The organism is Gottfriedia sp. NPDC057991, assembly GCF_042886615.1.
In the GTDB taxonomy this organism is placed as follows: Bacteria; Bacillota; Bacilli; order Bacillales; family Bacillaceae_G; genus Gottfriedia.
Genome location: NZ_JBHVQN010000001.1, coordinates 1,473,871 through 1,531,541, shown reverse-complemented (window position 1 = coordinate 1,531,541; position 57,671 = coordinate 1,473,871). Strand labels below are relative to the sequence as shown.

General features: G+C 33.7%; 34 protein-coding genes and 6 pseudogenes (2 of these 40 only partly in view). 9 read left to right on the top strand and 31 right to left on the bottom strand.

All coding sequences use genetic code 11. The features are described from left to right. On the bottom strand, positions 1-636 hold the 5' portion of the coding sequence (gene sleB / locus ACFVR2_RS07570; RefSeq protein ID WP_387360339.1) for a spore cortex-lytic enzyme. Its footprint begins 183 nt before the window's first position; the window shows 636 of its 819 coding nt (coding positions 1-636); its start codon is at positions 634-636; its stop codon lies beyond the left edge, outside the window. A gap of 163 nt (positions 637-799) precedes the next feature. Here sleB and ACFVR2_RS07565 point away from each other — a divergent pair, with 163 nt between their 5' ends. Further along, positions 800-1,138 (top strand): DUF3889 domain-containing protein, encoded by a 339-nt coding sequence (locus ACFVR2_RS07565; protein ID WP_387360337.1) that lies wholly within the window; start codon positions 800-802, stop codon positions 1,136-1,138. Between the two features lie 514 nt (positions 1,139-1,652). Here the strand turns inward: ACFVR2_RS07565 and ACFVR2_RS07560 are convergent. From ACFVR2_RS07560 to ACFVR2_RS07515, 10 genes and pseudogenes are all read right to left on the bottom strand, one after another. Continuing rightward, positions 1,653-1,862 (bottom strand): TnsA endonuclease N-terminal domain-containing protein, encoded by a 210-nt coding sequence (locus tag ACFVR2_RS07560; RefSeq protein WP_387360335.1) that lies wholly within the window; start codon positions 1,860-1,862, stop codon positions 1,653-1,655. A 680-nt stretch (positions 1,863-2,542) separates the two neighbouring features. Then, a complete protein-coding gene (locus ACFVR2_RS07555; protein WP_387360333.1) occupies positions 2,543-4,012 on the bottom strand; it encodes a hypothetical protein in 1,470 nt (489 codons plus the stop codon). Then, a complete protein-coding gene (locus ACFVR2_RS07550; RefSeq protein ID WP_387360331.1) occupies positions 4,013-5,023 on the bottom strand; it encodes an ATP-binding protein in 1,011 nt (336 codons plus the stop codon). 19 nt (positions 5,024-5,042) lie between these two features. Then, a complete protein-coding gene (locus ACFVR2_RS07545; RefSeq protein ID WP_387360329.1) occupies positions 5,043-7,004 on the bottom strand; it encodes a hypothetical protein in 1,962 nt (653 codons plus the stop codon). Further along, positions 6,985-7,776, bottom strand: a complete 792-nt coding sequence (locus ACFVR2_RS07540) for a TnsA endonuclease N-terminal domain-containing protein (RefSeq protein ID WP_387360327.1) — start codon at positions 7,774-7,776, stop codon at positions 6,985-6,987. The genes ACFVR2_RS07545 and ACFVR2_RS07540 overlap by 20 nt, the downstream gene beginning before the upstream one ends. A 273-nt stretch (positions 7,777-8,049) precedes the next feature. Continuing rightward, positions 8,050-8,511, bottom strand: a complete 462-nt coding sequence (locus ACFVR2_RS07535; RefSeq protein WP_387360325.1) for a hypothetical protein — start codon at positions 8,509-8,511, stop codon at positions 8,050-8,052. A 60-nt stretch (positions 8,512-8,571) separates the two neighbouring features. Next, a complete protein-coding gene (locus ACFVR2_RS07530) occupies positions 8,572-9,042 on the bottom strand; it encodes a hypothetical protein (protein WP_387360323.1) in 471 nt (156 codons plus the stop codon). Between the two features lie 80 nt (positions 9,043-9,122). Further along, positions 9,123-9,416 (bottom strand): annotated as a pseudogene (locus ACFVR2_RS07525) (type I restriction-modification enzyme R subunit C-terminal domain-containing protein); the annotation flags it as partial. A gap of 291 nt (positions 9,417-9,707) precedes the next feature. Further along, positions 9,708-11,375 (bottom strand): helix-turn-helix domain-containing protein, encoded by a 1,668-nt coding sequence (locus tag ACFVR2_RS07520; protein WP_387360321.1) that lies wholly within the window; start codon positions 11,373-11,375, stop codon positions 9,708-9,710. 641 nt (positions 11,376-12,016) lie between these two features. Beyond that, positions 12,017-12,148: a hypothetical protein gene (locus ACFVR2_RS07515; protein WP_387360319.1), complete on the bottom strand. Its 132-nt coding sequence runs from the start codon at positions 12,146-12,148 to the stop codon at positions 12,017-12,019. An 800-nt stretch (positions 12,149-12,948) separates the two neighbouring features. On the opposite strand from ACFVR2_RS07515, the gene ACFVR2_RS07510 reads away from it, so the two are divergent. Continuing rightward, positions 12,949-13,407, top strand: coding sequence for a hypothetical protein (locus ACFVR2_RS07510; RefSeq protein WP_387360317.1), 459 nt, complete (start codon positions 12,949-12,951; stop codon positions 13,405-13,407). Beyond that, positions 13,404-14,855, top strand: coding sequence for a BRCT domain-containing protein (locus ACFVR2_RS07505; RefSeq protein WP_387360315.1), 1,452 nt, complete (start codon positions 13,404-13,406; stop codon positions 14,853-14,855). Before ACFVR2_RS07510 ends, ACFVR2_RS07505 begins: the two co-directional genes overlap by 4 nt. A 228-nt stretch (positions 14,856-15,083) precedes the next feature. On the opposite strand, the gene ACFVR2_RS07500 is transcribed toward ACFVR2_RS07505, so the two are convergent. Together ACFVR2_RS07500 and ACFVR2_RS07495 are read right to left on the bottom strand one after the other, a co-directional pair. After that, the gene (locus tag ACFVR2_RS07500; RefSeq protein ID WP_387360313.1) at positions 15,084-15,263 is read right to left on the bottom strand and encodes a hypothetical protein; all 180 of its coding nucleotides are present in this window, start codon (positions 15,261-15,263) and stop codon (positions 15,084-15,086) included. A gap of 37 nt (positions 15,264-15,300) precedes the next feature. Next, entirely contained in the window at positions 15,301-16,146 is an 846-nt protein-coding gene (locus tag ACFVR2_RS07495; protein WP_387360311.1) for a hypothetical protein, read from the bottom strand. Positions 16,147-16,218: 72 nt separating this feature from the next. Between ACFVR2_RS07495 and ACFVR2_RS07490 the strand changes: the two are divergent. After that, a pseudogene (locus ACFVR2_RS07490) lies at positions 16,219-16,302 on the top strand (hypothetical protein); the annotation flags it as partial. Positions 16,303-16,364: 62 nt separating this feature from the next. Further along, positions 16,365-16,469: pseudogene (locus ACFVR2_RS07485) on the top strand (hypothetical protein); the annotation flags it as partial. Positions 16,470-17,279: 810 nt separating this feature from the next. Here the strand turns inward: ACFVR2_RS07485 and ACFVR2_RS07480 are convergent. Further along, entirely contained in the window at positions 17,280-17,516 is a 237-nt protein-coding gene (locus ACFVR2_RS07480) for a hypothetical protein (RefSeq protein ID WP_387360309.1), read from the bottom strand. A 462-nt stretch (positions 17,517-17,978) separates the two neighbouring features. On the opposite strand from ACFVR2_RS07480, the gene ACFVR2_RS07475 reads away from it, so the two are divergent. Next, entirely contained in the window at positions 17,979-18,281 is a 303-nt protein-coding gene (locus tag ACFVR2_RS07475; RefSeq protein ID WP_387360307.1) for a hypothetical protein, read from the top strand. Positions 18,282-18,887: 606 nt separating this feature from the next. Continuing rightward, positions 18,888-19,586 carry a hypothetical protein gene (locus ACFVR2_RS07470; RefSeq protein ID WP_387360305.1) on the top strand — a complete coding sequence of 233 codons (699 nt, stop codon included), beginning with the start codon at positions 18,888-18,890 and terminating at the stop codon, positions 19,584-19,586. Positions 19,587-19,762: 176 nt separating this feature from the next. Here ACFVR2_RS07470 and ACFVR2_RS07465 read toward each other — a convergent pair whose 3' ends face one another. The 6 genes from ACFVR2_RS07465 to ACFVR2_RS07440 form a co-directional block, all read right to left on the bottom strand. Next, positions 19,763-24,115, bottom strand: coding sequence for a hypothetical protein (locus ACFVR2_RS07465; protein ID WP_483867294.1), 4,353 nt, complete (start codon positions 24,113-24,115; stop codon positions 19,763-19,765). A gap of 11 nt (positions 24,116-24,126) precedes the next feature. Beyond that, positions 24,127-24,879 carry a DUF6063 family protein gene (locus tag ACFVR2_RS07460; protein ID WP_387360301.1) on the bottom strand — a complete coding sequence of 251 codons (753 nt, stop codon included), beginning with the start codon at positions 24,877-24,879 and terminating at the stop codon, positions 24,127-24,129. Continuing rightward, positions 24,854-26,446, bottom strand: a complete 1,593-nt coding sequence (locus tag ACFVR2_RS07455; RefSeq protein WP_387360299.1) for a hypothetical protein — start codon at positions 26,444-26,446, stop codon at positions 24,854-24,856. The genes ACFVR2_RS07460 and ACFVR2_RS07455 overlap by 26 nt, the downstream gene beginning before the upstream one ends. A gap of 24 nt (positions 26,447-26,470) precedes the next feature. Beyond that, positions 26,471-27,544, bottom strand: coding sequence for a Wadjet anti-phage system protein JetD domain-containing protein (locus ACFVR2_RS07450; RefSeq protein ID WP_387360297.1), 1,074 nt, complete (start codon positions 27,542-27,544; stop codon positions 26,471-26,473). A 182-nt stretch (positions 27,545-27,726) separates the two neighbouring features. Next, complete coding sequence (locus ACFVR2_RS07445; protein ID WP_387360295.1) at positions 27,727-31,398, bottom strand: helicase-related protein; 3,672 nt, start codon at positions 31,396-31,398, stop codon at positions 27,727-27,729. Further along, on the bottom strand, positions 31,388-34,507 hold the full coding sequence (locus ACFVR2_RS07440) for a hypothetical protein (protein WP_387360293.1): 3,120 nt from the start codon (positions 34,505-34,507) through the stop codon (positions 31,388-31,390). The genes ACFVR2_RS07445 and ACFVR2_RS07440 overlap by 11 nt, the downstream gene beginning before the upstream one ends. Positions 34,508-34,782: 275 nt before the next feature. Here ACFVR2_RS07440 and ACFVR2_RS07435 point away from each other — a divergent pair, with 275 nt between their 5' ends. Beyond that, positions 34,783-35,883 (top strand): helix-turn-helix domain-containing protein, encoded by a 1,101-nt coding sequence (locus ACFVR2_RS07435; RefSeq protein WP_387360290.1) that lies wholly within the window; start codon positions 34,783-34,785, stop codon positions 35,881-35,883. Between the two features lie 581 nt (positions 35,884-36,464). On the opposite strand, the gene ACFVR2_RS07430 is transcribed toward ACFVR2_RS07435, so the two are convergent. From ACFVR2_RS07430 to ACFVR2_RS07395, 8 genes and pseudogenes are all read right to left on the bottom strand, one after another. Then, a complete protein-coding gene (locus ACFVR2_RS07430) occupies positions 36,465-39,380 on the bottom strand; it encodes a GTP pyrophosphokinase (RefSeq protein WP_387360288.1) in 2,916 nt (971 codons plus the stop codon). A 576-nt stretch (positions 39,381-39,956) separates the two neighbouring features. After that, positions 39,957-40,394: pseudogene (locus ACFVR2_RS07425) on the bottom strand (hypothetical protein); the annotation flags it as partial. Positions 40,395-40,639: 245 nt separating this feature from the next. Beyond that, on the bottom strand, positions 40,640-42,202 hold the full coding sequence (locus tag ACFVR2_RS07420) for a hypothetical protein (protein WP_387360286.1): 1,563 nt from the start codon (positions 42,200-42,202) through the stop codon (positions 40,640-40,642). 1,603 nt (positions 42,203-43,805) lie between these two features. After that, positions 43,806-44,927: a Ger(x)C family spore germination C-terminal domain-containing protein gene (locus ACFVR2_RS07415; protein WP_387360284.1), complete on the bottom strand. Its 1,122-nt coding sequence runs from the start codon at positions 44,925-44,927 to the stop codon at positions 43,806-43,808. Positions 44,928-44,944: 17 nt separating this feature from the next. Beyond that, the gene (locus tag ACFVR2_RS07410) at positions 44,945-46,036 is read right to left on the bottom strand and encodes a GerAB/ArcD/ProY family transporter (RefSeq protein ID WP_387360282.1); all 1,092 of its coding nucleotides are present in this window, start codon (positions 46,034-46,036) and stop codon (positions 44,945-44,947) included. Next, the gene (locus ACFVR2_RS07405) at positions 46,033-47,472 is read right to left on the bottom strand and encodes a spore germination protein (RefSeq protein WP_387360280.1); all 1,440 of its coding nucleotides are present in this window, start codon (positions 47,470-47,472) and stop codon (positions 46,033-46,035) included. The genes ACFVR2_RS07410 and ACFVR2_RS07405 overlap by 4 nt, the downstream gene beginning before the upstream one ends. A gap of 330 nt (positions 47,473-47,802) precedes the next feature. Then, positions 47,803-48,084 (bottom strand): annotated as a pseudogene (locus ACFVR2_RS07400) (excalibur calcium-binding domain-containing protein); the annotation flags it as partial. A gap of 796 nt (positions 48,085-48,880) precedes the next feature. Then, positions 48,881-49,450: a hypothetical protein gene (locus ACFVR2_RS07395; protein ID WP_387360278.1), complete on the bottom strand. Its 570-nt coding sequence runs from the start codon at positions 49,448-49,450 to the stop codon at positions 48,881-48,883. Between the two features lie 21 nt (positions 49,451-49,471). Here ACFVR2_RS07395 and ACFVR2_RS07390 point away from each other — a divergent pair. Then, a pseudogene (locus ACFVR2_RS07390) lies at positions 49,472-50,035 on the top strand (SDR family oxidoreductase). Positions 50,036-51,163: 1,128 nt separating this feature from the next. Here ACFVR2_RS07390 and ACFVR2_RS07385 read toward each other — a convergent pair. From ACFVR2_RS07385 to ACFVR2_RS07375, 3 genes are all read right to left on the bottom strand, one after another. Further along, complete coding sequence (locus tag ACFVR2_RS07385; RefSeq protein WP_387360275.1) at positions 51,164-54,655, bottom strand: S8 family serine peptidase; 3,492 nt, start codon at positions 54,653-54,655, stop codon at positions 51,164-51,166. 982 nt (positions 54,656-55,637) lie between these two features. Continuing rightward, positions 55,638-57,239, bottom strand: coding sequence for a diguanylate cyclase (locus ACFVR2_RS07380; protein ID WP_387360273.1), 1,602 nt, complete (start codon positions 57,237-57,239; stop codon positions 55,638-55,640). 17 nt (positions 57,240-57,256) lie between these two features. Beyond that, positions 57,257-57,671 carry the 3' end of a sensor domain-containing protein gene (locus ACFVR2_RS07375; protein WP_387360271.1) on the bottom strand. The gene runs 1,841 nt beyond the window's last position, so only the last 415 of its 2,256 coding nucleotides appear in the window; its start codon lies beyond the right edge, outside the window; the stop codon is at positions 57,257-57,259.

Genomic DNA, 57,671 nt, shown 5'->3' with positions numbered 1-57,671 from the left:
TACTGCCGTAAAAGCACCTGGTTGATAAATAACACCTGCTATTGAATTAGGAAAAGATGCATTTGTTAAACGGTTTAAGATAACTGCAGCAACAGCAACTTGCCCAATATATGGCTCACCACGTGATTCACCATATACAGCATTTGCCATTAATTTAATGTCATTATCTGTATAACCGTTTGGTGCATTCGCAATTGGTTTATTATTTGGTTTTGCATTCGAATTATTAGGTTTATTTGTATTCGGTTTAGCCGGCGTATTGTTTGAACCGTTATTATTGGAAGTATTATTATTTGCTGTACTCCCTTTATAATTTTTAGTTGCTTTTGTCAGCTTTTCTTTTAATTTTGTTCCTGCCACACCATCAACCTTCATACCAAATTCCTTTTGAAAATTACGAAGAGCCCAGTATGTATTCCATCCAAAAACTCCATCAGCTTTATCGTCCAGAAACCCTATAAATATAAGTCGCTCTTGAAGCTCCTTAACATCATCGCCAGTTGAACCACGGCTGAGTACTTGACTACTAAAGGCATCAACTTCTTTTTTTGGTAAGTAAATATTTAAAGTAATCAGTGAAATACATATTATGCATAAGATAATAAATGCCGTTTTAAAATGAAAATTCTTTTGCAAAATAAATCCTCCTTAATCAAATACATATAGGATTACTATTTGTAAAAAATTTCTTTTTATTAGTAAAAAGCGTAAAAACTGATATAAATTGCACAAACAAGAAACGGATAGATAGAGTAGATGGGTCGAATAGTAAGGATAGGAGCAAGAAGGAGGAGGTATTATGAAAAGAACATACAGAGCCATTTTTATTTTCTCATTCTTATTTTGTATTTTTTGCAAAGTAAACCCAGCTGCTGCCGAACCAGTTTATGAGCCTCCATATGCTAAATGGGGGAAAATTGCAGTTGAAAAAACAATCCAAAGATACCCGCAATCGGATGTAATAGATTATTTACACATAGGAAGAGAACAAAAAACACCGACAGTCTCAGTAGAAAAATTCAAATTATGGTTAAGATTAAAAGATGGAAGCAGGGAATTCGGCGTATATGTAAATGTAGAATTTGAATTAAGAACAGAAAGATACTTAGGAATTACATATACTGAAACGGATCGATAAGTAACTAACTTTAAAAAACATCGCTTAAATTGTGATGTTTTTTATTGAAACACATATTGTGAGGGAAATCACATGAAGAATTTTTAGAGGAAAGTATTAGTTTAAATTAAGGATTTATGATTTTAAAAATAGAAAAAAATGATTGTTTCAAACATTTATTGATGATGGATCGGTAATTGAAATCAAATAAAAAAATTAACACAATCAGTAAGAGCAAATAAACAATAAAAAGATTGAATTGTTGTAGAAACTTAAATTAACTAACTCAATTTTTTTTATTGAAGAATTTTTTATTAATGTTTTTTCTTAAGTTATAAATGATTAAAAATGATTTAATTACTATGTAAATTTGAGTTTTACTAAATTAGTTAGTTTTTATCAGATTTGAATTTTTGAGCTGAATTAACTAAATTGATGATTTTTTTCGTTTCATCTCAAAACACTAAGAATACTTATGAAATGAGATGGAATATAGTGATTTTACTTCAACTTCCTATAATATATATTATGTAAACTAGAAAAAATCAACACCATTTTTTTGAAGTTGTATTTGTCTCATCGTATCATCGTAATTTTCGTGATCATTTTGAAGCATACTTTTATACTTTATTTCACGGAACTCTTCACTACCGTCACGAAATTTAACCCACATTTCAAATATAGATGCTCTCTTTTTCCCTTCATATTCATATTCGATTTTTAATGGTTGCTCGCAGAATTCCACTACATCAGGATTACACTCGACAAATAAGAAATTATCATGTTCGAGATCACTAAATAATTCTACAGTTCGTTTAATTTTGTAGCTAGTGCTTAGCCAATAGTTGTTTCCATACCTTGAGGCATTTTAATAGGTGAATACATAATTACTTTTTATTCCTTTTATACTTGAAACAAAACCTTTTGATAGCAAAACATGATTATAAATGAAGGGTCGATAGGTTTCATGTTCTCCCCTTTTCCTTCGTTAAACTTTCGATTGATCTTTTTTCAGTAAGATGATGAACTCTGCGTTTTCCCAAAATCATATCCCCTTTCAAATAAAAATCTTTTAGGACAAGCTAGAAAATACACAATTAATTGTTCTCCGACACAAATCTGTTTACTCTAGCGACACAAATCTGTTACTTTTGGTAAATTTTGGTTATTGGTGATTGATTGTATATTAAATCCGAACATTCAAGTTTAATTTACACCTCTTTTTATAGCTTTTTATTCACTATTTTGTAGTATTTATACCTAAACGACACAAATCTGTATACTCGGGGTTTTTTCGCGACACAAATCTATTTACTCTCGGAACAGTAGCGACACAAATGTGTTTACTTGAGGCTTTTTTGCGACACAAACCTGTTTACTCGAGGAAAACATTGTTTTTAAATAAAAAAAGCAAGTATAAACTTGCTAAATATATCTTCCAACCAGATCGCACCATAATCTTGATTTTTGAAACTTATCTTTGCAACGAATATATATTAGTTGGCGATTGTTTACAAAATTATTTATATTAATATACACCTCTTGTAACGGTAAAAGTGGATCAAATGGGATTTCGTGATAATAAGTAACTTCATATGTTTTTGCGTTCTTATAAATCCCTACCCACTGATAAAAGTTATTTAGAACAAGGTCCGCAAATAGACGATTACGTATACATGTAGATAGCCACTCTACTTCATGAACAAGACCATCACCTATCTCTTCGATTAGTCTCATTATTGCCTTTTCATATTGCCTCATAAATGAGCGTAATGCATCATCAAATATTGGTGAATAATAAGATTTAGGAGTTGTAGCGAATCGATTTTTCGTAGTAAACCCATTTTGTACATTATGATATCCATTAAGCCCTTCAATAAACTTTCTCCAGCATACATAAGCATGTGCATAGTGACATACATTGCTAAAACTTCCTTTTATAGATAGATTTCGAACACAGCCTCGATGGAACTTCATGATGGTATTACGGAGCATTCGAGCAATACTTTTATATATTGCTCTTTGATCGTTATACATTTCACTTGACTCAAGAAAAGGATTTACTTGTTTTTTTATTGCATTATGATTCGGTTTAAATAGTGACCGACTAATTAATATTGAGGTTTCAGATCCAGCCTCTATTTTCCCTGTTTGTTTTAACTGAAGAACACGTTGAACGTGATTTTTTAACTTCTGTGGAGGACCTATTTCAGAAAATACAACTCGACTCATAAAAGAGTCTTCGGTGATTAGATTCATTTCAGGTATCATAGTCTCCTTCCCCTTTAATTCCCTTTGAAACATTTTAAACATCTTTATAGGATGATTTACATCCATGTAGCAATGTCCGCATATACAAACATATGGTTTTGCTAAGTTCGGATTTGTTAAATTAAAAGCATATCGACGAAAACAAACGGGACAACTTTCGGTTAAATCTTTATTGTGAATCGGGCAAATTGTTAAGAATCTCAGTTGATGAAAATTACTATGATATCCCAATTCCAAACAACTTTCACAAAAGCGTAGCACATCATGCTCAAAAACATGACGTGCAGCAATGCCAACACCAGATGCCATCTGATTTATGAACAATTTGCTTTCATGAAACAATTTATCCAATTCATATTGTTCAAGCTTTATCTTATCAAAGTGTAATTGAGTGGTTAGACTTCCTTTTTTAAAAGACAAAAATGTTTTCCAATTACTCGACTTGTTCTTGCTTAACATCGCAAACATTTCAATTTGTTGTGCTCCATTCGCATAATTCATTTTTTGAAGAATTGACCAAATTGACTCAAATTCCCTTATCCAGTTTATATTCCAAACTAAGGTTGATTTTGACCATTCTTCATTCTGGATATCTATGATGATGCTTTCAGTATTAAAAACCATTCAAAAAATTCCATTTATATACTTTTCAGCTTCGATAAATCCGCTGAATTCTATTGATTTTTTTATCATATTTTTAGTTACCATGTCGGTATTTTCACCATCTATCCCATAATTAGTTAACAAATAATTAATCGCAAGGGTAAAGTAAACCATTGGAACTTCAATTGCTTTTTGAATGTTATTTTCAAGATAAAAATTATGGTAGACTTCCCAAATATCCGATGACATTGAAGAAAGCCGAAATCCATTATCATATAGAGTTGGGAAAAAATATCGTGTAAATGTCCAAGGAGCGTTTACTGGATAGGTAGTATATTCATCATAACCGAGTAAACAATGGTGAAGATCTTCCACGCATGTTATCCCAGTAAATACATACTCATGAGACATAAAACGACCGACAATTTGCATTTTACCGTCGCTTAGAAAATCGTCTCGTGTATACTTTAGTTCCTTTTGTCCGACTAATATTGCGGTTAAATCTAAGCCCACACGATCTAGTTCGTTATAAATATCCATTAACCATTCATAATGATCCTCCATTAATCGTTGGGCATCATCAATGATAAGAATAATACGTTTAGCAGAGGAGGCTTGTCCTTTTTGAATAAGAAATTTATATAATTTGTCTCGTTTGAAAATAGGTTTATTCGGACCTGAATCCCAAAGAGGATGACCTAAGCCTCTTAACATATCATTGAAAAAAGTTAACTCATTAGGATTAACCGTACGTTGACTAAGGTATAAAAAAGTAGGTAAATCTTTCCCGAATTCATCTGGTAAGAAATTGATTAAATATTTAATCGCTTGTGTTTTTCCAATACGCTGTCTCCCATAAATAATCCCTCCAGGAGAATGATTACGTATCCATTTGCAAACTGTATCATACATCCGAGCAATCTCATTTGTTGGTAATAAATATGATTTGGAATAAACAGGATGTGTACCTTTTGGTAAATCAGGCCGAAGTGCAAACAAGTGGTTTTCTTTGTTATGATCAGTAATTGCCATTATAATTTCCTCCTAACCATTAATAGCCATTATTAATAATGGGTTTCGTAAAAATACGTGGTACAGGTCGCTGAGGTGTATTTTGAATATCCCCATTTGACTTCATTAGTTCCTCAACTTCGTTAGGATTAACTGTACTAGGCAGCTTTGTTACCTTGTTTTCGTTACTTTCCTTTTTACTTTTTTCTAAATGTGCGAGTTTATTTCTGGCATTTTTATTGGTTCTTGCTTTCTTTCTCAAGTACTCGCCATAAACTTCAACTGGATCCTCATGACTCAAGAAATGTATTTCTTTTTGTTTTTTTAGTTTTAAAATGGCTTTTCTTGTTCGTAAATCGTGTTTTACTTCTGCCCATTTTCCAACAGCCGTTAATTCACCTAAATCTTCACCATTTGGTAAAAATGCACGTATTGTACGTAAATCATCGACATTAACATACAAACTAATTGTTTTACCAATTAGTGCTGATGAATTCGCGAGCTTTTCACTTCGATATCTAACTCCTTCATATTTAATATAGGGTCTAATTCCTTTTTGTACGTTACCGCATACTTTACGCTCTACGCGTTTAGTAAAAAATAAGATTTCATTTCGATGTTGTTTTGGTAATGTACGAACAGTTAAATCGCGGTCAAGGCGTTGTTTCAATATATTAAGTGGACTAAGATTATTAAGACCTTCGTGTGGTGTACCATTATAGTTAGCAATCACAACTTCAATTAGTTGATGTATTTCACTTTCCGTAATGCAATATTTTTTTGCATTTTTTTCTGGATCCTTTCGTCGTGGATCGTGTGAATGACTTCCAGTGGTATTTGGTAAACGATGAAAACTGTTCTCCTCAAGTACTCCGAAAAAACGTTCAATAATACCTCTTCGTTCAGGAGTATCTACGGGACCTGCATTTACTGAACAACCGATTAAATTTGTTAGTCGATCTTTTACAATTTGCGCTAGGTTTGCTTTAGCATTATCATAAGAGAATTCCTCCCAAACAGCCCACTGACACTCTTTAAAACCCCAATCAGGAAATCCAGCTGTTGAATGATATTCCAGTGCAGGAACCGTAAAATTCATCCTTTCTTTTGGAATAACTGCATTACGAATGCATTTCATTACATCATCAGAATTGTATTCTTTATTTAAACATAGATGATAACCAAGAATAGCACGATCAGCTTCATCTATAATCACTAGGATCCAAATACGATTCATTACTTCTACGATTACGTCTCCCTCAGGTGTTGTGAATTCGATTGCAATACATGCATCAATTTTATGTCCATCAAACTGTACACGTTGGTAAGGTTTGATGACCATCGGTTGGTTTCGCTTTCCACTACCAGTTGATTTGGCATGCTGATAAGCTTGTGATCCGTTACGTGCAGCAGCAATAAGAAATCGTTCGTTTTGAATTTTTTTTACATATCGTTCGAGTGAACGTCGTGCAGCATTTTCAGTATTGAAAGGATAGTCGTTATCAGTTAAACCTAACAACCTACATTGGTCTAAAAATTGTTTATGCAAAAATTTTATTTTAATCTTTGAATCTATAATATTTTGGTTTCTTTTGTTACGATACTTATCTATAATAAATTCCTTCAGTTCAGGATGCTCTCGTAATAACTTTTGGAATCCACCAGTAGAATTAGTTGAAAATTTCGGCATTGATTTTCGAGTATATTCCTGTTTTTTCATCGTATATGGAATAAGAGCTTTGTAGCCCAGTATTACCCCCTCTCTATCTGTTTGTAAGCATGCATTTATTAATCGGTATAACAAAACTTTATGTACACCATGTTCATTTTGAATTTCAGCTAATGATTTATCAGTATAGATAAAATCATCTATAGCATATTTCCTTTTCCAAAAAAGTTCACGTATTTCCTCTGATAAACCAAAGTCATCTACTATTGGCCAATCGTGAGTATTTAGTAGTTCTGGATCAATATTGTGTTTTTCAAAAAAAATACGATTCATTAATATCCAGCTCCGTTCGATTGCCAAAGAAATACTTTTCAAGATTGGCGGTTGCTATACCATGATATACAAGGTATGCAACCGTAGTTTGAACTTCTGATGGTTCTAAGTTATTAAAGTATATAATTAGCTCACCTACTGTCATAGATTCCTTTTCCAATAGTTTTTTAGTGACAGCTTCTATTACATCGGATTGTAACGTATCAAACGAACGTGCAAATGCTGCTATCAAGCGATAGTTGTCTAGCAATGTTTGATTGTCTCGTAAATCTTTATCTGTAATTACGCGATGTATAATACCTCTTTCTTCACACCAACTTTTTTGAATTTGAATTTGACGCATTGTATCAAAGTATTTTGGATCATCTTCTTGTAATAAGCTTTCGTATTTTATTTCACGAAATTCCTCACGACCATCTCGATATTTTACCCACATATCAATTATAGATGTTCTTATTTTTCCGTCGACTTCAAATTCCATTTTTAATGGCTGTTCACAAAAGTCAGCAATATCTGGATCACACTCAACAAATAAATGATGGTCATTTTCAAGATCACTATATAACTCTACCGGTCGTTTTATTTTGTAACTATTACTTACCCAATAGTTATTTCCGTATTTTGTAGCTCTGGGCATTTTAATAGGTGAATACATAGTAATCTCCCTTCCATTTTGAACGGTTAGATTAATTTTTAATATATGAGTTGAACTAACTTCCCCACCCTCTTTTCCTCTTCCTTCTAATACAAATTGCATCATCCTTTCTGTCAAAATTCCCCCTACAAGTAGAAAGTATATCGAAATTAAAAATATTTATCATTGATAATTTAAGCTAGAGTACTTCAGGTTATTTAACAGAATATTCAAATTTTTTATTAAAAATTGAATATAAAAACGATTCTATAAAGCTATTTTTATAAATAAACTAATATATTTTAAAAATTTATCGTTGTTTCAAAACAACATTCTTGTATATAATACCTAAAAATTGTTGTTTTTAAACACAAAAAAAGATACATTTTATAATGTATCTTAAAATTCTTCTTATCTAAATATTCTATTTAAAGCTTCTAAATTTTCTAATGTTTCAGCTTCATCATCTACAATGCATTTTTCAGCTAATGTAGAGAAGAGATTTTTAAATTGCAATAATACTGCCGAATTGTTATTATGCTTCCTTAATTTAGGAACCTCGGAATCGCTAGTAATCATTATTATGATATCACGCCACGACGGATCACTTATATAATTTTTTTCTCCTTTTATCATTAAGATTGCATAGTCATTATAATACTTTTCATCTATTGCTTGTAAAAATACTTCAAGATATTTTACAGACGTGTCTTTATTTTCAATAAAGTTTTGTAAACTCTTTAAAACTTCAACTGGGCGTACTTTATCATTAATTTTTTTTGATTTTAATATTTCTTTAACATCTAATGCAAGATTATATTTATCTTGTTCATCCAAAAAATTTAATCTAGTTCTTAGCTTATCAAAATACATATTAATCATTCCTTCTTATTAGAATGATTACATATTCTCCTTATTAAGGTAAAATACCTTTTAATTTAAACGGTATAACAAAGTCAAACAATAAATATTAAAATGTTGTATTTGATTTAAAAGGTCTTTAAAATGAGCATCTTGCATAATAAAATTCTTGTTGATTGAAGTGTTAAAACCTTTTATCAAGTCAATTTCACCACGAATATAGTTATATTTGTTGTGTTTGGTAGGTACTAAATCTAATTCGCTTAATTGAGCAAAATTAATAACACGATCATGTTGAATGATATCAAATCCTTGTTTTTGCAAAGATACATTGTATGGGTCATATTGTTTAGGTTTATCTATTCCCATCTCTTGGTACTCCTCATCAGTAGGGGCGTAACCAAAAGTGAATTCTGCAATCCATCCTACACCTTTAAATTTTTTCTTCTCGATAAGCGGTTTATTTCTTCGCAAATCGGGATGAAAGTATATCGGTTTGTTTTCACGAACAGAAAGATCATGAATAACAGGCGATTCATTCATTTGTACTGAATTAACAAAAATAATTAACTACCTTATATTAAATAGGTAGTTAATTACTATTAAGAAAACATAAATCTACTTTAAGCTCCAGTTATTTCTTCTGTATTTCGATTAATTTCGTCAATAACGCTTAGTATTTTTTTTACACACTCAATATTATTACTAAATAAATCAACAACGCTTCCAACCGTTTTCAATGGCTCTTACTTTAAAACGCTTTTATCCATAATCCCATTCTTTACAACATAATCAATGATAAGTTGTACAAATCTGATTTGATTACTATTTAAACTTTGATTTGTTATAAATTCGGAAAAGGCTTCGCTTGCAGCTTGTGGATCTAGCCCAGACAACTCACGCACTAATTTAGCAACTTGTTTTTTTTAGTAAATCATTAATAATTCAATAAAAAATTAAGTGCGAAAACCATTATGATTTCACACTCAAAACTAATACTATTACAAATTTTCTAGCCTTAAACCGAACTAATTAGTGATTATTTATTGCTCTTTTGCCGCTCTTGATCATATAGCTAGTAGAATGAGGATATAATTTCGAATTTATCTACTAATTAATATGATATTTATATTTTTGTACTTATAAACTGAACCCGATGTGTTTAAAGGTAGACTTTTTATATAGAAATGGAATGCCAAATTAAAATGCTACTGTTTTTTACTTAGTTTAGCTATTTCTTTAATGATTTTTTCAACTAATGTTGTAAGGTTTTCTTTTTCTATTCTTGTATCACATTCAAAAAGTCTCTCTTCTAGGTAATCTTTTTTTAATATTGAGACAGGAATAAATAGAAACCCTTCATGCTGAATAAGCGTACTTTTAATACATTTTAATACTGTTCTATAATTTTTGATACCAAGTTCCTTAACTGCTTCATTTGTAGATGAAAATTTTATTACTTTAGTTCCATCTATTCTAATTGCGAAAAACTCTTTACTTCTGCCATATTTTTCAAACATTTCACTTACTTTAAATTCTCTAATAATTTCTTTGATTCTTGAAATTGAAATTTTAATTCCTTTCTTAATTAAACTCTCTCTTATGAAGCTTATATTACATTTGTCATTGTACAGTGACATTATTAAATCATCTCTTTTTTGAATTTCAAGATCTCTTTGTTCATTATCTGAGTGATATTTCTCAATCTTTGAGTTATTTGAAAACCTAGATCCCGATTTACCATTCAGTATTCTGCCAACTTGTCTTCTAGAGATGTTTAATTTTTTAGCAATTTGTTCTTGAGAGTATCCTTTTTTTTGACTAAGTGCAAAAATTTGTTCGTTTCTACTTGCATAAAAGTAGCTTTCAAATGAGTCAACTTGAACATCTTTCAATTTATTAATGATACTTTTTATCTCACTAGTTACAGAATCAAAGTTGATAAAAAGATTTTTGTTTTCTTCTAACCATTTAAATATACTTATTTTTTTTATTCCAAATTCATATAATTCTATTACTGGTCCAAAAAAATACACACAGACTACCTTATCAGATCCAACTAATGGTGTATATTTTTCGACTTCTTTTATAATTTTTGTATCAATGTCCAATTTGAAGTCTATAATTATATCTTCCTTAACTACTCCCATGTCAAATTCACAATTCTTATATGTAAATGTTGATATAAATGCCCCTTTTTTGCTGTACTTTAATATAATATCTTTAATTAATTGTTCTAATAGTGTCCCCTTAATTCTCCTGTCCTGAGCCGATTTATATGCTATTTCAAAAGCTTTTTTAATTACATAATAACCAATGTTACAATTTCTTGAAAATGTAAGTAGTGTATGTTTACCACCTGTTTCTTCATTAACAAATTTTGATATAGCATAATTTAGATCACCAAATTTCTCTCTAAATTCTTTTAAATCAAATTCGTTATTCTTTACAATAAATTCCAAGCATTCTTTGGCTTGTTCCCAATTCCAAAATGAGTCTATTTTTTTGTGTGAGAATGTACCATTAAACCAGCATTTAGCTATAAATTTTGTAGAATAGTTTTCATTTGGGTACGTTATTACAAACTTTATTATCTCTTCACTAAACCATTCCTTAAGTTTACGAATCATAATCATACCATTTTTATTTATTGTGGGTAAAACGTAATTGCCTTTAGCAGTTTGAACTTTTATTTGATTATTTTCTCTAATAAAAAAACCTTTTTCATAGGACTTTCTAAGTATATTAAGTCTTTTAATAAATGGGCGCACACCATTTGTGAGACAACACGTTAATTCTTCATTTAATTCTTCGGCTATTTTATATTTTGAAAAAAGACAATAAATTATTTTTCCACAGATGTCACATAAGCACATCACACTTTGTCTTGAACCTGGTGATAAATCTTTTGGTTTAATGTGAATTTTTCCTACCTTATAAGTTTTGTCGTATGTTGTACCAGAAAAAGTATTATCTAAATGATTAATTGCTACTTCAACTTTTGTACCAATCGCTAAATTTTTGTAACCATATGATTGAAGCTTTTTTAAAATTTTTTTATTACATACTAATTGTCCTACTACTTCAACAAGTGATATATCTTAAAACCTACTTTCAACATGATTTTTTATTACCTGAAGCATGGTTATCTCCATAAGCTATATCTACGGATTTAACTGAGCATGAAAATATAGATAACCAATAAGGTCGACTACGCTGCCTTGCATCTTCTATCAAACTTTAAAAAAAGAATATTCACACTATTAAACGTTTGTCATTTAAATCATAATATGGAAATTTGCTCTTATTTTGTTTTTGACTGCTTGATTGCATCTATCGAGTGGAAATACTCAAATAACATTTTCCCACCAGCTGTAGAGTGAACCACGCTTCCTCGTTTTGGTGCATTCTCTGGATCAAATACCGCTGCAATGATTTAGGCTTTGGATTCTTTACTAAACTTTCCGACATCATGAAGCACACCAGAGAGACCAGCAAGATGCTTAATCCCTAGTTTTTAACCTCTTACTTCTGCGAAGGTTTTTGTTTCAAACGAATGTGTTTCAACCGTTTGAATGGCTTCATCGTGTTTTCGAATATGAGCGATGGATGTTGCGCTATTCATTAGTTCCTGCATTCGTTTATTCATTTTTTCACCTCAGTTGTTCTTAACAAGAATACATTCTAAACAAGTTGGAATTGGTTTATACACGGCCATAAACTTTTTTTTAAAATTTTTTTTGATGTTGATTTTCCCCATAAAAAAGAACCTACTTTATGTAGGTCCACTCCATTATTAATCTACGCGCTCGTATAGAGTGCGACGATCTTTTTTACCGGTTAACTCCCATCCGTTCTTATTTCAATCCACGCACTCTCATAAAGTGCGACGTAATTGTACCAACTGTTGCAGTAGCGTACTTTTTATTTCAATCCTCGCACCCACATAGAGTGCGACTACTCACTTCATTGCTAAATTTGGTGCAACGTGATTTCAATCCACGCACTCACATAGAATGTGACAGCTATTCTTTGGCAAAAAAACGCCAAAAGATAGATTTTTTAATAAAAAATCTTGAACGGTTCTTGAAATCATAGAACCTTATTAGACGATTCTATGAAAATGCATCAAAATAAGGTGCGAACCTCCGTATATTTTATGTTCACTTCTCGTTTGCACTTTCAATATCAATAGTTTTTCGAATTAGTTTAAACGATCACTTTTAATTTATTTCTATTATAGGGTAGTTGTTTACGTTTCATACCTCACATGAACTTACTTAAACTCTTTCTTTTTTTGAAATCCACATCCATTTTTTAAATTTTAAGGACATTTCACTCTGTTCACGAATTGTTTATTGTGTGCGTCTCCATTTCATTCTATACTGAAAGTGCAGATTAAAATTACACCATGACGATTCACCCACTACGTAAAAAGAGGTGCTTTCAATGTTACAAGAACGAATTGAAGAGTTAGCGAGCGCTATTCTAGATATCAATGAAAATACAGTTAGCGTAACCGGATTCCTTTTTCCTGAACGTTTACTGAATTACTATATCGACGGAAGTGATTGTTTTTCATCAAAAGGTTTGTATCCACTCCCAGACCAACCACTGGACTTTAGCAAAGTAAAAACCAACGCTTTATTTGTGATCTTACAAAACGGAATCGAACAACAACGAATCCAATTTAACGTTATTAAAACGTACACACAAAAATACAAAGATCAAACAGGCAAACCCCGCACAAAAGTTGTTTCAATTCGAAAATGTGATTTTTCCAACCAATACAATTATTTCGCAATGGATGAAGCTCGTATTTTTGCTACCCTTGACGAATGTAACGACTTTTTAGCGGAACGGTTTGGCTCAAATGTACAAATCCTAGAAAGCGAGTGTCTTGTATGAACGAGTACATTTTAGTCGATATAGAAACTGGTGACTTCCAAGTCGAAAGCGGCATCAAAGAAGTTGCCTGTTTAGTGCTTCAACTAAATGAAATCGTTCACAGCGAGCACTTCTATCTCATCGAAGACGCAAATCGCATTCAAGAAGGTTACGGGAAAGGCTATGCGACGATTTCGTCACACGTTCCGTTTATTGAGCAATTTCAACGATTAACAAAACGCTTTCCATTCCCAATCATTGCACACAATGTACCGTTTGACCGTAAGTTCTTAGTGCATTACGGTTGGATTTCGCCCGACCATCCAACTGTCGATTCCATTGACCTGATTCGTGCGATTTATCCGGACCTTCCATCTTATTCACTTGAAACCTGTCTTCAGTTTTTTGAGATGGGAACCGAACAAACGCACACTGCAATCGATGATGTTCGTCAATTATTTGCGATCCTTCAGCGTGCTTATGACCCTGAATGGTATCCATCAAGCAACAATCCGCCTCTAAAAGCGAAAAAAACAAAAAAGAAAACGCAACGTGATAACCCAGAAGGTGTTCGTCGTTTCATGCCAAAAGCTGAGCTTCACAAAGCCATCAATTCGTTAATCGGGATTATCAATGGGATGAAATTTGATGCGATTGTGAATGATGATGAAGTATCTGAATTGGTACATTGGTGCAATTTGCATCGTTTTTTAGCAAACAAACCGCCTTTTTCAGACATCATTCCAGTGATTGACCAAGCCCTCGAGGATGGTGTACTAGAACCTGAAGAAATGGATGACATTCTTTGGTTATGCCACCAAGTCATGCAAACCGATGATTTTAATGAGTTTTACGACTTGGTTACCTCTTCCATTCAACAACTTGAAGGGATCTTGCACGGGGTGCTTTCAGACAACGAATTGTCCGATTTAGAAATCAAGCAATTAAAAGCTTGGTTAGACGAACGCGCCTTCTTAAAAGGAACGTATCCATTTGATGAAATTGATAGTTTGATTATGAGCGTATTAGAAGACGGAGTGATCACTGAAGACGAACGTCAATCACTTGTTGCGTTCTTTTCGAATTTTATCGATGCAAAACAATCTTACAATTTAAATGAAGAAGAAATGAAAACATTGCAAGCAAAGTATTCAGTGGAAGGTATTTGTGCTGCGAATCCGTCGATCTCATTCAGCAACAAAACGTTTTGTTTTACCGGAGCATCTTACCGCGCTAAACGGAATGACTTTGCGGAACTCATCACGCAACATGGTGGGCAATTCACCAATTCCGTCACCAAAAAAACAAACTTTTTAATTGTTGGTGGTGAAGGCAATCCATGTTGGGCGTTTTCGTGCTACGGCCGCAAAGTCGAAAAAGCTGTTCAACTCAGAAAAGCTGGTACACAAGTTGTGATTGTTCATGAAAACGATTTTTGGAAACAGCTTGAAAAAAAAGCGTTTGTCTAAAAAACTAAAAAAAATTAGAAGGTCTACTTTATGTTAGACCTTCTTTTTCGCAATAATCCAAGTAATTTAATTTTCCCCCGCGTTTTATCCCAACTCATTCGAAAAGGATGGCTGCAAAAGCAGACACCCCTTAGCTACGGAATGCTTGGTCAGTCCGTACTTTCTTATATAGAAAAAACAATTATCAGAAAAAATCAACCCTTACGTACTCAAAACTCTCGAAGAAACCTATAATTTCTCCTGAGTTTTAATTGATGATAGCAGTTTAATGATTAATTCCTGATCTCTCATACGCTCTAAAATTTGTAGTTTTAATAGCTCCTGACCTTGACGGTAACCATCAGTAAACCCTTGTTGATAACCGGATTGAAAAGAGTTCTGCAAGTAATTTTTATTCTTATCATCCATAAAAAAATACCCCCATATTTAATATAAATGTTCTTTTTTAAGAGTCTACTCTCCGTTTTGATAGATAGGAATTTAAAGAAGTGGTAATACGCTTGTTATGAAATCTTTCTAGCATTTGTTGCTCAACATCTAAAGGAAGTAATTGAAAAGAAAGAAGAATGTCAATGACAATCCTGTATTGATCAATATCTCGTTCAGACAAAATTCCCCTTAACATATACTCCTGCACCTTTTCAAGGGAAACCTGTCCGTAATTTATGAGAAATTCAGCACCCAAATCATTAAAAATCTCATAGGAGTCATATGCAGGCTTGCATTTAACGAGAGAAAGGCTCCCGTACTTAAAGTTGATTTTTTTTTCCTTTTGAAGAATTGGGCAATGTAACATTCTTTGCTTGGCCATATCATATAATTCTTGCATTTTCTTGTGGATTTCATAGAACCTGTTAAACAAAACGGCAAGACTATCGATATCCAAATTTTCCAAAGGAGCTACACAAGGTGCGATTAAATCTTTCATTCCCTCAATCTTAAAAGTAGGTCTTACATAAAATTTATCTTGTAGCTGGAAAGGTTCTAGCCGTTTAATTATATCCGGTTTATCTTTGATACTGTTATGAGATATCTTTACTACAGCAGGAAGGAGACCTATGCTATGTAAATAATCGTTAAGAGCTTGATCTGTATAATAATATTTTTTTCTTCGAGTAAACTTAGCCACCAAATTATGTTTGAGAAATTCAATTCTGCTCCCCTCGTAAGAATGTAATCGATTACGGAATTCCTCCTTAATTATTTTTAAATGCTTTTCAGCTTCCTTGTATTCCTGATATATACCCTGTTCAAGTAATTGTATAGCGATATGTTCTGCATTTATTATCATAAGGATTAACCTCCTTTTCTTTACCCTTAGAATAACCGAACATATATTTTGTTATTCCAAAAATAAGAACAAATGTTTTCAATAATTCATTATTGGACGCCTACCACAGGCGCTTATGAAATCCATGGCGCTTTCCGAATGAAATGGGTTGAACTGGGTTGTGAAAGGTCGAAACTCAGCTATCATTTAATGTCGGAGAAGCATCTTTTGATGGGAAGGGATTCACTCAATCCTTCCAAGGCGGGGTCCTTACGTGGCATCCTGAAACTGGAACACATGCTATTCTTGGAGACATTTGTGCTCGGTGGAGAGCGATTGGTTGAGAAAAGTACGGTATCCTATTACCGATGAATATCCACCACTCCTTATGGAATTGGTCGTTATAACCATTTTCGTTCTCTCCATCTTACTGGTAAGCCTGAAGCTTCTATTTACTGGACTCCCGAATGGGGTACACGAAGTCTATGGCGAGATCCGTGACTGTCGGTCGAGAAGCGGATGGGAAAACAGTAGCATTGGTTTCCCAATTGAAGCAGAACACGACCGAATCGGTGCTCCAGGACGAGAGCAAACTTCCATTTTAATTCTTGAAGAGATTATCCCATAGAAAAAGTGCTAAACCATGTGGAGATAGTTTGACGCTTACTGATTTTACTCATTTTCACTTATGTTTTTGTCTGACTATTGGAGTAGAACAATGATCAGTGAGGAAGTTGTGAACTAGTAATTGTTCACAACTTTTTCTATGGAATCGTCTGTAATCCCAATAAAATGTTAGGGTTTTGGATTAATGGAATTGTTTATGATCCAGGGTGAGCAGTCAGTTGTTCATACATGTGTATTTTTTTTTATATCTCATTTATTATCACCATAAAAACATTATTTCCCCCAATTGTTAATGAAGAACCATAATGTATTTTAATAAAATCAACTTAATTAAGCATGATCTCTATCTCACTTCAAGGAAACTTTACTAAATCTATTTAAAACAAAAAAGACTGTAGGTAAACTTGATTTTCATCGAGTTTGTCTACAGTCTGCAACTTTCTAATACAGAAAATCCTTTTTTCAATCACAAAACTTCAACATCTTAATTTAAAAGTACCGTATATATTCACAAAGATTATCATCTCTTATTTTTCAATTATAGACTTAATTTCTGTATCTGTCATTCCAGTTACATTGGTTATAAAATTAACAGCCCTACTATATGCAATTTTAATTTTAGCCAACTCCAAATCGACTTCAGCTCTACTTCTTTCCATCTCCTTCCCATATTTCAATTGAGTTAAAATTTCCATTAAGTGTTTTTCCCTATCAATGTACTCACATTGACTTTCATAACTAATTAGTAATAATTTTAGATCCATGGCAAACCCTCCATTTTTAGAAAATTGAATTAGATTAGCAGTTCAACTCCGTAAAGCTGGCACACAGGTTATGATCGTTCATGAAAATGATTTTTGGAAACAACTTGAAACGGAATCGTTTGTCTAAAAACTATAAAAATTAGAAGGTCTACTTAATGTTAGACCTTCTTTTTCGCAAATAACCCAAGTATTCATAATGTTTGACTGAAATGGAATGGTCACAAGTTGAAACTGGTTTATATTATTACACGTAGTCGGTTCCGGTTAGATACGGCCTTCTTTTCCATTTTGTCAACAGCCCCTTTAAAGATCAACCTCTATTTGTTGTTTAACTAACGCAGAGTTTTGCTACATTACAGCTGTGTAAATGTTCGAAAGAGTATATTTTATTATGAAAATGAGTCGATTTCCGATTAATTTTACCCTGCGTTTTATCTCAATTCATTCAAAGATTAATTTTAAATGCTTTTCAGCTTCCTTGTGTTCTCAATTGAATTAGAAAACCACGAAGTTGAATATATTTCACATGCCATAATTGTTTTTTCTCAAGAACAAATTCATGAAAATATTATTGAAACTTGTGTGGAATATTTTAAGATAGAAGGTTCAAACGAAATCCTAAAAATAGAAGATACAATGCAAAAAGTATTTGACAACTTAAAGCAAAAAGGACCCATACCTAAACAGGTAATGGATTTTTCTTTTATTATGCCATTTTGTGAACGAATAAAACGTAATAATGATTATAAAAATGATGTCTGTTAATATTATTTTTTCCCAGTGCACCAATGTTTAGTTTTTTCTTGATATCTATCTAAATTTTCAATTCCTTCTAGTTTACTTTCAATACACTTGTTACTTTCCTTAATTTCTCCAATATGCCAGACTAATTATTTTGAGTGACATTTACACGAGAAAAATATGTGCTGTCAATAGTTCACAAATTCTTATAGCTAATTGATGGGCCAGATTTTCGCTATGCTTTTCTTGTAAATGTAATTAATTACAATACACAATTTTGATGAAGGAAAAATCCCACAGTTTCTGACAAAAAAACATTTTTGAAGTGGGTCTGGGAGTTATAACAATGGAATGGAAGACCTTGGTGAAATGAGCGGATGATCTGGATTAAATCATTTACGGGAATGTCTACTAAAGAAATCCATTAATACTAAAAATTTTCGATCAAATGGTGCATTATGCACAACTAGTGAAAAAGAACTTCACTACCAGCTGTTGAAATTGTTTGATGAAAGTTCATTTTTTGGTACAATAATATTTGTATTATGAGAAAATTGAAAATTCAACAAGTCTTGAATAAGGAGGTTTTTGCTAAAATATTTACAAAAAAATTTTTATAAGGAGTTTGGAATGAGTAATTTTTTAAGTTTCATTATTGCCCTAGTTTGTACTACTCTACTAGTAATTATTATCTTTTATATATCTACAAAGAAATTAGGCGATAAATCTAAGTACGTTTTTCCTATTATACTTTTCGGAATTAGCATTTTTGCTTTAGGGTATTTAGCATATAATTCAAATACTTTTTTTACAAATAATTATAATGGCAATAAATTTACATTTTATACAACTATAATAGCTTTATTCAATTCAGTTGCTGTAACTGGGCTAGTTGGTGTTGATAGTTATTTTTCTAGTAAAAAGGAAGATACGACTCTAAATGGAAAATTTATTGAAACAAACAATCTAGTTAATAAAACTAATTCTTCTTTTTTAGAAGTAAAAATAAAAATGGAAGAATTAAATTCAAAAATGAATGAGTTGAATGTTCAATACATAAAAGAAAAAACTGAATTGAAAAGTCAATACGATTTCTTAAAAATTCAAGTCGAGGCATCAAAGAATGAAAGATTAGAATTGCAAAAACAGCATGAACTTTCTTTAATTGTAGCTATAAAAAAGAACCACGAAGAATTTATTAATCAACTGAAAGAACAACATAAAAATGAATTAAACCAATTAGAGCAACACTTAAGAAATCAACTGGAATTAGGTAATCAAGCTAACGATACTGAAAATATGCAAGGTAAAAAAGACGAACAGATTTAAAAGAAATACATAAATCTGCCATTATGTTGAATAAAGTTTAGCAAACACCTCCAAATGTTAGATGTGTCTAACATTTGGGGTGCACTTCAAAATCATTTTCAAAGGGTAGAATGATTTTTGGTTGGTTTTTTAATACTGCGAGTATTAATACCCTTCAATCATTTGGTTTAGTCCATTTAATCTAATTCATAAGCGAAACTCCCAAGTTCCACCTGAGTTTGGAGCAATTCTATACCTGCCACGCTGTAATACCGATTACTCATGACACATTCAAAATGAGATCTAATTTCTCCAATATTGTGCGCTGTCAGGCAAAGCATCTGAATTTTACTTTTTCTCGAAAGTTCCATGATCGGCGCAACCACATGTTCCGAAGACGCTTTTCCAAATGGATTATCGGCAATAATCATTTTCCAAGAATCATCCTTTGCATTCACTTTTTTACGTAGATAACTAACCAATACCATGAACATGGACATATACGAACTAAATTCTTCCCCACCAGACCAATCTGAAACTTCATCCCACAATTTCCAATTATCTGACGAAGCTGACATCAATGATTGTTTACGTGGTTTGTAAATTGTCACATGACACTTGTGGATCGGCGCGATTTTTTCTAAAATCACTACATTTTCCAATTGTGAATTCATATACTCGTTCATTTCTTTCTCGGTATTATTCTCATTCTTCATTTTTTGCATGTTCTTCAAAAGGATGTCTACATGGTGATGGACGTTTGATTTCGCCTCATCTTCTATGTTCCGATCCCAGCGTATTTTGATCAATTGAATCTCATGTCCGAATAGTTCAATGCGGGAATATTTAGGAATTTCCATTATGTTCTTGTGAATTAAATCTACCCGCTGGTAACAAAGTTCTACAAGTTTCTCTTTGTCTTTTTCACATTCTTCGATTTTTCTGTTCAAATCTTGTTCATATGCATCGATCGTGTCGAAGATGCGACTGAAGGTCTCAAAGATGTATTCCGAATCAAACAGTTTTTCGCTTTCGCGTAATTTCGACAATCCGTGGCTAAATCGTTCGACTTTTTCATTCTTCGAACCATTGATTTTGTCGATGTATGTGTCAAATGCAACGAGCACATTCCCTTCAGAATTTTTACGTTCGGTTTGATATTTCTTAAACAATTTCACTTGTTTGTCCACGTGTTCTTCATACGAAATAGATGCGTTCAATATGAAACCTTCTGTCAGAAGTTCGTGTTCTGTCTTATAAGGAGGAAGTTGTCCAATACTGCTGAACAATCGTAAGCTATACTCCATATCATTTTTACGCGCTCGAAGTGCTTCCACTTCCTGTTTGATTTCTTTCCCTCTGCTGAAGAGACGTTCTTTATTCTTTTTAAATGTTTGATGTTCTCTTTCATGATCTTCTGGATCATACTCGTAGATTCCGTGTTTGAACGCATCCTCGATTGCCTCAATTTGAGTGGCAATTTCCTTTTCTTTTCCTTCTTTTAAACCTTGCTCCGTTCCAACCATCACCTTCAAACTATTCACTTGTTGATTAAGTTTAGCGTGGTTTACTTTCTCTTCCTTGATTAATTCATTCAGCCCAAGTTGCTTTTGATAGCTACTTTTCATCTCTTCCAGAGAAGAACCAATGTCATCAATAGCTGTTTCGGATTTTTTCATTTGCGCGTTCTTGTCAAACAAGTTACTTTCCTTCAGTATTTTCACTTGTTCCTTTTTTTCGTACTCTTTTTGCGCTGCCAAATATCTAGCCTCGAACTCTACCTTTTCTACACTTGTGTACAAATCATTCGGTTCAACGTTATCATCCAACTGATGTCGTTCCTTATCGTTTTGAAACTGCGTGATTTGTAATTCAATGACGTACGTTCTTTTATTTCCCTCATTCAGTTTTTTTTCTAACACTACCTGTTCGTCCTCACAAAGAAATATCTTCGTTTTGATTTGCTCATGTAGGACTCGGCGATCTTCTACGGCACGAGTGATTTCTTCTGGATTAGGAAAAGTCTCCACGTAATATTGGATTTTCTTTATGAGCCCTTTTCTTTCTTCATACTTACGCCCTTGTTCATGGATGGACAGTTGATTTATATTGATTTCATTTTCCATCTCCAAAATCTTCTGGTTTTCACGTTCCATCTCTTCATTTATACCGTTGATTTCTTCTTCCAGCTCTTTTTGTTCGTTTTCATTTTCCTCAGGGAAGCAGATTGAATAGTTTTCTTTGAAAGACTGTATCGATTCCGCCACCATTTTCTTCTGTTCGTATTCTTTTTTTGCGAAGTCGATTTGTTCGTATGTTTGTGCTTTATCATCCGATAGTTTTTTGAGACTTTCTTCAAAATTTTCTTTCGAATCAAACCATCCAATATCGAGTTGTTGATAAAGCCATAGCCCACCTTCGACTCGGCTAAATTCACCGGTTCGATAGGTGTTCGTTTGTCCCGTTTTTAATTGATTTTTCACATAAAATAAAATGGGTGTGTTAAAAATGGTTTCTTGCAGAGGCGCCATTTTCTTCTTCACATCACTTAATTGATTTTCTTCAACTAATAGGGAATACGGAAGAAGCGGGAATGATTGCAAGTACTCTTTTTTGAGATCCTCGTTTGATAGTTCAGACAACCACTCACTACCAAGCATTACGACGACACCTTTTTCTTCGAGATGTGCTTGGATATCGAGAAGTGTTTCGTTTGGTACGAAGAAATCATAGGAATCTAACAGATTCATTTTTTGCAAAATATCATGGAGGACCTGCTTATACTCGTCCACAGTTCTCTCTGCATTTTCCATCCCTCGCATATAATCCGAAAGAATCTCGGATGACTCATCTTGTAAATTAGTCACCATTTTCCCATCGTATTCAAGGTACCCACTAATCATTTTTACTACTTCGTCGTATTGTTTCCGCTTTTCCTTCAATTGATTGACTTTCGCCTTCTTTTCCTGTTCAATCAGTGCAGATTGAGTAAGCCACTTTCTTTTTTCTTTTATCGACTCTATTAGCTTCGTATTTTCCGATTCTTTTTCTTTGATGATGAAAGTTGATTCTTCTTGCTCTTTTCCAAAGGTATCCAAAAAATCATGGGGACGATCTCCCGCATCAATGTGGACGTCTTTTTCGATGAGTTGTTTTTCCTTTTGATGGCTTTCCTGTATGTGAACGGCTTTTTGGTAGTTCGCTCCAGCTGTCTCTTTTTCATTTTGCAATCGCTTGTGCTCCGCTTTTTGTTTTGCGATTTGTTCCTCCATTTCTCGGACTTCACTTTGTTGCAGAGACAGGCGCGCTTCTTCTACTTCCAGCAAGTATTTCCACGCTTCATTTAACAGACGTTTTGATTCATTTCTTTCTACTTCAAGTTCCGCATCACTTGCAGATAACGCTGCAATTTCTGCCTTTAAGTTTATGACGTCCTGTTCAATTTTCAAGTATTCCTCATATTCTTTTGTCGCTTCCCATTTTTTCAAAAGAGCTTTACATTTTTCTAATGCGCCTTCTTTTCTTTCAAGAGACGTTTCGGTCTCTTTCATTTTCCTTTTTATTTCATTCAATTGGGCTTCTAAAAGGTGTACTTTGTGGCTTTCCAACTTCCATTTGATTTCCTTCATTTCACTTTCAATGTTCTCTTGTTCCTCTGAAAGGTGACCCATTTGTTCTGTTTTCTGTTTAATCTCCGTTTCAACACTCTTCTTTAGGATGATGACTTCTTTTTGAGTTTGCAAAAAGAGCATTTTTTTCGCTTCGTACGTACTAACGGAACTAACAACAACTTCCGCGCGATCCTTGATGACAAAAAAATCCTGTAGGTCCCTTTTCATATCAGGTATCCTGAGTAGATTTTTGCTGTATTCCTTAAAATAATTTTGGATTTCCTTTTTCTTTTCCACGGTATCGAATATCGTCTTCTCGACCTCTGGAATGAGGAGTTTGACTAATAAATCCTTTGTGCTCGTTGCGTTTTTAAAAAACTTGTCGACGCCACCTTCATCCCCATTGATCTTTTGAATCATTTCCCATTCTTCCGACAAAATATTGTATCGCTTTAGTTCCTTTTTATATTCACGGTTTACATCGAAAATTCGGATCTCGTTCTGTCTTAGATGTTTTTTGTATTCCGCAAAACGGGTCACTTTTCCATTTTGCTGGACGGGAAGTGTGCCAATTTGTACGGAATCCGTTTTGTTATACGCAAAGCAGTAGGTAAAGTAGGCTAAATTCTCTTTGGATGACTCTCCATTCATGAAGGTAAATCCGAGGCAGAGATATTCATACGGAAGGTTGTCTCCGTCTAGTTTCCATTCTGTCATTATGTGACCAGTTGTTCCTTTGTTTACCGTGTTTTTCAACTCTCTCTTGCTAAGCGTTGAATTCGGTAGGATGGTTTGTGTAATCAGCTGGATTATGCTGGTTTTGCCCCCTCCATTTTCCAGAATGAACAACGCATCTTTTCCGTTCATTTCCCAAATACTATCTGAAATCAATTTTTTCCCCTCATCCAGTTGGATGTTCGTTAAACGGTATCGATTCATTTTTGGCACTGTTATTCTCCTCCCTCAACATTATCCATTTCCAGATCCACGTGAAGCAGCTGATGGATTTTGTTTTTGCTAGTGATTTGGTGGTAGTAATGGCTGATTATATTTTCCATTTTGTTTGTCACAGTGATTTCATTTTTGCCTTTGATTTTCACCAATTTTTCATTTTCTAAAAATCGAAGCGACCTTTCGATATACATTCTATGATTTTCTTTCGTCTGTACATGGTTTATTGCACCCTCTTTGAATACTGACATTCGATCCCATGCATTTACAATACCGATCACATCAACTTGGTACTTATCACTGATTTTTTCCAATTTCTCGTTTCCTAGCATACGATACTTATCGATGTATTGGTCGAGTTTTTCAAGAAGTTCCTCCATCGGCATATATAATCTCTTGGCAAGTTCACGATCCTGTGATTGGCTGAGTTCATTAATAAGCAAATACAGAATGAAATAAAAGAGGTGAACGTCCTTATTATCTTGAAATCTCAGTTCTTTTTTCAATTCTTCATTTGTAAAAGATATTGTTTCATTTTCAATATCGGGTACCATCTGAAGCGTGCGAGTCTCCTCGTCCATGAAAATCATTACTTTCCCTTTTGGTTCGATGACCTTGCGGATGAATTCTTCGACATGTCTGTTTTCATACCACTGTACGAATTCTCCTTGTTTGTCAGTAACATAACCTTTCTTACTTAATTCCAAATATAAACTGAATCCTTTTTCAACGATTTCTTGTTCCCACTCCATAAAAGTCTCCTCTAATAATCGTTAAATTTCGATAGCGCATTGTACCGAGATAATAATATTGGTCAGTTTCCATTAAACTGAAATTATTGACCGATTCCAATAATGGTAATTCATTTGTTAATTTGATTAACAACCGATTTACTTTTTTATCACCCGACAATTTTTGCCATATATCAGGAGGCACTTGCTCAAATTGGTTATATTCGGCCTGGTGAAGTTCAGTGACAAAGCCCAAAAAGTCATCTTGTCTTTCAATAATCGTATGATAGATTTCGGGATGCCTTACTTCTGTCTCCGTCAATACATCCTTTAGGGTATATGACTCTTTTTTTGTGAGCGGACTTAGTATTGCATAGACATACCCAAATTCACGTGATTCTTGTTCCTGTCTTTCTAACTCTTCTTTTTCTTCCAGCATAAGTATTGTTTCTTCGTCTATTTCAATGATTGCCTCAGCTTTTGATTCTTTTCTTTTAATTCGCGACTGCGGGGTGAATACAACCAGTGGGTTGAATATCTTTTTATGTCTGAATGGCAAAAGCGGTTTTGATATGATGTTGAGCGTTTCTTCATTTACGGGACTTTCTACGATTTCATTTAGAATTTCCTGTTCGAAATCAAGGTAAACTGAAAAGGCATGAACGATGGACGATTCAAGCGAGTCACTCATGATGTTTTGAGTTTTTTGTTTTTCCGTAAACAATGATTCGTGGAGATTTATGGCCTCATTTAACTTACTACCTATCTCTTGGATGACATGTATACCTTCCGCTTCTCTCTCTGTTAAACGCCCTTCGTGATACTCATTTATTTTTTCTTCAACAAGGTTTTGTAATTCACGGAACTGATCCCGTTCCAATTTCAAGGTATCATGGATCTGCTTCAACATATTTGCCAAATCGTTTCTTTGGGATACACCTAATGCATCTTTAATAATGGAAGATTGTAATTTTTTGATTCGTTTTTTTTCGTCTTCGATCAAAGTATGCATTTCCTGAATGCGCCGTAATGCATCTGTAAATAACCCTTTTTCAAATTGTTTTCGAAAGAAGAGTTGCGACATTGTGATTCGCAACTCTCCAAACACTTCTTTAGTTTTAAAAAGTAATTCAAGACCTGTCGATGTCAGAGCAAAATCAGTTGTTTCACTCGAATGATCGGCAAAAACATTCATTCTTTCCCCGTATTCAATCAAATGAAAGAAATGTTTCCTCTCTTCTCCTTTTTCGAAGTCAAAATAGGTAAATTCATGTGCTTTACCGTGATTTCTCAGATGTTTGGAAACGAGCCATTCCTCTAACTCAATCGCTTCTTTCGTTGTGAAAGTTGGACACCAGTTGTGTTTGACTAATTCATAGATTTCAAATTGAAGTTCCTCTTTGGTTGTGCTGGTATTTAAAGATAACTTGTTTTCCAACATATATAGTAAGACGTATAATACAATCGACGAAATAGGTAGTTCTTTGAACTTTGACGGATTTTCCACTCTTAATATCGGGGCAAACATCCCTACATGTTTCATTCGCTCGGTAAACCCCTCCAACATGATGGCTATGTTTTTTTCCATATGTTATTTTCCCTTCGATATATGTTATTTTCCCTTCGATAAATAATATAAGATAGCTAGATTCAATCCCTCTTGTGGAATGTAATATTGGGTGGACTGAATAATTTTTACGCAGTTCTTTATTTTTTCATGATATTCATGTTCGAAATGCGACAAGAAAATTTGTAGTGATTCTTTGATATTGCTTTCCTTTAAAGGTTTTATTAATTTACGCTTACTCGGTTCATCTCCATATCGATCCAACATTTCAATATAAAATGGAACAAACGGTCTTACATTTTCGTCCATTTTCATCAGTTCCGAACAAATCCAAATTCCTTTTGCATCCAGATCTCCAAAATAATGGACATTGTATTCGCCAAGATGATATTCCGTTAAAAACTCGTAACTACGCTGGATTTTATCACCTTCGCCGTAGATGATCATCTCAAATTTGACACCATTCCAGGTGTTGACCCCTTTTTTCATCAAATCCTTAACAGAGTCGAATGTATCTTTGTTCTCGACAATTAGTATATTTTTAGGTTTTTCTGTGCTATTTCGGTATTCAAAGAACGGTTCATAACTTTTTCGACAATTTAAATCATTTAGTGTAATCCCTAATCTAGATAATAGCCAATCTCCTTCTTTGCTAAGTAAGAATTTTTCTTCTTTAAAAAGTTCAAATGAACGTTCATTCGCTTTCAATTCGAACCTCTTCGTATCACTTTCTATATGCAAAAAGGAGTGGATGGGGTCTATATAGTACTTCCATTTTAAATATATATCTTCTTCAAAGAATGCGGACATGTTTATCCCAGGATATTCGGTCATTATTCTTTTGATATGCTGGAGATTTTTCTCTTTTTCTTTTTTTACCAATTTGTATTGGATATAGACAGGCGGATTCTGATGATTATGACCTCGTGATTTTATAGGTGTAATATTTCCTTTTTCGACGAGTTTGTTCATAACCTCTGCAAACCCAAAATAACCCCCATTATACTCATACTGTTGCATTATTCGATTCCGCAAATAATCTTCAATATCGATTGCATAAACTTGTTTTTTATTATAATTTTTCATGTATTCTAAAATCATATCTCCCCAGACTCTCATATAACTTCCGCTCCTATTTTCATACTTATTATATTTTTCGAAGTTGAAGAAGATTTATTAAATTTTGCATTTTCTTTTTAGAAATTATAAATTTTTTTTAAATGATATTTCGAGTCCATTTGGGAATTGAAAATTTTTGATTAATATCTCAGATAACTCAATAGGATTGAGTGATTTGTTTGTCAATGCTCCAAAAGAAGTAAATTAAGTACATTCGTTTCAGTAGAAACCAATAAATGGTTTTGCTTAAATCGACTATCCACTACTTCTTCTAGCGCGTCGCTTTTAAACGAAATATATGGAAGATCTTGATACTCCCCCACGATTGGCGTAACAGAGGAAATATCCGCAAATCCTCTAACAAACAAGGACAACAATTCTAGAAATGACTCTTCGTCAGGCGATTGCTTGTGATCTTTCAATTCTTGAAAAATTGTAAAACTTAATAACGGAAATACAATGTACCGCTTTTCGTCCTTTGACTCCTCCACATACTTATTTGGCATTCGTCCCTGCTGTTTTTGCTCAAATTCTAACATTTCTTGGATGTGCGATAATTTTTTCTTCAGGTCATTTGTTAAATCTTTTTGTTTTACTTCGATTATTTTTTGAATTAACTGTTCACTTCGTTCTCTGTTATGGATCAGGAATTTCACGTGATCACTTACACGATCAGGAATTCGGAAAACGAGCATCCCATGCAAAAACATAAATTCGTGAAATGGTTGATAAGACTGTAATTGATACAAATTTGTTTTAGCACGAATGTTGAATTCTCGGAAAATCTCTTCTCTTTTTTTCATTTTAAACACCTGATCATTTGTGAACATTTCCAATTGTCCAAACGTCTTTATTAGTTCTTCTTTCAGGTCTTCGAGTAATTTAAATTTTTTCTTCATCGTTAATTCTTTCTTGATTAATTTTAATGAATCCGCTACATTTTGTACGAGCGAATGCTTTACTGGGCTAACGCCTTGTCCACCTAATGGTACGACACTCAACCGTTGTGCTCCCACTTTTGCTTCTCCATACATTCGACTCATCAAACATGTACGTACGAGCGTCAAAAACGACAACAAGTGTACTTGCATCTTTCGTTTATTCCATTCAAAATCATTTTGACCGTAGATAAAACTATCAACCAGGTAAAAATCGATTGTTTTTTCTTTTGATTGATCCCATTCTGTATTCCCCCGCATCCGATAATGCAATTGAATTTGTTCCATCAACTCTTTTTCAACTTGGAACGTTTGTAAAACGGCCATGATTTTTGTTGTCTTTGGAAATGAGATGCCTCTTGATGCAGAACTTGTCATAAACACAATCGGTACACCATCATTTTCAATAGCCTCTAAAGCCTTTTTTCGTTCCTTTGTAGTTAATTGCGACGAAATCGCTAAATAATCTTGATATATTTCTGGTGTCTTAGCAAATTCTCTTTCATATTCATATCGAAATAGTTCAACCATTGTATGAATGCGTTTGATATTTTGAACATAAACGATGACTTGTTCGCCTTGTCGCTTTAGAAGATGTTCCATGACGCGGTGAATGATTTTTTGATCTTCTATTTCACTTACTTTTCGTTCACGATCGACTCGTTCTTTCCCAGCTTGCTTTGTTGCATCGTATTCATCTTTCGGGATTCCAATAACATTAAGATAATAGTTTATAATTAATTTTCGAGCAGGATATGAATTCGTATTTAACATCACACCAGTGAACTTTTCATCTTTAATCGGTATGTTGAACTCCTTCAATTCCAAAGCTTCACTCTCTTGTTCCCCTTGACTAATGTAAATTTTCGGATAATCGTACCTTGTCTTCTTTTCTAAAAATTGGTTAATAATTTTTTCATTCGTAATGGACGCATCCGCCACGATCAACTTAACATTCCACTTTTTTTGTTGTTCTTCGGTTAATTGCAAGTAAATCTGTTCAAACAACAATTTCTTCATGTTCTGGTATAACTTTACTCCTTCTTCTGCTCCGGTAATTTCATCAATCATGACCCAACAAACAGGCACTTTTTCAACAAATTGATCAAACAATCTAGGTTCAACGATGTAGCGGTCTCTTTCTTCGCTATACCGTAAAAAAGGGAAAATTTTCTTTAAATGATCCGTTGTTTCTTTCCCTTTTGTCTTTTTCAGTGCCTGAATTGAAAATGTTCCAATGATCTGGTTGAATTCTTCGTGTTCAATTTGTTCCCGTATTCCTTCACAAAGGCGTGAAAGAACGCCGCTTGTTTTTCGTTTTTCAACTTCAACAAATTCATCGTCTCCAATTTCTTTGAAATGGTGACTCCCCTTTTCATAATTGATTTCGCGTTCTTTTTCTAAGTAAGTGATTGATGAACTTTTTTGCCGCTCGATTCGTTCCTTTTGATTTACTACATAATTCACGACTTTCACTGGTTTTCCACTTAAAAGGTCTTCGTCGTTAGACGTCGTACTTAAAGCGATGGCCTTATTGCTAAACAATAGTTCGTTTTCTTTAAATTTACTCAATATGTCATCATTTACTGTTCGCCTACAACTTGTGTATAACAATAAAAAGGCTGGTTGTTTCTTTAATTCGTTTGCAATCGATGTTGTTTTTCCTATCCCAGGGTTTCCTGTCAAAAACAATAAATTTCGTTTCGGGTCCTTTAATAATTTTTTAGTTTCTTCCGCATGATCATCCCTAAGCGTCTTACCTTCACCATATTTTGAAGCAGTATTTTGAAACCCTGTCATGTAATCGGTGAGTTGAAATTCGCCTATTCCTTTAACTAAAAACGTTTTTAATTCATCTTTGTTCAGATTGGAATTCCGAATCAAGTTCTCAAATAGAATCGTTAGCGCTTCGCTCGATACAAACTCTTCTTCCTCATCGAAGTTAGTGGTTGAACCGTTAGTGTACTGTTGGTAACATTCCTTTAATAATAACCATTGTTCTGTTTGTTGGATGCTTTCACAAGGGAGCGTCAAATTAATGATGGAATAGTCGTAATCATTTTGAGCCATTAAAGATAGTTCTATTGTTTTACTTTGCAGTAAATCATTTTCCAGTAAAAATTGGATAAATGAATATGCATACGAACCACTTTGTACTGATTTCACTAGTGTTTTATCTCGAACGAGTGAAGCATATTTTAATACCGTTTGATGTAAGTGAAACCCTTCGAAGCCTCTTGTGTCGATACTTAAATTTGCAAACTTTGTTTTTTTCCCTAATTCACTTCGAATACGTTTTAGACTTTTTTGAAATTCGTCTACTCCATCAATTCCAACTAAGTGATGCAGGTGCATCCCATTATCTGTTACGAATCCGTATTGTTTTTTTCCCTGTTTGAACAGAACAATTGAGTCAGCCCGTAGAAATCGACCTTTTCTCCCGTATTGATCCATTTCTTCAGGTGTTAAATCAAGTTTAAATGATTCTTTCACCAGACTATGCCACAGCATATTGCTCTCCTCAAAATCAAACAATCCAATCGGATCGAAAAAATTGGCTTGAAAATACGTGACATGAATCTTTATGCCTTGATGACGTTCAATTGATTTGAGATAATTGCGGATCGTAAAATCACCTGATAAATACCCGAAAAAGAATATATTTTCAATGTTTCGTCTTATGTCTTCTGCGATTCCTTCATCTGTTATTTGGTGTTTTTTCCGAAACTGAATGACCAAATTTGCTAAATTACGTTTTGGATCCATCAGTAATGAATCGTATACCTTTTTCACCCCTTCGTTTATTCTGACCTCTGGGTGATTACACAGAGCGAAGTACAGCCCAATGTTATAACCAAATTCGTAGATCAATCCATAATCATTTCGAAAGCTCATAAAAATGGTGCTATTTCGCACCCTCCACCTCCTCCTTCATAACTTGATTGTAGACGTATGAAAAATAAGTTAGCTGGTTCATTTTCATTCGGTTTCTCCCCTGATTAACTTCCCATAAACTTCTCTTTGCTACCCCTTCATCACCGATTAATTCTTTATATGGATCAATTTTAATCGTTACATTTTGAGAGGCTTCAAAATGGCTTGTGTGTAACAAAACTAACGCTTTGATTAAATCTGGTTTTTCGCCTTTTGGATTAATTAAAGCGTTTTGAATTTTGTTATTTAAGACTTTATCGTCGTATATGTGAGCCCACGTTTGATATGTTATCATCGAATTATAGACATTTCGTCCTTGTTGACCTTTTAATCCGTTTCCGGTATAAAATTGTGCAATCGGCACGATTCCTTCATGTTGCCCATATAAATACTGTTGGATGTGCGATGTATCATCGACATATAACGCGATATTTTTGGTCCCCTTTTCTTGTCGAGACTCATACGCACTTGTGAGATTGTAGTGAACCGGATAGACAGATAAATCACTTGCAAAATTAAGAGCCTTCATGATTTCTTGACTCATAAAATACAATTCTTTTTGTCCCTCTTTTTTGTCGATGAATTTTGTTGTATAAGGCGTTTTTGCAACATACAAAATGTCCTTGTAACCTTTTTCGTACAACTCTCGCACGACATCAACTAATAGTTTTGGATTTTGATACATTTGCTCGTTGTTATGATCAAAAAAGGTTTTCCTTCTTCGGATTTGACTCTTATTCCCTTCTGAATCAACCGTATAGATTTCACCAAACAGCCCAGCTTTATATGCATCGCCTTTCCATACACTATCACATTTCATTGAAGTGAGTGTTAGGATGGCAATTTTTTGTGTGGTAATTGGCTCCTCTAAGTGAAATTCTTTTTTCAATCGGCTATACATTGACGTTTTTGCATTTCTCGTTTTGTATGGATTCATCGCAACAAAATTCAACCCTTGAGAACCGGTTTGAAAATCCATCCCAAAAATGAATTCTAACTCTTTTACAAATTGATGGATGATGTTTTCATTTTCATTCCAATCTTCTGTTTGATTTTGATAGAAATGCCACAATCCAACAAATAGCTTTTGTTTCTCTTTTGGATATTGACTTAAAAGGTTTTTTAAAAATAACATGACCACCATCTTATAAACAAAATAGAACATAAATTCTGATGCTGTTTCTTTTCTACCTTCATATTCCCATTCCCTCAAATAAGGAATACAAATCCTTTGCGGGGACCTCATATTGGTCAAGAACGCTAAACATTCATTTGTCATCCCATATTTTTTTGCTTCTCGGTCATAGATATATGGGATCAACATGACTGTTGCTGCATCTTCTTCCCCAACATCATACGTAACATTCGTTTTGAGCGTTTCGTTTGTCGATGTTAAAAATTTATTCCGAAATTCCAATTCATACTCAAAACTAAATAATGAGTCTTCTATTTCTTCGTTCATTAACGCAGTATATTTATAATTATGTGTTTGAAGTTCGTTCTTTAAATTCGTCTTTCGATCAGGTGAAAACAATTTTTCACCTAAAATACTTTTAAAAAACACCATTCTTCTTTTATAGGTTGTTTTTTTGACCGATTCTTGTATTTGGTTTAATTTCGGATTTAAAAACTCTACAAACATCGTACGAATTAGGTCCAACTTTTTTTCGATTTTTTGGCTTTCATTTTTTCCTAAAAACGAACCTGCTAATGCTTGATAACATTGATGAACCTTCTCCATTTTCATCGTCCCATCAAGTTGCTGAACTTGTTCAATATCCTTCATGAACTCTTTTTCAGGATTATATGTTGGGTCATTCAATCGTACAAGAAAGAATTTGAACAAGATGATATTGATCGATGAAAACCAAAAGTCATTTTTCCCCTGACGCTCTGTTCCTAAAACGAGCTTTTCCAAATTCCCGCAGGTCGCGATTGTTTTTCCGTAAGACGCACCGTATTTTGCGATTTTTTCAATCTTGTTTTTTTGATACGTAAACGACTTTTGATTTGAACGACCAATTCCGTCAGCTTTCATGACCGAACCGTTTAATTTCAACGCTATTCCATATTGTTCCGTTTGGTTCTTTTCTGAACGAGTCCTAGCCATTACTTGTGACAATTTCCCGATAAACGGTAAAAAACTATAGACATCTTGGTGACGAAAGTCATTTAATAAATCTCGCTTTTCTCCTACTATTTCTAATGGCTGACATCTTGCTTCTTTTAATAATTTCGTACACACACTTTCAAACTGTTCATATCGGTTAACATATGCACTCAATAGTTCATAAGCTTCTGTGTGTTTTTGTATAAACTCACTATTCATCGAGTCAAGTAAATAAGATAGGTACAAAAAAGTAGAGGTTCGTTTGATTGATGCAAAATGGCTCGTTTCAATAAACTCATACAGTTCTTTTGCGATTGCATCTTCGCTTTGAATTTCATCAATGATCAGTTCTTTGTGATCATCCTCATAATCAAGATGTTGTTCTATGTAACGTATTAACGACTGTTTTATTTGCATCAACAATTCTTTCGTCTGATAACGAATACTGACGTCATCATGACGAAGCACATTACTTGATGAAATATTATCGAGTTTATTGTATGCAAGCTTTGACAGCTGAACAGGCATGTTAATATTTTTCATCGATACATCCAGCTCGTTGTCATTGATATTTCCTCGTTCGATTATCAATCTTTCTAATGCAACAAATGGTAAGTTGTGGATGATTGGTTTTTCAGTGGTAGTTTGGTTTGCTTTTTCGAATAACTTTTTGTCTACAAAGTCCTTCATAGCTGAATCTAATTGTTTAATCTTTTTATGCTCGTATTCTTTATCCAAAAAATTTAGTGTCGTTAACTGCACATTTTCATTCAGTTTAAATAGCTGATGGATCGTGTTGGTTTGAGAACCAATCTCTTCAGCGATTTCTCGACAAATTGCGAGTAAATTATGTCCGAATAGGATGGTTTTGTAGTTATTAATCATGCTAAGTTGTGGGATTTTTTCTATAATTTTTTTATATAATATTTCAAACGTTACCGGGCTAAGCTGCTCACAATGATCGTAAAATTGATTCGTCATTTTTTTCTCCATTCTTATAAGCTTTAAATAGTTAGGTATTATAATAATTTTTTTACACTTATCCAATTTGTCTAAAAATTCAAATTACTAAAATGTTACAAATATGTTAGCATTACGTTCTCAATTAAGAATCTAAAGTTATAAAAGAATAACACTGACTACAAATAGAATAACATTTGTTAAAATTAGAATAACAAGCGTTATATTTCTTGTCAATACAAAATTACATATGTTATTTTAAAAATAACAGTTTTATTAAAGAGAGGATAATTCAAATGTCAATAATGGAGAGAATTATTAAAAAGAGGAAGGAGTTAAATCTAAATCAAACCGAATTAGCTAAAAGGGCTGGATTACGAGCACCAGCTATAAGCCAGTATGAATCCGGTCTTAGAAATCCTTCATATGATGCATTAGTCAAACTCTCCCATGCTTTACACGTTACTGTTGACTACTTAGTGTCAGGTAATGGACCAGAAGAACAAGTCAATGAGCCAATGAGTAAAGTTCTTCAAAAAGTATTTAATAGTTTAAATCATGAAAAAAGACAACGGATACTAGATTATGTTTTTTTGACTTCAGGTTATCAAAATACTTTAGGAATTTTTGCAGCGGAGCCAAAACAATATGCACAACATGTGTTTGATGTAATTTTAGATAAACAATTCCCTGTAGATATCTATGATCTTGCTAAAAAACTAAAATTAACTATTATTTGGAGTAACTTGGAGGGTAAAGCAGAAGGGCTTTTATTAAAGAATAGTCATACGATCATTCTTGAGCAAAAAGATAAAAAAAATCAAGACAAGGACGCACGAGTAAAATTAGCTATTACTAATTTAATTGGTAATTATTTAATTCCATGGCATACCCAAACATCATATTATTATCGAAAAGATGGGAAATCTACTGTCACAACAGATGAAGTTGTAGAAATAGAAGCAATGTCCTTTGCTACTAGTTTAATTGCTCCACCTGAGATTTTAGAAAAAGATTTATCAAAATTTAGTGCAGGGAATGTTAGCTTAAAAGTATTAGAGCAGTTAGCCAAAGAAAAATACGAAATATCATTAAATGTGCTTTGTAATCGACTTGTGGAATATGATAAGGACCGTTTTGCCGTTGTAAAGTCAAGTAATTTTAAAGTTGAACAAGTATTTTCTGGTAAGATGATGATCGATAAAAATCAAGAGTTAGATCAGCAAAGTAAAGCATTTGAACTTTTATCATCTTCTACTACTGAGCAAGTGAGAAGTGAAGGCTTAGTTCCTTCAAAAACATGGTTAAAGAACACAGATGAAAACAATTTACTTTATGAAAGCTCCATTTATACTCCTAAATATGGTTCAGTTTTTACTTTATTAACAAAAATTTAAGGATATTTAGTTAGACTTCTTCAAAGTCGATTTTCAAATACGATATAGGATGTTTTTCATGTTCAATTTTTTTTTGAGGGATTAATGTTGCTAATGTTATTAGCAGTATTAAAGATTTTTTTGGATCTTTTTGTTCCACGAAGTAATAAGTTCAAAAATCTTGACAGAATTGTTTTGGAAGAGCAATTTTTCTATACTTTTTGGGTTTCATATTGGGAATGATTGCATATACTATACAAGGTAATTTTTAGGCCTTCTTGCCTATTGCTAGTAGTTCACTTCTTACGATTGGACTTGCGGCAATTATATATTATCAACAAAAAAAGGATTCAGAGGAAAATAATAAAAATCGCAAAAAGGAACATCAATTGATGTTCCTTTTTGCGATTTTCTCTAAATATAGTATAAACTAATTACTTCATTTTTTATAAATTTTTGGACTCTTCCTCTTCATAAACGCCATTCATAATTAATAAAAACAATTTCTTAAGTAACAGATTTGTATCGTTTTGAAGAATCTTTCTTAATCTATGTATGTACAGCGAAAGGAGAAAATCACTTCTCTCAGTTTTTAATCATTGTTAATGTGTTTCAAAATCAAATTCTAATTTTCTTAAATGTACTTCCGCATCTATTCTTTTCTTATCCGAATTAATCCGTTTATTTAAGAAATCGTAATATTCTTTTACAAAAGCCTTAATGTGTACATTTTTCGATTTTTTCCATTTTCCAATTTCTTTTCTCTTGTGACTATATGCATCAACGGAACCATATTCCCCTAACAAAATCCCAGTACCTGACATAATTATCATAAGTTCATGTAGTAACTCAGAATTACTATTAAAAACTACTACAAACTCTTGACAAACTTTATGAGTGGAACGATCTCCATTATAGTGTTTTAAGATATTTAATATGATTTTAGCATCTTTAACTTTTTTTGATGAAAGAACATTTAGAATATAGTTTTCTAATTTTTCATCAAAAGATGGGAAGATTTTTTGCAATAAGTTACTTGCTATCCATTGAAATTTCCAATGTTTTTTCTTAAACCATAAAAAGATTACTGGGATAACAATATCTCCTTTTTTCCTTAAGATTTCACCAATCGCTTCAAATTTATAAGGCAATGCATCATAGTTTTTTTTCCAGACGTTTTTCTTTCTATTTTCAATTTGTACTCGTTTCTCAAAAAACTGCAATATTTTAATTGGGTTAGAATCAGCAATAGGAATTAAAATCTGTTCCACATGATAATCAATCTGAGGGCAGTTTAAAAGCGAAATCAGAACCAATTGTTCCTCAGATTCATCAAATGTGTTTAATATTGAGCCCTTTTCAAGCCATAAATAATTTGTCCACCAATAGTTTTTTAGATTTGACAATGATGTAATCGTATTTAGGAAAATTTGCTTATTTTCACTTAAATTTGATTTTGACTTTGTAGCAATCCTAACTATTTCGTTTAAAATAGCAGTGTTTTTTATTTCGATTGCCTTTACACTTATTTCACTTAAAATTGTAATAGGTAATTCTATAACATCTGAATAAAAATAAATACCCACACAATCCAACAAGTTCTCTCCTACATTAATCCACTGATTTACTTTAGATTTAACATAATTAATATCAGAATCCCATAATCCAGCCATAAGGTGATGTAGTACATTTTTTAATATATTCTCCATATTTCCAATTAACAATTTCGCAAATTCTGGATTTACTAATGCGGTAGAATATAAGAATTTATGAAAGTATACATACTCTCCTTGGTTACTTATATTCCAACTTTTCATTACTCGAATAATAATTTCCATCCAGTCTTTTTGGTTTTCTTTTGTAATGTTTTTTGAAAATTTTTCAATTTGATTGATTCTATCTATTTTAGCCTCGTTCCACTCCAATACTTCAGAATAATCATGATCGTATCCAACTAATACCCTAAACACTTTATAATTGCCATTTGAATGTAAATTTCTTTCTAATTCAAATATTTCTTTAATAGTTCCATGTCTTTTTTTAAACCATTTTACCTGTTTATCGATTTCCTTCATTACTTCAAACGGTAAATTGTATTGGTCAAGGAGGGAAAGATACCATTGAATGATACATCTGGTATTGTTCTTAACCATTTCTTCGATTTCATCACCATAATTTCCTCGGTACGGAGTATTTGTTGATTCATTTAGAGATTCAATAATGAATACCATTTCATTTACATCTATTGTTTCACTATACAAATCCATTAAAAATTGAATTACTTCATCTCTAATTTTTTTTAATTGATCTTGCACTTTTAATAAACCATGTCCATAACTGATTGAATTGTAATCGTTCATGGATGTAACTTCGTATTCTAGTTTTAAAATTTCACTAAGAATAATTTTAAGTAATCTTAGTCTTTTTAGCTTTTTACCTTTGCTCCACTTTTTCACTTCATCTAAAATGAGGCATTGAACTGAAATTCCTACCTGCTGTAGAACCTTTAAGTAATATTTACACATATTTCTTAAATGATTTTCAGCTTTATCTTTTATTTGTTTATTTTTATTTAATGCTAAATCCACTAACAAAGCAAAAACTTGTTGAGGATATTTGTATTTAATATAATTGGTCATTTCTATACATTCGTTAATAATATGATGATGCTCATATCCAAATCCGAACGTGCGATCAATCTTTGATTTTAACTTTTTCGATCTCACTATTACGGATTTCAAAAAATCAATGGATTTTATTTCTGATGGGAATTTATCACCATACTTTGAAACATTTTGTGCTAATAAAGATAAACGTTCATACATTTCATTCAGGTCTTTTGATTCTAAAATTAGATTTAAAAATTTGATATCGAATATTTTTACTCCGTTTTGCAAATTAACATATTCGCTATTGATAAATTCAAAGCGATAATTAGCAGGTTTAATAAAACTTTTCATAATATCTTTTAACTGATCATCAATAGAATTAAGTGTTTCAGGATTAAATTGTTTCAGTTCAGCGGGTGATTTATATGTAATTTTATGTGAAATTTCCGACCATGCATGAAATAAGACTGTTGTTAACTGAATTTCGCATAAAATACCTTCAAAAAAAGTCCATTCAGTAACGCTCAATTGTTCATTTTTTAATTTAACTACTAAATGATGAGCATTGTACCCATCTTCGGAGTGACGAATATTACTTTTGACTATATCAAATTCATTATGTAAGAATTGGAAAAATCTAGTTATCTCACTATCTAGATAAAAGATAACTCTACACCCTATCAAATCATCAATTTTCATTATACTTTGATTCTCTTCTATTTTAATCAATTGTAATTTTTGAATGATTGAATCGATTTTTTTAACTCTGGAACTAGTCGTAAGATAATGAATCGAATGTTTTGAAAGTAAATTTTCTAGTTTTGTTTTTACTTTATTACAAAATGCTTCATAAATCTTTAAGTCTTTTTCGTACTCTTCAATTATTTCTATTTTTATTTGCTCATCCATTCCGTTTCCCCCATATAAATATGATTGATGATCGAGAATCTGAAGTGATTAATCTTATTATACTAAACATGAATACTAAAAACATTGATAACCCATTAATGAAGTATAAAAACCTCTCAAAAATGAGAGGCTTTTATTTTCAACTAAACTGATTACAACTCTTTTATTGGAAACAGTTAAAATTTATGCAAATAGAATGAGTCAAAATACAACCTTTAAAAAAAATAGGCTCTGTTTTTCATCTTTACTATAAGTTGCTTTGCTGCAGGCACACACGAATGAATGATTATCGGTAACGGAATTTTATCTATACTTTAAGATTCTTCGTTATGTTGGTTGATACCTTCAAATTGCACCATTTTTTCATCTTTACTATAAGATCCTTGGCTACAGGTGTAGTGAAGATACCTAAGTTAAAATCACCATGATTTTCATCTTTACTATAAGATGCTTTGCTTCGTGAAGGTTTTGAATACGGAAAGTCCGTTTGTATTTTCATCTTTACTATAAGTTACTTTGCTACAGGTTACGGTATCACTATAAGATGTTTAGCTACGGTTAACGTGGCTTCTTGATTTATGTCAACGTATATAAAACGAAAGCATATATTGATCTGCTTGAATAATCGTGATTTTTTTTTCGATATGTTTCAAATGTTAACGGAAAGTGACATTCATTCATCATTCGATCCGATTCCAACCCGTATTCAATCTTATTTTTTTCGAATAATCGACTTGTTAAAGTGACATACTTTTTCTCATTCACTAATGGAAGGGTGTCTGGTTGGGTATCGCAATATTTTTCGTCTTGGTTTAAAGGACGCTTTATTCGATACAAAAAGACTGGCGCAGGTTCAGATTGATGTCCATGTCGATTGACACTTCCACCAAGTTGTTCAACGGCGTCAAATCGATTGAACTCTTTTCCGACTACATGAAAATCAAAATCCATCCCACATTCCACTGTTTTGGTTGTGACATGGATCAGTTTTATCGAACGTTCTTCATTGTATTCTTTGACTTGTTTACGAAGATTTTTTTATACTCCGCATTATATCGACCGCACAAATGTAACAGTTTAAACCCTTTTGGTTCAAATCATTCCGAAAATTCTTGGTACATGCTAGAATATCTGGCAACAGCTGCAATATATGTCTGTTATACTTTTTTTGGATTCTAACTAAAAGGTATTACATTTTTATTATCTTTCAACAAATTAATTAATTAATTAATTAATTAATAATGTATTTAATTATATGATTATAAATCACAACTTAACAAATAGTCCATGGAAACAGTTTCATACTTTTTATCTAGTTCATTAGCATAACCAACTACAATTGGTTTATTTCCATTAGAGGAGACCATTTTACAAAATGTATCTACAATCAGATCCGTTTCGCTAAACTGATTTTCCTCCATTCTTTTTCTCATTTTAAATTGCATAAAATAATCTAATTCATCTACACTATTATTTGAATCATGTTCCTTAGAACGCATTTCTAAATATTCAAAGAACTCATCTTTATTTATACATTCCCTAGTAATAATATCAAGATCAAAAATATTACATGCTAAAGGATAGTGTTCTTGATCCTTCTTCAATAGGAACTGCAATTGAGTAGATAAATTTCCAAATGTGTCTAATGTGATACACAATTTGTAAATATTTTGTGGTTTAGAAAATTGAAAAGCATATCCCGTTTCATCTCTAAAGGTTTCTTCGTCTAGTATAGCTCTTTCGGTACGACTGGCTTGTTTATATGCATCCTGTATTGCCATACAAAAATCCCTTTCTATTTTTGCGTAGTTTCCTTGATTTGCTTGCAATGTCAATATTTTCCCTTTACACTCTGCTAAAATTATGTTTTGTTTTTCAGCTACTGTAATATCAGCTTCATTGTCCCGTCCATACTTCAGGGATTGATAGATATTTTCTTCTTTAAACAACCTTCCCAAATAGCGCATAGTTAATTTTTCGAGAAGCTCGCCTCTTAATTTATTGTACTTTTCTTTTATCAATTTGTTCTGATCTTTGTCAGCTACTAAAGGAACATCAGAAACAAAATCAAAATGAAAAAATTTAAATAAATTATGTATGAATGTGCGAATTGTCGGGATAATAATCTTGTCTTTAATTTTAACTATTGGAAACATTAATAGCAAATTTGCTATTTGACTAGAATTTTGTTGCTCATTTTCACTATCCAACGTAGTACCAAATTTCGATATGATTTTTTCAACAATATCCTCGCCAAAACGTGCTTTTAATCTATTTATATCAATTTCAAAGGGGATTTGTGGAATGTCCTTTTTTTCTGTGTTATCTAAAGGATAGTCTTCGCATAAATTTTTGTAATGTCTATAAAGCCAAATGAAAATTCTTAAAACATCTTGAAAACAAAAGCCGTAAATTATTCTAAATTCTTCATCTAAAGCTGAATATAGTTCCTTTGCTACCTCAATAGATTGCTGTATATATACTTCGCCCCTCAAAAGCTGATGTTTTAAAACTGCTACCATTTCTATATAAAATTTACTAAACTCTTTTTCTGAAAATTCATTATTTTCAATTGTATCCCTAAAATGTTTAAGATGATTTAACTTTATTTCTCTAGAATATCTTATTAGACGATTATGTCCAGACTCAGAATAATCGTATTTCCCCCTAACTAATCCTTTATTTATAATAGTATTCCCTAAAATTTCAACGTTTACTAAATTTTCTGGATTCCAAAATGATTCATATAAAATTGCTTTAAGCATGTCTAATGCATTATACTTTAAAATTGTGTTCTCCAAATAGGCTATTGTATTGTTCATTGCATTTCCCCCTTTTGGTATATAAAACCATACTTGAAAATTCTAACTATACTTATATATTGCAGACTTGTACTGAAAAATTTTTCTATTGGGTGTGACGTTGCTCATTTTTGCGATCATCAGCTGGAACACTTTTGCTTCTAGACTATGTGACTGCGATTCATGAAGCAGAGCACCTAAGTAGCAAACATTGCTCTGAACTACCAGGTTATTTTGGGAGATGCTTATAGCGGACCGATTATTGGAAAATAAGATCCGATACACTATCGAACAAGGTCTCATAACTTTCAAGTAGCTCCTTGATTCGTTTTTTTACAACTCCTCATGACTTTTCAAAGTGTTTACCCTCCTTTTTTCTTAAAAACTTAATTGATAAACAGTATTCGATAAGTTCAAAAAATGATTAGTATTATAAATTCTTTTTTCACATTGGAGATAGCATATCCGTAATACAAGCTTTCTCACTTACATATCTACAATAAAATAAATATCTACTAAATTATACCATTTTTCAGAAACATAAGTTCGATTATTTAATTCTTCTTATTTTATATTAAAGTTTTTTTATTACTTTCTTGCTTTTTAAAGTGAATCCTTCAAATTTACTACTTATCACCTAAAAATTATTTATTAAACGAAACTTCAAATCAAATATAAAATTATAGGAAATATTTTCTGAGGTAACATATTTGTGTCGTTTCGGAAAAGAAAGAACAGTGCTTCAAGTAAACACACTTGTGTCGCACTTTTCTCGAGTAAACACATTTGTGTCGCAAAACAACGACAAAAATATGTTACTTTTAATTGATATACCAACGTATATAGATAATTAAGAGTAAACACATTTGTGTCGCTGTACATTAATAAATTAATCTTTTCTATTTTTTATACGAGAAATCTACAATTTTATAGTATAGTCGTCATAAATGACAATAATTTTTGCAATTTTTTTTCATAGTTAACTAGCTTTTAATAGGCTAAAAAAATTATTTTAATTTTCCTTTCATCCCCCATTTGAATTAATTTTATTTCTATTTTTCTTTATGTAATTTTTATTTTTAGTGACATCTGATGGAATAGAAGATTAAAGAAATGACTGCGAAATAACTGGTTTGAATATTGTAAATTCAATGCTTGTGAAATAACATAGTAAACTACCGTTATAATAATTGAGTATTTTGGATACAATGCAAGGCTCCTTCGATTATTATGTGAAAAACATCCTGCATTAGGATAGTCCGCTTCCAATTTAACTTTCTCCAAATTTTCGGGTGAAACGCCTTAATCCTTTCACCAATTAAAAGCATATCAAATTTATCCCTTTGACTCCATTGTGGATGTAGTTGGTGAACCTTAATTGACCAATTCGCAAATTAAAAAGGGTGTTCCCCCATCACGTGATGGAGAAAGCACCCTTTTTTGTTACGTGTACAACTCGTTCATGCTAGTTTAACGAACGAACGCGATGACTCTTGTCTAGTTGCTGTAGATTTTTTTGAACCAACGATTTTGAACGAACGAACTTTGTAGTAGGTCGTTTTCCCTTTCGTTAAGCCCCTTTAAACATTCGATGATTTCTTCAAGAAAATAATTTTCTTCTACTTTAATTCGAGCTCGCATTGATTATTTGTATATCGAATTTTGGCACAATTTTTAATTTAGAATAATCTTTTTTCCAGTCCATCTTTTTCCACGAATTCGGATGGTGTGCTTTTATTTTTGTTGCAATTTTTAGTAGGTCGCAATTTGCTTTTTGCATTGTTTCAATTGCAGACAACGCATCTTTTTCAAATTTTTTATTTAACTCTTTTTCGATTTTATTCACATACTTTGCAGTCAGTTTATGATAACTTTTTCCTAACTCATATACATCTACATCCATTTGTACAATCACTTTGATTTTCGGCAATTCTTTACCATTAGGAGTAATCTGAGTGCTCGATTTACCTCGTAGAACCGAAAAAGCATAATTTTTATCGCTCATTTCGTCCGTTTGTTTAGCACCCTTCGATTCTTCTAATAAACTGCCCGTGTATCGTTGCCTACCTTTAAACTCCCCTAACATTGTCATGACCATTTGAATTTGTTCCTTATTAAGTTCCACTCCTGTATTCGCCCCATGTCGAAACAACAAAGCTCCACCTAACTCTAACCCTTCATCTTCTTGTTGTTTGAAGACGGGTAACATTAAATTATCCAACGGGTCTTCTTTTGATTGTAAAAAATTCATCATGGTTGTTTCAGGAACAATATTGTTCACGTTCAACCCTTTATTAAAATTTTGAATTTCTTCTGTTAATTCTTTGTTCTCTTTGACAGCTGTTTTCGTAAATTTTTTCAAGTCACCATCAAAAACGACGACCGGACAATTAATGATCGAGTATGGAGTATGAAGCAGAAATTCAAGTTGTTCAATTGGGTTCGCCAAAACAAAATCCTGACTCAATAGATAAGTTCTTGTCGTAATGCCTAAAAACGGTGCTTTTTCGGAATATTGACCTTGACCAATCGCTCGGACCAAACTAGGTGCTTTTAACTGATTGACACTTAGTACAGTTTCCACACCACCTTGATCCGCACCTTTCAGTGCTGTATTAATAAAATAGGCACTATACCCCTTATTTTCTTTGTCGATATCAAATGCTGCGATATCGACCATATTTAATTTTCTTAGTGGCAAACGATCCCAACAACCTGTTAAAAGCGGTAGGTATAATAGCAACACAAATACTCTCCTCATTATCACACCACTCTTTTCCTTATACTTGATATGATAAAAAGCAAAATTGGGACAATCACAATGAAGATAGCAGAATTTCGATTTTGAATCGTTGTCAACTTAAATAAGATTTGTCGATCATCTACCAATACGCCTCCTGTAAAACTCACAATCGTTGCAATCCATACAAACAATCGGTATTTAGGTATTTCTTTTTTTCGTAAAAATGATAAGTGACGTGCACTCATATACAAATTTAGATAAACCGTAGATACAATAACCGCTAGCCAAATCGTCATAAATACGATGTCTAAACTTTGCACAATTGCCCAAGAAAATTTTCTGAGAATGTATACAATCGGCTCACTAACTGTAGCTAACTTTTTTTCACTGAAGTTATAATTTACGATGAGGATAATCATCAAATAAAATGATGTTGTGATTGCATTCGTTAATGTTGCCGCAACTAAAATATGACTTTCTTTTTTTCTTTTTACATAAGGAAATAGATGAAATAATAGTTCGTATCCAGCAAATGCCCACAAAACTTGATAAGCATCCTCCATAATCCCTTGAATACCATGTCTGCCAATTGGCAGAAAATAATCCCATTCCCCTTTCCCAAATCCACTGATAAAAATGATGACAACACACACCAAAAACAATCCCGCAATCACTTGTGTTGTGGTTGCTATACTTCGAAGTGGTGTTGTTGCTGCATACGCCGAGATGAGTAAGATCATTCCCACTAACACAAACCAAGGCGTCTCGATTAAGACCCAACGGGATAGAATGTCAGAATAACTAACAACAACCATTAAACTGACAAACATAAAATAAAGTCCAAACAATAAATTAAAAAGAGAACCAAGTGGTTTCCCAACAATCAAAAAAATGTATTGTGGTAACGATTGATCAGGATATCTTTTCGCTAATAGATAGATGATAAAAATCATCATTTGTACAAATAAACCATCAAGGAGTATAACGATCCATGAGTCACTCCCTGAGTGTTTAGAACCCACATAGGCAACACTTAAAACATATGCACCAACTTGATTCATAACAAGTAGACAAACTAACTGATTGAGTGTAATTTTTTTCAATTGGATCATTTGTTTGACCCACTTGTCGTTTTCATTCTTGTCTCATCTTTCGCCATACTTTCCAGCGAACGTTTTTTTAACCATCCTATCGGACCCCTAAAAAGTGTATCCTTAATCGCTCCCCATGTATTCCATACATAAAAATACGGAATACCCATCGTATCCAAGCTTGATAAATGGATGATTAAAATCAAAAATGCAATTTCAACCCCAATTAAACCAAAACAAGCTGCCAAAATAATAAAAAAGTAGGTTAGAAATCTTGTTGCACTACTCATTTCATACGATGGAATATTAAACGACGCAATTGCTGTTAGTGCAACGACAACTACCATCATATTTGAAATCAAATTCGTCTGCACAACTACCGTACCAATCACAATCCCACCTACAACCCCTATTGTTTGACCAATCGGACTTGGGAGACGAACCGTCGCTTCTCGCAAAACCTCAAGTATAAGAAGCATCGTGATGGCTTCAAGAATCGGTGGCATCGGGACATAGTACATTGAATTTTGAAGCGTTAATACAATTTCAAACGGAATAATTCTCGGATCAAATGTAACCAGCGCAACATATAACCCAGGTAAACTAATACCAACAAGAAACGATATAATTCTTAAAAGTCGCAACCCACTTCCCATTAACCAGCCAATATGATAATCATCTGGTGTTTGGAAAAATGCCCAAAAAGAAACGGGAAGGATCAAACAATCTGGCGAACCATCTGTCAAAATCGCTATTTTCCCATCCATTAAGTACGATCTAACACGGTCAGGACGTTCAGATACAAGATATTTCGGAAAGAGACTAAATTTCTTTTCATTGATTAACTCTTGTACAAATCCTGGAGCCTCAAGATAGTCAATGTCTATACTTGCAATTCTTCGTTCAAATTCCATGATAACAACATCATTTGCAAGAGATTGCAAATACAAAACAGATACATTCGTATTCGATTTTTTTCCAATTTGAAGGCTTTTGACCACTAAGTCCGGTGTTGCCACTAGCCGACGCAAAATATTGAGGTTAGTATTAAGGTTTTCGTTTAACGCTTCGTTTGACCCTCTAAGTGACCGTTCATTCAGTGGTATGCTTATTTGACGTTGTTTAGTCGATTCAGTATTCAGCAAATAGAAGATAGACTCACCTTCAATTTGAAGTACCGTACTCCCACCGACCATTGCATTTGCTACATCTGTAAGAACTTTTGTTTCACTATAATCAAGGATGGATACCCTTTCTCGCACATTACCAAATTCTTTATGAAGTAACGGTTGAATAATATATTCTTGTACCAATTTCGACTCAATCATTGTATCCAAGTAGAATAAATTGTGTTGTCGCCCCCCACATTGAAATTGGGTCGACTTAAAATCAGAACTATTAAAGAACATTTCACGAAGTGTTTTTTCTGTATTTTCTAATAACTGATTAGTTTTCACAAGTCAACCTCCCCCTAAAAATTTTCCTTATTTTACCCATATTTATTGATTCCTATATATCTCTAGCCAAATTTAATCGACCAATTAATCTTTTTCATCTACTCCAGGACAAGAAAAGGCACAAAGCATCGATTTGTTTGTGCCTTTCTTCCATGTCAGATTTGTCTAAAAGGGTTGTTTTAGCCCTCTACGGAGACTTCTGTTCTTCATTAGCGAATGAAAAAAGGTGCTTACCCATCATGCGATGAAGTAAGCACCTTTTTTTTGTTACGTGTACAACTCGTTCATGCTAGTTTAACGAACGAACGCGATGACACTTGTCCAGTTTCTTTAGATTTTTTTCGAACCAACGATTTTGAACGAACGAACTTTGTAGTAGGTCGTTTTCCCTTTCGTTAGGCCACTGGTTGTGTAAACTGGTTGTGTGACATCTGCTAAGTGAGTGTAAGTGGCAGTTTTTGAAGTTGATTTCGCGATTTCATATCCTGTTGCACCTGATACACTTGACCACGTTAATTTGACACCCGTTTTCCCATCTTCTCTGTCTAATCTCGTACTATAACAAGGATCGCTTTTATAGAGTGGTGCATGTCCGGCTGCTTTTACTTCTTTACAACTTTTATATTAGACTTCTGTTTCCCTTTCTTCAGGTGGTTCATTTTCTTCTGGTGTCGGAGCAGGAGTTGGTTCCAATTCAACTTTCTTCTGCTCTACCTTTATTTCCTCCGTTTCATCTTTTTTCACATTCCTTTCATTTTTGTGGGCATCATTTTGCCGTTTGTTGGATACAGCTAAATATCAACCCATAGCGGAGAAGTTGGGCGATCCATTCCGCAACTTTTACGTCAGTTTTTCGTCCAGGAACAGCTTTCATATATTGTACTATCATTCGACGGTATTTTTTTATTGGACTAGTGCTAGAATTATCTGATAGGTATAGTTTTTTTACGAACGAACCTGATACTGTTATTTTATGTTTTGCGATTTTTCTCACAACTGGGCTAAATGTTTAAATCCTTTCGCTCAAAGATTAGACATTTGAAAGGATCAAGTGTATTAAGGAATTAAACAAAAATTTACTGGTGTTATTCCCAGTCAGTTCGTTTTTCTTTTTCTTTAACAAAGTTTTTACTTCTTTTACCTTCGCATTTTTATTTGCTTATTTATTCATACTAGGTTTGCATTTTTTTACTTCGAAATGTGATAAAGAAAAAAAGTCTAGAATTATAATTCTAGACTTAGACTTTATACGAGAGCATGCGATAGTTACATTAGGACTAAAATAGTCTGTATCAATGATTACTTGGTAATCTATGAAACGGGCTTTATTTTTCAATAACTAAATGTCTTATATATCTTTAATTGGCTGGGCTTCTTCTTTTTTGCGTTAAGTTCATTTCGTTGCAGGTTATTTCCCGCTAACAACGACAAACGTATCGGCGAACCAACTTTTGTTTCTCACCGTTACGATGACATCTTTTGGGTTGATATTACTTGGAACTTCACAAAGCACATAGCCTGTGACGTCGATCCCAGGATTAATCAGTTCGTTTTCAAATGTTCGGGCACCATCTAATGTTAATCCATCTGTTGCAGACCACGTAACCGCATTATATCGATACCCCTGTACATCCGTGATATTGATTAAGTCGTCATCGATTCGCTTCGGTTCATCAAATGTATTTTTAAACCACACTTTGACATATACATAGTGACTAGTGTTCTTTAACCCTTCGTGTTTCGTGCTTTTAAAAATATGGTCAAAATCAAAGGATTCGACTACAATTTGTTCGACTCGCACATCGAGACCATCCATGTGTGACAACTCACCAACCGTACTTTCAATGATTGTTCGTTCCCCAAAATCTGTTTGTTCTTTCTTTATGGTTGAACCAAATGCCATAATTGAGATGCTGAATGTGAAGCACCCTAGGATGCATACTATTTCAATCCATTTCCCGATTCTCTTTAACCCCATAAAGCGACACTTCCAAATCGTATTATCTTTAGTATTTCCAGTTTTTTTCATATAAAACAAGCCTCACGTGTCAAAAATCAAGGTCGACGTGCCATAACTCAAGCATTAGCATTAGGATATCAAGTGAAGGCATATGTAAGGAGACCAGAAACTTTACAGCCACAAACTGGTTTAGAAATTGTTAAAGGTCAGTTACACGATGTACCTAAACTGCGAACTGCTCTTCATGGAACAGGTACTGTACTTTGTTGTATAGGTCCAGAAGTTAGTTTAAAAGGTATTTTAGTACCACAAAGTCTTATGCAGACCAATATACCAAACATCGTACATGCTAAGAAACAGGCAAATGTATAGCAACTTGTTTTACTTTTTGCCTTTGGTGTCGATGAAGGTGAAAAAATTGGCTATCCATTCTTGCGTTTTGCAATTAAAACGATGATAGCACATGTCTATAAGGACAAATTAATATCAGAACAAATACTTGCACAATCAGGCCTAGATTGGACCTGTGTTTATCCTATTTTCCTTAGGGATGATATCGTTCGAGGTAATATTGAGGTAGTCCCACTCGAACAAGTAAAATAAGTACTGGGTTTCCCTAAAGTTACGAGTTGATGTATCGAAAGTGATGATTGATGCTCTAACCAATTCTAAAACCATAAGAAAAGGTCTAGTAATAGCCAGTAAAGGATCTGTAATAAAATAGAATTTACATTTCGATTTAACGCTGTATGGTACTAATTCATGTAAATGATTACTAATGACTTTAACGCTAGTCAATTAACCTAGAGAAGTGAAGATCAACAACATCTTCACTTCTTTTTTATTTAATTTGAATTAATTTCCGATTGGAGTTGACTTAATTTGTCTGTCCCAATTTTCGTCCATTAATATAAAAGTAACACATTTGTGTCGTATATTAATTTTTTAAAGAGCAGTGCTTCAAGTAAACGCATTTGTGTCGTAGCCCACGGACAAGAATATGTTACTTCACCTTGATAAATCAACGTTTATATGAAAAAAAAGTAAACAGATTTGTGTCGGTGGACAGTACCCCATTGTACATTTGTTCTTCGACACAAATCTGTTACTTTTGGTAAATATTGGTTATTAATGATTGGTTGTATACTAAAAACCGAACATTCCAAGATTAATTTACACGACTTATTATTGCAATTTTATTTTTCATCCAGTTGTTACACCGAAGTGTCGTCTTTGGTGGATACGGTAAAGGTTGATTAGTTAATGTTAAACAGCTTAGCTAATTGCAATCAATGATGCAAACAACCTTCTCGTTCTACTAGCTAATAAAAAGTTCATATATTAGTCTCCTTCTTTGTATGTTCTATAAGCCGATTATATCTAACCTACCGAATTTTGTAATTTGGGGGAATTTCGTCTTTTTTACATAGAATTTCATACATTCCTTATGCAACAAACCTGCCATTTAGCTGCAAGAGAAAAACGATCCTTTGTTATTGAATAATCGCATGCGATAGTTCAATAAGATATTAAAAATGTTGTTGTAGTAAATGAGGTCATTTGTAGTACAAAAATAGGATAGAAATAGCAGATATCATTTCCGCTTTTCTATCCTTCTTTTTTTTGTATAATAATGTGTGACATTTAATAAAAACACTTAAATATAAATATTTATACTCATTTGCTCGACTTTCAATAAAAATCGCTTTTGGTTGCTTTTTCTTCTACGTATTAATGTACGACGTTGATCTTTTGTGAAGCAACTGCTGTAACTTTAAATCCTTCCACATTCTCTCCATCCGCATAAAGCGTATAAGTTCCATTTGGTACATCCGGACCTGGCGCCCATGAGAATCGGATTTGATCTTCACGCGGAAATTCTTGGGTGAATACAACATTTCCGTTTGCATTCTTGATATAGAATTTCCAGTGGAGTTTATTATCTGAGAATGCAGTAATTTTTGCTGGACTGTTTTCGTTTACCTTCGTATAGTTTTGAACATTTAAGAACTGTATCAACATACCCGAACTAATGTACGAAGTGTCCCCCCATACCTTATAGCCTTCATTGTATGCAGCGTCTTCTGCCATCACAACAATGCTCTTTGGTGCTTTCTTTACGATCATGCTAGTTAAACCTGGCTTTAGGACGTTATAACTGCCATCTAGGTATACCACGGCTTGAGCGAATCCAACTCCACCTTCGTTGTCTGCCACATTGAACGAGATTTGGAACTTTCCATCAGCTGTTGGAGTCACTTGAATATTTGATGCGTGTGGCGCTTTTGAGTCCACTTTTACTGGAATCTCTGTTGTTTGCGCTCTTGCACCAGGATAATCAAGAGTTGAACGTAACACGTATTTATAATCACCGTCCGGGACAGTATTTCCATTTTCATCTGTCGCCTTCCAATAATATTGATCCATGTCAATAATTGGGTAGTACGTATTGCCCGTACTCATAATATTTTTCTGGAATTTCCACGGCTCGCCTGTGAATTCACTATAGTTTCCTAAGTATTGCACTTGTTTACCGTCTTTGTCGACGATATATGCTTCAAGCTTTGATAAGTTACGTAGCACCGTGAAAGTTGGAATGACTCCATTATTAATAGAATATGGCGAAACACCAACACGGCCTGCGGTATATTTATGTGTCACTGGATCCAGTGCTAGCGGTGAATCAGTGATATCATCCCAAAGAGTCGTGTAACCTAAGAACGCATCGTTATTCTCAGGAGACGGGTCGATATTTTTCGGCTCATCCCATTTCCCGTAAAAGCCCATGTATGGCATCGATAACGGAACAACTTTGTCGCTCTTATTATTAGATGTTGGCACCAAGCGTACGAATCCTTCGACGAAGGTATTTTTCTTCATATTATCTGGAAGCTGTACATCTATACTTACTTCTTTTTGCTTGCCACGCTTGATCGTAATCGCTTCTCCGCCGTTCACATGAACGTCTGCTCCTTCGATACGCGTCATTTTGGTTGTGTTATAATCATTTTCGCGTTGGCTGAAACCGAACGGCGCCAAATCATAGGACGCATGTGTTCTTTCGTCGGTTAACACGTCGACCACGACTTTATATTCCATCGAATCTGGAACAGCTTTGCCATCTAGTGCTTGCATTTCAAGCTTCATATTGAAATGAGTGTCACCGATTTCGTGAAGAGCTACACTTCCGGCTTGCTCAAGCGGAGAGCGCTTGTTACGTATCAATACTGGCGTATCAATCGCATTTTGAATCTCCATTAAGCCAGAACCTTGCATACGTGGAGAATATGGAAGTGCGTTATTTGTTCTTGGGTCTGCAATGATGTTTGCTGTATTCATCAGTGCAAGTTTTGCTAATAAAGCTGAATCTTCATTTTTCGCAATACCCTTTTTACGCATAGATTCCATCAATAACGCCGCTCCTCCTGCTACTTGAGGAGTTGCCATTGATGTTCCGCTCATAACTTGGTATTTATTGTTTGGAATCGTTGAATAAATTTGTCCCCCAACACCAGTAATTTCCGGCTTGAAATCAAGATTTTCAGGCGTTCCCCATGAAGAAAAGTATGAAACAGTGTTCTTTAGTGGATTGTCAATCCAAGTCCCTTTGGATAATTTAAAGTTTACTTTTTGTCCTGATTGTAGTTTAGCAATAAGCTTTTGTCCGTCCGTCTTGCTTGTCGTAATAACAGGTATCGACGTCGATACTAACTGGATTTGCGGGTAATCTGTCATGGTAGTAGGTGGAACAAAAATCGTTGCCACTGCGCCTTTCTTCTTCGCTTCACTCTGCACATATAAATAATTAGCGTAAGTAGTCTTCGGCTGGCAAATCATGATTTTACCCGTTAAATCCATGTTTGCGATGTCGGTGCTTTTTCCTTCCACACCGTTCACCACTTCGTACTCTTTACTTGGATCAAGCTTGTCCCCTAGTACAAACCCAGAATATGTTTGGTCTTGGTAGGCAAGTTCACTTCCATCTGAAAGGTGAAGCGAATTCATTTGAATGTTGTTATTTTCATAACTTGCAACTGACAACGCAAATGGGCTAACGCCAGGCGATCCAACCACACCGATATCTGGATTATCCGCATATGGCATTAATGAACTCATCATGATATTGTTCTTTGAAGAGTAAGATCCATTACCGCCTGCTACTACCACTAATACACCTTGCTCAGTTGCTTCACGGATTGTTTGTTGAACCGGGTCTTCACTTTCGCTTACAGGACCTGCATCAGTACCTAAGCTCATGTTAATAACATCTGCGCCCATTTGTACTGCGTGCTGGATTCCCGCAATGATATCATCTTCTTGAGCGCCGCCGCCTTTATTAGAGAATACTTTCTCAGCCAAAATCTGCACGCCTGGAGCGATTCCTTTTACGCCGTTAGTTGCTTCATTTCCATTTGCTGAAATAATACCAGAAACGTGCATACCGTGTGGACTCCCAGCCGGGAATACATCGTTATCGTTATCCGCCCAGTCATAACCTGTTGGGACCTTGTCAGAGTACCAAACATCGTTTGCTTGAGTTGAAGCAAGCTTTGCTTCAATATTTGAAGACGTAAGTTTTTCTGCAGCCCTTCCTTTGTCAGTTAAGGTCATGTCTTGGTGCTTGTAGTCGACACCGGAGTCAACAACTGCCACTAGCATTCCTTCACCTTCATAACCCATAGATTGCCATACTTTTTGCGCTTGCACTAAGCCTTTGCTTTCATCTGCTGTTTCTGTGAAAGTACGTGCGATATGAACGCGCTTGACTCCTTCAATTTTTTGGATGTCTTTTAAGTCTTTGAATTTTGCTTCCATAGAGAATCCGTTAAAACCTTTATTGAAACGGTGTCGAACGGCTTTAGACTGACTTTTTGGTAATTTATCGATTACTTGATCTTGGATCTTTTCATAAGACGTGCTTGTTTCATCGGATGGAGTATCTAACTCAACAATCACGCGTACGTCTTGGTCTGGCAAGAATTGATTACTTTTGTTTTTAAGTACGTTTTGGTAATCCATTGGATCATTGCTTACTTCTTCGGAACCTTGTTGCTGTTCAGCTAGTAAGATCTCGTGACCTGTTTTTAAGATATCTTGCAAGCTAATTGTTTCATTTGAACTTTCGTCTTGCGTTTCCGCCGATACCATAGTCGTAGATAACAGCATCATACTAAGCACTGCAGTTGACATTACTTTGAAAGGTACATTCTTCCACTTATTCAATTCTACTTCTCTCCCTTTATTTGATGTTTTCTATATGTTTTAATATTAAGAATTTTCGTGAAATTTGTAAATTGGGGGAATCCAGCATCGTTTTCTTGTTATTTTTTAGACAAACATCTACAAAAAAACAAATTATATTTAATTTTCATATAAAATAAACTCGATTTCAGTAGATAGCTATTAAATTAATTGTCGTATCTTGAGTGAAATCCGAAAATGATTTGGGGTATTTTCAAAAGTTAGTTTGAAAAAAAGTGTTATTTTATATAAAAAAGTCATTTTAATTAGAACAAAAGTTGTAATAGATTTTAATCATATGTTTTATTAATAAAAAAAGCAGCCACACCGAACAGGCTACTTTTACACTTTAACTAAATAGAAAAAATTATAGTTCTACACAAGTTATTTAATCATTAATTTTAAATTTGTTTGATAAAAACAAATTTGTTGAAAATTAGTAGGAACAAACCTGCTACCTTATTATGTATAGTGCCAGGTTTGTTCTTGTTTCTAAACTTAGGTAAAGTTATATCCTTTTAAACTGCCTAATAGTGAAATAGGAGCTGATTCCTCGATCATCAGCTCCAAAGTACTATTAATCTATCGCACGCGTAGTTCAGTTGATTAACATAAAAGTCATTTATATTTCTTAATCGTTTCCATCTTTCTATCTTCTTGTGCCTTTTCCACTTCCGAGTTTTCTTCTTGTTAGAGTGATAAAACGCTTTCATTAACACACATCTCTTAACATTTGTGTAAACTCTTAAACACTTATTTTCGTCAACCGCAAGCTAACCTAAGTATCAAGAAGAACCTTCTACCACTTCGGTACTTTTTAAGTTAACATTGATTTCATTTACTGTTTTTTTTAACTCACTTCACCCTCTCGTTTTTGATGATTTTACAACTAACGGTTCTATTGTACGAAAAAATTCCACCGACCGTGAAAAAAACAAAAAAAGCTAGTCGAATGACTAGCTCGTTACAGGTCTTTTTCTCCGACCACTTGATTTTTTCCGTTTTGTTTTCCTTTATACATCGCTTGGTCGGCTCGGTCAATGCTTCCGGTTATACCGTTTGCTGGATTGTAGACGGAGACGCCAAACGTGATGGAAACTGGAATATGGTACCCTCCAATTTCAAACGGATGAGAGGCGATTTTCTTTCGTAATCGTTCTGCTAGCTCCATTCCTTGTTCGTACCCTGTACGAGGAAGAATCAAAATGAATTCTTCGCCGCCCCATCGACCAATCGCATCATGACCACGGATGGAACGTTCGATGACGTTCGCACTTTCTTTCAACACATAATCGCCGATGGTGTGACCGTAATAATCGTTGACCTGTTTGAAGGAGTCGATGTCGAACAGAATGAACGAAAGGTCGTGATGTTCTTTTTTTGCCTGCAAGACTTCAGACTGAATATGCTGTTCGATGCCTCTTCGGTTGAGTGCACCGGTTAATGCGTCTTTCACTGACAACTCTTTTAATTCGCTATTGTTATCAGCTAAGTCAGACACGACGACTTTTAATTGGTTCTCGGCGATTTTTCGTTTTTCAGCAATCCAGAAAATCCAAACGACAAGCGTTGCAATTAACACAACAACAAAACATTTCCCTGCGATTTGATGTATTTTTTCTTGAATGGTTAACACATAATAAAAGGACCAATCCGTTCCAGGTACCTCTTTTTTGAGTATTTGTACACCGTGTATTGTTTTGATGTCATTGTTTGGTATTCGTTCAATCGCTTGTTGGAATTCAGTTGTATGATATGGATCAAGTTCACGGATCGTTGCGATTTTGTTTGCTGGTAAAAATGATTTGTCGGACGAAGCGATTATTTGACCCTTTGCATTGGCTAAGATACTGGTAATCCCTTTTGTTAACTGTTTGCTAAGCGATTCAAAAGTTAGATCAATTGTGATAGAACCAACATATCGACCGTTTAAATCCACTGGCGCAGAAACGCTCACCATCATGCCTTTTCCAGCATGATCGACATACGGTTTACTCCAATACACGCTTCGGTTTGGATTTTGGTTGAATGACCCACCTTTCATTCTTTCTTCGTTTAACAAATTCTTTGAAAATTGAAATTCACTTGATGGCACAAACGGATAGAGATTATTAAACCCGCTCAAACTCGTGTAATAAATCCAAGCGATATTAGGGAACGCATTGTAGGTTTCCTTGAAATATGAGTTCAATTCATCTGCCATCTCGATTTCTTGTTTTTTTCGTGCTGTTTCATCAATCGGGCCGATTCCAGTGATGTTCCCTTTTTCTGATTGTTGATTCGTTGCTTCGATTCGGTCTGCCGAGAACTGATTCGTTTTTCGATCATACGTTAAGTAGCGGATGTCTGCAGGGGTTTTTGCTCCGTTTTTTAATGTTTTTTCGGCAATCAAACGCAACATGTTGACAAACTCCGCACTATCTTTTGTATACCCGTTAATTTTTAACGCATCGTTTTGGAAATTAGTCTGAAATCGTGAGTTGTTGGTTTCGTTAAAATAGATGAATGATAGACCAACAAATACAATCGCTGTCAACGTAACGAGCATCATTCGGAGTGTTTTCACTTGCTCTTCCCCTTCGATTATCCGACATCTTTTTTCATGACACTGAACAATTCATCTGCTGGTAATGGTCGACTAAAATAATAGCCTTGTGCGTACTGGCAGTTTTTGCTTTGTAAAAATTGCCCTTGCTCTTTTGTTTCAACCCCTTCAGCGACTATGTCGTAACGAAGTTGATTGCCAAGTTCAATAATCGCGGCAACAATTGCTTCCGCATTGTTATCCTTTTCAATTTCATCCACGAATGATTTATCAATTTTTAGCTTATCAATAGGGAATTGACGCAAATAACTAAACGATGAATAGCCCGTTCCAAAATCATCCATTGACAATCTGACACCTAACGTTTTCAGTTCATTCATGATTCGAATGATTTCATCTGGATCTTGTGTGACACTTTCTGTGATTTCAAGGTCTAGGTAGTGAGGAGCTAAA

Excerpts from the sequence above, each read along its gene's own strand:
- ACFVR2_RS07420 (WP_387360286.1), bottom strand. The coding sequence starts at position 42,202 with ATGAACAATACAATAGCCTATTTGGAGAACACAATTTTAAAGTATAAT.
- ACFVR2_RS07465 (WP_483867294.1), bottom strand. The coding sequence starts at position 24,115 with ATGAATCGATACCGTTTAACGAACATCCAACTGGATGAGGGGAAAAAA.
- ACFVR2_RS07480 (WP_387360309.1), bottom strand. The coding sequence starts at position 17,516 with ATGGATCTAAAATTATTACTAATTAGTTATGAAAGTCAATGTGAGTAC.
- ACFVR2_RS07505 (WP_387360315.1), top strand. The coding sequence starts at position 13,404 with ATGAACGAGTACATTTTAGTCGATATAGAAACTGGTGACTTCCAAGTC.
- ACFVR2_RS07545 (WP_387360329.1), bottom strand. The coding sequence starts at position 7,004 with ATGAATCGTATTTTTTTTGAAAAACACAATATTGATCCAGAACTACTA.
- ACFVR2_RS07495 (WP_387360311.1), bottom strand. The coding sequence starts at position 16,146 with ATGATAATAAATGCAGAACATATCGCTATACAATTACTTGAACAGGGT.
- ACFVR2_RS07430 (WP_387360288.1), bottom strand. The coding sequence starts at position 39,380 with ATGGATGAGCAAATAAAAATAGAAATAATTGAAGAGTACGAAAAAGAC.
- ACFVR2_RS07470 (WP_387360305.1), top strand. The coding sequence starts at position 18,888 with ATGAGTAATTTTTTAAGTTTCATTATTGCCCTAGTTTGTACTACTCTA.
- ACFVR2_RS07440 (WP_387360293.1), bottom strand. The coding sequence starts at position 34,507 with ATGACGAATCAATTTTACGATCATTGTGAGCAGCTTAGCCCGGTAACG.
- ACFVR2_RS07510 (WP_387360317.1), top strand. The coding sequence starts at position 12,949 with ATGTTACAAGAACGAATTGAAGAGTTAGCGAGCGCTATTCTAGATATC.
- ACFVR2_RS07565 (WP_387360337.1), top strand. The coding sequence starts at position 800 with ATGAAAAGAACATACAGAGCCATTTTTATTTTCTCATTCTTATTTTGT.
- ACFVR2_RS07550 (WP_387360331.1), bottom strand. The coding sequence starts at position 5,023 with ATGGCAATTACTGATCATAACAAAGAAAACCACTTGTTTGCACTTCGG.
- ACFVR2_RS07475 (WP_387360307.1), top strand. The coding sequence starts at position 17,979 with ATGCTTTTCAGCTTCCTTGTGTTCTCAATTGAATTAGAAAACCACGAA.
- ACFVR2_RS07410 (WP_387360282.1), bottom strand. The coding sequence starts at position 46,036 with ATGATCCAATTGAAAAAAATTACACTCAATCAGTTAGTTTGTCTACTT.
- ACFVR2_RS07460 (WP_387360301.1), bottom strand. The coding sequence starts at position 24,879 with ATGGAGTGGGAACAAGAAATCGTTGAAAAAGGATTCAGTTTATATTTG.
- ACFVR2_RS07435 (WP_387360290.1), top strand. The coding sequence starts at position 34,783 with ATGTCAATAATGGAGAGAATTATTAAAAAGAGGAAGGAGTTAAATCTA.
- ACFVR2_RS07515 (WP_387360319.1), bottom strand. The coding sequence starts at position 12,148 with ATGAATAAACGAATGCAGGAACTAATGAATAGCGCAACATCCATCGCT.
- ACFVR2_RS07500 (WP_387360313.1), bottom strand. The coding sequence starts at position 15,263 with ATGGATGATAAGAATAAAAATTACTTGCAGAACTCTTTTCAATCCGGT.
- ACFVR2_RS07535 (WP_387360325.1), bottom strand. The coding sequence starts at position 8,511 with ATGTATTTTGATAAGCTAAGAACTAGATTAAATTTTTTGGATGAACAA.
- ACFVR2_RS07395 (WP_387360278.1), bottom strand. The coding sequence starts at position 49,450 with ATGGGGTTAAAGAGAATCGGGAAATGGATTGAAATAGTATGCATCCTA.
- ACFVR2_RS07455 (WP_387360299.1), bottom strand. The coding sequence starts at position 26,446 with ATGGAAAAAAACATAGCCATCATGTTGGAGGGGTTTACCGAGCGAATG.
- ACFVR2_RS07520 (WP_387360321.1), bottom strand. The coding sequence starts at position 11,375 with ATGTGCTTATGTGACATCTGTGGAAAAATAATTTATTGTCTTTTTTCA.
- ACFVR2_RS07555 (WP_387360333.1), bottom strand. The coding sequence starts at position 4,012 with ATGGTTTTTAATACTGAAAGCATCATCATAGATATCCAGAATGAAGAA.
- ACFVR2_RS07530 (WP_387360323.1), bottom strand. The coding sequence starts at position 9,042 with ATGAATGAATCGCCTGTTATTCATGATCTTTCTGTTCGTGAAAACAAA.
- ACFVR2_RS07450 (WP_387360297.1), bottom strand. The coding sequence starts at position 27,544 with ATGAGAGTCTGGGGAGATATGATTTTAGAATACATGAAAAATTATAAT.